Annotated in this window: 47 protein-coding genes and 1 pseudogene (1 of these 48 running past the window's edge); 19 read left to right on the top strand and 29 right to left on the bottom strand. The window is 70.7% G+C overall.

Annotation, left to right across the window (positions count from 1 at the left end):
- The 3 genes from JKJ07_RS13635 to JKJ07_RS13625 all read right to left on the bottom strand — a co-directional run.
- Positions 1 to 1,939, bottom strand: the 5' portion of a protein-coding gene (locus JKJ07_RS13635; RefSeq protein WP_202991882.1) for a PAS domain-containing sensor histidine kinase. The gene continues 1,058 nt to the left of window position 1, outside the view; 1,939 of the gene's 2,997 nt are visible here — the first part of the coding sequence; the start codon lies at positions 1,937 to 1,939; its stop codon lies off the left edge, out of view.
- A 178-nt stretch (positions 1,940 to 2,117) separates the two neighbouring features.
- A complete protein-coding gene (locus tag JKJ07_RS13630; RefSeq protein ID WP_202991881.1) occupies positions 2,118 to 2,495 on the bottom strand; it encodes a hypothetical protein in 378 nt (125 codons plus the stop codon).
- A gap of 476 nt (positions 2,496 to 2,971) precedes the next feature.
- Positions 2,972 to 4,402, bottom strand: coding sequence for an NAD(P)/FAD-dependent oxidoreductase (locus JKJ07_RS13625; RefSeq protein WP_202991880.1), 1,431 nt, complete (start codon positions 4,400 to 4,402; stop codon positions 2,972 to 2,974).
- 44 nt (positions 4,403 to 4,446) lie between these two features.
- Between JKJ07_RS13625 and JKJ07_RS13620 the strand changes: the two genes are divergently transcribed.
- Complete coding sequence (locus JKJ07_RS13620; protein ID WP_307834249.1) at positions 4,447 to 5,055, top strand: TetR/AcrR family transcriptional regulator; 609 nt, start codon at positions 4,447 to 4,449, stop codon at positions 5,053 to 5,055.
- Between the two features lie 13 nt (positions 5,056 to 5,068).
- On the opposite strand, the gene JKJ07_RS13615 is transcribed toward JKJ07_RS13620, so the two are convergent.
- From JKJ07_RS13615 to JKJ07_RS13580, 8 genes are all read right to left on the bottom strand, one after another.
- Entirely contained in the window at positions 5,069 to 6,406 is a 1,338-nt protein-coding gene (locus JKJ07_RS13615; protein WP_202991878.1) for an ABC transporter ATP-binding protein, read from the bottom strand.
- Positions 6,403 to 7,158 (bottom strand): ABC transporter permease, encoded by a 756-nt coding sequence (locus tag JKJ07_RS13610; protein WP_202991877.1) that lies wholly within the window; start codon positions 7,156 to 7,158, stop codon positions 6,403 to 6,405. Before JKJ07_RS13610 ends, JKJ07_RS13615 begins: the two co-directional genes overlap by 4 nt.
- Positions 7,151 to 8,002 (bottom strand): ABC transporter permease, encoded by an 852-nt coding sequence (locus JKJ07_RS13605; RefSeq protein WP_202991876.1) that lies wholly within the window; start codon positions 8,000 to 8,002, stop codon positions 7,151 to 7,153. The genes JKJ07_RS13610 and JKJ07_RS13605 overlap by 8 nt, the downstream gene beginning before the upstream one ends.
- Positions 8,003 to 9,121, bottom strand: a complete 1,119-nt coding sequence (locus JKJ07_RS13600; protein WP_202991875.1) for a polyamine ABC transporter substrate-binding protein — start codon at positions 9,119 to 9,121, stop codon at positions 8,003 to 8,005.
- A 106-nt stretch (positions 9,122 to 9,227) separates the two neighbouring features.
- A complete protein-coding gene (locus tag JKJ07_RS13595; protein ID WP_202991874.1) occupies positions 9,228 to 10,289 on the bottom strand; it encodes a protein kinase domain-containing protein in 1,062 nt (353 codons plus the stop codon).
- Positions 10,282 to 13,665 carry a serine/threonine-protein kinase gene (locus tag JKJ07_RS13590; RefSeq protein WP_202991873.1) on the bottom strand — a complete coding sequence of 1,128 codons (3,384 nt, stop codon included), beginning with the start codon at positions 13,663 to 13,665 and terminating at the stop codon, positions 10,282 to 10,284. Before JKJ07_RS13590 ends, JKJ07_RS13595 begins: the two co-directional genes overlap by 8 nt.
- Before the next feature lie 2 nt (positions 13,666 to 13,667).
- On the bottom strand, positions 13,668 to 14,339 hold the full coding sequence (locus JKJ07_RS13585) for a hypothetical protein (RefSeq protein ID WP_202991872.1): 672 nt from the start codon (positions 14,337 to 14,339) through the stop codon (positions 13,668 to 13,670).
- A gap of 280 nt (positions 14,340 to 14,619) precedes the next feature.
- Positions 14,620 to 15,714, bottom strand: a complete 1,095-nt coding sequence (locus JKJ07_RS13580; protein WP_202991871.1) for a hypothetical protein — start codon at positions 15,712 to 15,714, stop codon at positions 14,620 to 14,622.
- A 69-nt stretch (positions 15,715 to 15,783) separates the two neighbouring features.
- Between JKJ07_RS13580 and JKJ07_RS52220 the strand changes: the two are divergent.
- Positions 15,784 to 15,867: pseudogene (locus JKJ07_RS52220) on the top strand (toxin-antitoxin system HicB family antitoxin); the annotation flags it as partial.
- A gap of 5 nt (positions 15,868 to 15,872) precedes the next feature.
- Here JKJ07_RS52220 and JKJ07_RS13570 read toward each other — a convergent pair.
- From JKJ07_RS13570 to JKJ07_RS13555, 4 genes are read right to left on the bottom strand one after another with little or no spacing between them, the layout of a single operon-like run.
- Positions 15,873 to 16,184 (bottom strand): transcriptional regulator, encoded by a 312-nt coding sequence (locus JKJ07_RS13570; protein ID WP_202991870.1) that lies wholly within the window; start codon positions 16,182 to 16,184, stop codon positions 15,873 to 15,875.
- Positions 16,181 to 16,609 carry a hypothetical protein gene (locus JKJ07_RS13565; protein WP_202991869.1) on the bottom strand — a complete coding sequence of 143 codons (429 nt, stop codon included), beginning with the start codon at positions 16,607 to 16,609 and terminating at the stop codon, positions 16,181 to 16,183. Before JKJ07_RS13565 ends, JKJ07_RS13570 begins: the two co-directional genes overlap by 4 nt.
- 13 nt (positions 16,610 to 16,622) lie before the next feature.
- A complete protein-coding gene (locus tag JKJ07_RS13560) occupies positions 16,623 to 17,468 on the bottom strand; it encodes a metal-dependent hydrolase (protein WP_202991868.1) in 846 nt (281 codons plus the stop codon).
- Between the two features lie 57 nt (positions 17,469 to 17,525).
- Entirely contained in the window at positions 17,526 to 18,032 is a 507-nt protein-coding gene (locus JKJ07_RS13555) for a DUF1707 SHOCT-like domain-containing protein (protein WP_307834248.1), read from the bottom strand.
- A gap of 319 nt (positions 18,033 to 18,351) precedes the next feature.
- Here JKJ07_RS13555 and JKJ07_RS13550 point away from each other — a divergent pair, with 319 nt between their 5' ends.
- From JKJ07_RS13550 to JKJ07_RS13515, 8 genes are all read left to right on the top strand, one after another.
- Positions 18,352 to 19,485, top strand: a complete 1,134-nt coding sequence (locus JKJ07_RS13550) for a sensor histidine kinase (RefSeq protein ID WP_307834247.1) — start codon at positions 18,352 to 18,354, stop codon at positions 19,483 to 19,485.
- The gene (locus JKJ07_RS13545) at positions 19,482 to 20,153 is read left to right on the top strand and encodes a response regulator (protein ID WP_202991866.1); all 672 of its coding nucleotides are present in this window, start codon (positions 19,482 to 19,484) and stop codon (positions 20,151 to 20,153) included. Before JKJ07_RS13550 ends, JKJ07_RS13545 begins: the two co-directional genes overlap by 4 nt.
- A gap of 74 nt (positions 20,154 to 20,227) precedes the next feature.
- Positions 20,228 to 22,012, top strand: a complete 1,785-nt coding sequence (locus JKJ07_RS13540; protein ID WP_202991865.1) for a hypothetical protein — start codon at positions 20,228 to 20,230, stop codon at positions 22,010 to 22,012.
- Between the two features lie 219 nt (positions 22,013 to 22,231).
- Entirely contained in the window at positions 22,232 to 24,541 is a 2,310-nt protein-coding gene (locus JKJ07_RS13535; RefSeq protein ID WP_307834246.1) for a putative bifunctional diguanylate cyclase/phosphodiesterase, read from the top strand.
- A 152-nt stretch (positions 24,542 to 24,693) separates the two neighbouring features.
- Positions 24,694 to 24,876, top strand: a complete 183-nt coding sequence (locus tag JKJ07_RS13530; RefSeq protein WP_202991864.1) for a hypothetical protein — start codon at positions 24,694 to 24,696, stop codon at positions 24,874 to 24,876.
- 127 nt (positions 24,877 to 25,003) lie between these two features.
- Positions 25,004 to 26,062: a glycoside hydrolase family 43 protein gene (locus JKJ07_RS13525; protein ID WP_202991863.1), complete on the top strand. Its 1,059-nt coding sequence runs from the start codon at positions 25,004 to 25,006 to the stop codon at positions 26,060 to 26,062.
- Between the two features lie 83 nt (positions 26,063 to 26,145).
- The gene (locus JKJ07_RS13520; protein ID WP_236028967.1) at positions 26,146 to 27,582 is read left to right on the top strand and encodes a beta-1,3-glucanase family protein; all 1,437 of its coding nucleotides are present in this window, start codon (positions 26,146 to 26,148) and stop codon (positions 27,580 to 27,582) included.
- A 148-nt stretch (positions 27,583 to 27,730) separates the two neighbouring features.
- Positions 27,731 to 28,558, top strand: coding sequence for a DUF4142 domain-containing protein (locus tag JKJ07_RS13515; protein WP_202991862.1), 828 nt, complete (start codon positions 27,731 to 27,733; stop codon positions 28,556 to 28,558).
- A 1-nt stretch (position 28,559) separates the two neighbouring features.
- Here the strand turns inward: JKJ07_RS13515 and JKJ07_RS13510 are convergent, their stop codons facing one another.
- The 3 genes from JKJ07_RS13510 to JKJ07_RS13500 form a co-directional block, all read right to left on the bottom strand.
- Positions 28,560 to 28,916, bottom strand: coding sequence for a rhodanese-like domain-containing protein (locus JKJ07_RS13510; protein ID WP_202992576.1), 357 nt, complete (start codon positions 28,914 to 28,916; stop codon positions 28,560 to 28,562).
- A gap of 59 nt (positions 28,917 to 28,975) precedes the next feature.
- Entirely contained in the window at positions 28,976 to 32,572 is a 3,597-nt protein-coding gene (gene metH, locus JKJ07_RS13505) for a methionine synthase (RefSeq protein WP_202991861.1), read from the bottom strand.
- Between the two features lie 117 nt (positions 32,573 to 32,689).
- Positions 32,690 to 34,420 (bottom strand): bifunctional 3'-5' exonuclease/DNA polymerase, encoded by a 1,731-nt coding sequence (locus tag JKJ07_RS13500; RefSeq protein ID WP_307834245.1) that lies wholly within the window; start codon positions 34,418 to 34,420, stop codon positions 32,690 to 32,692.
- Positions 34,421 to 35,162: 742 nt separating this feature from the next.
- Here JKJ07_RS13500 and JKJ07_RS13495 point away from each other — a divergent pair.
- The gene (locus tag JKJ07_RS13495; protein WP_202991860.1) at positions 35,163 to 36,104 is read left to right on the top strand and encodes an NAD(P)-dependent oxidoreductase; all 942 of its coding nucleotides are present in this window, start codon (positions 35,163 to 35,165) and stop codon (positions 36,102 to 36,104) included.
- A gap of 3 nt (positions 36,105 to 36,107) precedes the next feature.
- On the opposite strand, the gene JKJ07_RS13490 is transcribed toward JKJ07_RS13495, so the two are convergent.
- Complete coding sequence (locus tag JKJ07_RS13490) at positions 36,108 to 36,962, bottom strand: aldo/keto reductase (RefSeq protein ID WP_202991859.1); 855 nt, start codon at positions 36,960 to 36,962, stop codon at positions 36,108 to 36,110.
- 145 nt (positions 36,963 to 37,107) lie between these two features.
- Here JKJ07_RS13490 and JKJ07_RS13485 point away from each other — a divergent pair, with 145 nt between their 5' ends.
- Positions 37,108 to 37,797, top strand: coding sequence for a hypothetical protein (locus JKJ07_RS13485; protein ID WP_202991858.1), 690 nt, complete (start codon positions 37,108 to 37,110; stop codon positions 37,795 to 37,797).
- Between the two features lie 2 nt (positions 37,798 to 37,799).
- On the opposite strand, the gene mgrA is transcribed toward JKJ07_RS13485, so the two are convergent.
- Complete coding sequence (gene mgrA / locus JKJ07_RS13480) at positions 37,800 to 38,789, bottom strand: L-glyceraldehyde 3-phosphate reductase (protein ID WP_202992574.1); 990 nt, start codon at positions 38,787 to 38,789, stop codon at positions 37,800 to 37,802.
- A 225-nt stretch (positions 38,790 to 39,014) separates the two neighbouring features.
- On the opposite strand from mgrA, the gene JKJ07_RS13475 reads away from it, so the two are divergent.
- From JKJ07_RS13475 to JKJ07_RS13460, 4 genes are read left to right on the top strand one after another with little or no spacing between them, the layout of a single operon-like run.
- Positions 39,015 to 40,274, top strand: coding sequence for a hemopexin repeat-containing protein (locus JKJ07_RS13475; protein ID WP_202991857.1), 1,260 nt, complete (start codon positions 39,015 to 39,017; stop codon positions 40,272 to 40,274).
- Positions 40,271 to 41,221: a Gfo/Idh/MocA family protein gene (locus JKJ07_RS13470; protein ID WP_202991856.1), complete on the top strand. Its 951-nt coding sequence runs from the start codon at positions 40,271 to 40,273 to the stop codon at positions 41,219 to 41,221. Before JKJ07_RS13475 ends, JKJ07_RS13470 begins: the two co-directional genes overlap by 4 nt.
- A gap of 35 nt (positions 41,222 to 41,256) precedes the next feature.
- Complete coding sequence (locus JKJ07_RS13465) at positions 41,257 to 41,946, top strand: hypothetical protein (RefSeq protein ID WP_202991855.1); 690 nt, start codon at positions 41,257 to 41,259, stop codon at positions 41,944 to 41,946.
- Positions 41,947 to 41,950: 4 nt separating this feature from the next.
- Positions 41,951 to 43,072 (top strand): 5-methyltetrahydropteroyltriglutamate--homocysteine S-methyltransferase, encoded by a 1,122-nt coding sequence (locus JKJ07_RS13460; RefSeq protein WP_202991854.1) that lies wholly within the window; start codon positions 41,951 to 41,953, stop codon positions 43,070 to 43,072.
- On the opposite strand, the gene JKJ07_RS13455 is transcribed toward JKJ07_RS13460, so the two are convergent.
- On the bottom strand, positions 43,069 to 44,175 hold the full coding sequence (locus JKJ07_RS13455) for a Rossmann-fold NAD(P)-binding domain-containing protein (RefSeq protein ID WP_202991853.1): 1,107 nt from the start codon (positions 44,173 to 44,175) through the stop codon (positions 43,069 to 43,071). The genes JKJ07_RS13460 and JKJ07_RS13455 overlap by 4 nt on opposite strands.
- A gap of 39 nt (positions 44,176 to 44,214) precedes the next feature.
- Between JKJ07_RS13455 and JKJ07_RS13450 the strand changes: the two genes are divergently transcribed.
- Positions 44,215 to 45,267 (top strand): helix-turn-helix transcriptional regulator, encoded by a 1,053-nt coding sequence (locus tag JKJ07_RS13450; RefSeq protein ID WP_202991852.1) that lies wholly within the window; start codon positions 44,215 to 44,217, stop codon positions 45,265 to 45,267.
- A 181-nt stretch (positions 45,268 to 45,448) separates the two neighbouring features.
- Here the strand turns inward: JKJ07_RS13450 and JKJ07_RS13445 are convergent, their stop codons facing one another.
- The 8 genes from JKJ07_RS13445 to murD all read right to left on the bottom strand — a co-directional run bounded on the left by JKJ07_RS13445 (position 45,449) and on the right by murD (position 54,978).
- Positions 45,449 to 46,354, bottom strand: coding sequence for a carbohydrate ABC transporter permease (locus JKJ07_RS13445; protein WP_202991851.1), 906 nt, complete (start codon positions 46,352 to 46,354; stop codon positions 45,449 to 45,451).
- An 18-nt stretch (positions 46,355 to 46,372) separates the two neighbouring features.
- Positions 46,373 to 47,281, bottom strand: a complete 909-nt coding sequence (locus JKJ07_RS13440) for a carbohydrate ABC transporter permease (protein WP_202991850.1) — start codon at positions 47,279 to 47,281, stop codon at positions 46,373 to 46,375.
- A gap of 35 nt (positions 47,282 to 47,316) precedes the next feature.
- The gene (gene ngcE / locus JKJ07_RS13435) at positions 47,317 to 48,753 is read right to left on the bottom strand and encodes an N-acetylglucosamine/diacetylchitobiose ABC transporter substrate-binding protein (protein WP_202991849.1); all 1,437 of its coding nucleotides are present in this window, start codon (positions 48,751 to 48,753) and stop codon (positions 47,317 to 47,319) included.
- A 46-nt stretch (positions 48,754 to 48,799) separates the two neighbouring features.
- Positions 48,800 to 49,726, bottom strand: a complete 927-nt coding sequence (locus tag JKJ07_RS13430; protein WP_202991848.1) for a carbohydrate ABC transporter permease — start codon at positions 49,724 to 49,726, stop codon at positions 48,800 to 48,802.
- Positions 49,726 to 50,715 carry a carbohydrate ABC transporter permease gene (locus JKJ07_RS13425; protein WP_202991847.1) on the bottom strand — a complete coding sequence of 330 codons (990 nt, stop codon included), beginning with the start codon at positions 50,713 to 50,715 and terminating at the stop codon, positions 49,726 to 49,728. Before JKJ07_RS13425 ends, JKJ07_RS13430 begins: the two co-directional genes overlap by 1 nt.
- Positions 50,716 to 50,783: 68 nt before the next feature.
- Positions 50,784 to 52,097 (bottom strand): extracellular solute-binding protein, encoded by a 1,314-nt coding sequence (locus JKJ07_RS13420; RefSeq protein ID WP_202991846.1) that lies wholly within the window; start codon positions 52,095 to 52,097, stop codon positions 50,784 to 50,786.
- Positions 52,098 to 52,140: 43 nt separating this feature from the next.
- Positions 52,141 to 53,115 (bottom strand): MurR/RpiR family transcriptional regulator, encoded by a 975-nt coding sequence (locus JKJ07_RS13415; protein ID WP_202991845.1) that lies wholly within the window; start codon positions 53,113 to 53,115, stop codon positions 52,141 to 52,143.
- A 510-nt stretch (positions 53,116 to 53,625) separates the two neighbouring features.
- Positions 53,626 to 54,978, bottom strand: coding sequence for a UDP-N-acetylmuramoyl-L-alanine--D-glutamate ligase (gene murD / locus JKJ07_RS13410; protein ID WP_202991844.1), 1,353 nt, complete (start codon positions 54,976 to 54,978; stop codon positions 53,626 to 53,628).
- Between the two features lie 63 nt (positions 54,979 to 55,041).
- Between murD and JKJ07_RS13405 the strand changes: the two genes are divergently transcribed.
- Both JKJ07_RS13405 and JKJ07_RS13400 read left to right on the top strand, forming a co-directional pair.
- Entirely contained in the window at positions 55,042 to 56,343 is a 1,302-nt protein-coding gene (locus JKJ07_RS13405) for a MurL-like N-terminal domain-containing (protein ID WP_498370752.1), read from the top strand.
- A 290-nt stretch (positions 56,344 to 56,633) separates the two neighbouring features.
- On the top strand, positions 56,634 to 57,029 hold the full coding sequence (locus JKJ07_RS13400; RefSeq protein WP_307834243.1) for a cupin domain-containing protein: 396 nt from the start codon (positions 56,634 to 56,636) through the stop codon (positions 57,027 to 57,029).
- The last annotated feature ends 642 nt before the right edge of the window (positions 57,030 to 57,671 follow it).

The following is a 57,671-nucleotide window of genomic DNA, read 5'->3' as shown; positions in this document are numbered from 1 at the left end:
CGCCGGGAACCGCCTCGACGGTCCAGACGTAGTCGTTGACCTGCGCGACGATCCGGTCGAAGTTGCGGCGGGCGTCGGCCAGCATCAGCGACATGTCCTCGGCCCAGCGCCGCTCGACGAACCGGCCCAGGTGGGCGCCGACCGCGTCGAGCATGCCGACGAGGTCGGGGTCGTGCGGCAGATCCTGGTCGGTGTAGAAGGCGAGCACGCCGAGCACGCGCCGGCCGGACAGCACGGGCACGCCGACGGCGACCCGGATGCCGACCTCGTGCAGCGCGGCACGGCCGACGTCCTTCATGTCGGACGGCACCTCGCCGGTGTTCCACCAGACCTCGCCGTTGCGCGCCCAGACCAGACCGGGCAGGCCCTCGCCGCGCTCGAAGGTCAGCGGCACGTCGCTGCTGAAGGCGGACAGGTCGCGGTCGCCGGTGGTGTACGAGCTGTGCCGCACGATGGTCCGCCGGTCCTCGGTCAGCTGCCAGTACTCGCCGACCGTCCAGCCCAGCGCCTTCGTGATCGCGGCGACGGCCTCGATGCTGGCTTCCTTGGCGTTGGTGGCGTCGGAGAGCACCTGCGCGACGGCGTGCCGGGCGCGGCGCAGCTGCTCGGCCCGGTGCGCCTCGGTGATGTCGTGCAGGGCCACCACGGCCCCGAGCTTGCGGTGGTCGCGGGTCTCGATCGGGCTGCCGTTGGCCACGAACCGGCGCCACGAGTTCTCGGTCTTGACCAGCATCTGCCGGCCGCGGACGCTTTCGCCCTCGTACGCGCGGCGCAGCGGCAGATCCGCCATGCGGGTCCGCCCGTCCGGCTCGTAGACGTTGTAGATCTCGGTCCACTCGTCGGCCGGGGTGTTCGGGTTGACCTCGCGCCCGCTCACCTCGCGGGCGGCCCGGTTGACGAAGGTCAGGTTGCCGGCGGCGTCGCACGCGGCGATGCCGACGTCGACGCTGTCCAGCACGGCCTGCAGGAACGCGTGCTCCTCGTCGGCCTTCTGCCGCTGCTTCTCCATCTCGGCCGCGGCGACGAGCCGGCCGGTGATGTCGGTGAGGAACGTGTGACAGACGATGCCGCCGGGCTCCTGGACGACCTGCAAGGTCATCTCGGCCGGGAACTCCCGGCCCGAGCTGGTGATCGCGGCGATGCGCCGGTGCTGCCCGGACAACTCGGTGATGCCGCCGGCCTGGACCCGCTTCATGTCGGCCAGATACTGCGCCCGGAACCGCTCCGGGACGATCAGGTCGACGATGTTGCGGCCCAGGGCGTCGTCCGCGGCATGGCCGAACATGCGCTCGGCGGCCGCGTTCCAGGCCGTGACGGTGCCGTCGAGGTCGGCGGAGATGTAGGCGTCGTGGGTGCCGTTGACTACCGCGGTCATCCGGGCCGACGAGATCGAGTGCTCGGCCCGCGACAGGCGCAGGGCGACCTCGGTCTCGGCCGCCTCGGCCAGGTCACGCAGCAGCGCGAGGTCGTCCTTGGTCCAGACCCGGGGCTCGGAGTCGAGCACGCAGAACGAGCCGAGCACGTGGCCGTCGGGGGTGCGCAACGGCATGCCGGCGTACGCGATGGCCTTGTAGTCGGCGATGGCCGGGCTGTCGCTCAGCCGGGTGTCAAGGCGGGCGTCATCGACCACGAGGGCGGCTTGGTCCTCGACCACGAACTTGCAGTACGAGTGGGACAGCGGGGTCTGCCGGGTCACCGCCAGCTCGCCCGTGAGCCCGTACGCGCTGGCGAAGCGCTGACGCTCGGTGTCGACCAGCGAGACGAGCGCCGTGGGCGCGGCCAGGATGCGCGCGGCCAGCTTGGTCAGCCGGTCGAACGCGTCCACCTGGCCGGCTTCGAGCAGACCTGTGGCCCGCAGGGCACGAAGGCGCCCGGAGCTCTGCAGCGACGTACCCGGTGAGGTCAGCACGGGGGAGATATCGGTGCCGGGCGGCCGCACTTGAGAGATCTTCGCCGGCCGAACGTCCGGGTGGAAAGATCGGACGAAAGGACGAGCGGCAGACTTTCAGAGGAAAACCCGTTACCAATTTCCTGTGAATTGGCTGTGCAACGAATAACAAAAGCGAAAGGCGCGCCCGTCGCCGGGTGCGCCTTTCGCTTATTCAGAGCCCGTCGGCTCAGCGGTGGCCGTGCCCGTGACCCTTCGGGCCCTGCGGGTGACCCCACGGGCCGTTGCCGTGGCCGCGGACGTGCCACTGCGCCTCGAGGGCGACCCAGCCGCGCTTCGGGCCGCGCTGCACCCGGTCACAGTCGAAGTCGTCCCACTTCTTGTGGAACTCACCGATCTTGCCGGCCCGGTTGCAGGCCTGCTTGGTGCGGTAGTAACCGACGACCCGCTCCTTGGTCTTGAACTTCGGAGCCTTCGCCTGAACCTGCGTGGCGTGGCCGGCCGCGGCGGGGGTGGCCGGGGTCGCCGACGCCGGGCCGACGCCCATCGTCAGGCCGACACCGAGCGCGATGCCGGTCATCGTCAACATGCGCGTGACCTTGTTCATGACAACGCCTTTCTCTCTGTTCACCGAGCTTTGCCCGATGAGCAGATATTAGGGAAGACGTCGCTTTTGTCCGGCCCTGAAACACGCCACGAAAGGGTGACCCTTTCTCGCCGGCAATCAATTGATCTTGCAATTAATCGAAATTGCTCGGCCCATTTGATCACCTCCCACAGCAGTCACATCCGGCCCAGCCGGCCGCAGTCGATCTCAGCCGTTTCCGCCGCTCTCGCGGGCCTCGGGCGGCTACGCGGATCCCGGGCGGCCGGGGCGGCACCGCGGATCCGGGCGGTCTCGGGGCGGGGCGGCTCCGCCGGTCTCACGGGTCTCGGGCGACTCCGCGGATCCCGGGCGGCCTCGGGGGGCGGCACCGCGGACCCCGGGCGGCCTCGGGGCGGGGCGGCTCCGCCGGTCTCGCGGGTCTCGGGCGGCTTTGCCGGTCTCGGCGGTCTCGGGCGGCTTTGCCGGTCTCGGCGGTCTCAGCTGTCGAAGCCGACGCCGAAGCGGTCGAGCAGCCGGAGCCAGGCGCCGCGCCGCCCGCCGTTGGCGTCGGCCCGCACCATCTGCTGCCGGGTCAGCGCCACCACGGGCCACCGCACCGGCTCCGGCGGAAACGGGATGCCCCGGCGGCGCACTATCGACAGCCCGGTCAGCTCGGTGGACTTCCCGCTCAGCAGGTCGAGAGCCACCCGCGCCCCGAAGCGGGACGACGCCACCCCCAGGCCGGTATAGCCCACCGCGTACGCCACCCGGCCGCCGTGCGCCGTCCCGAAGATCGGCGTGAACCGGCTCGTCGAGTCGATCACCCCGCCCCACCGATGGGTGAAGCGCAGCCCTTCCAGCTGCGGAAACGTCTCGAAGAAGTGCCGCGCGAGCAGCTCGTGGGTGGCCGCCCGCTGCTCGTAGGCCGCCCGCACCCGCCCCCCGAAGTGGTAGATCGCGTCGTACCCGCCCCAGAGAATCCGCCCGTCCGCGGTCGGCCGGTAGTAGTGGAACTGGTTCCCGTTGTCCGTCAGCCCCTGCCGCTCGCCCCACCCGACCGCGCCCCACTGCGCCTCGCTCAGCGGCTCGGTCACCAGCACATGGTCGTAAACCGGCAGCACATAGGGCCGCACCCGTCGCAGCGGCGACGGATAAGCGTTGGTCGCGATAAGCACTTTCTTGGCCCGCACCCGAACCCGCCGGCCCCCACTCGCCCTGCTCCGGCCGTCCCTCTCCACCGCCACTTCAACTTCGAGGCCCGATTTATAACGACTTATGGTGACGACCGGCGAGTGATCGTGCCGACGGGCGCCTAGCGACTCCGCCAACCGCGCCAACCCGTAGGTCAACGCCGCCGGATCGACCAGCCCGCCCGACTCATGGATCCGCAGCCCGCCCAGGTAGGTAGGCGAGTGCACATCCGCCCGCGCCTCCTCCGCCGAGAGCAGCGTGACCCGATCCCCCGCGTCCTCGTAGAGCCGGGCCAGCGCCGCCAGCTCCCCCACGTGGTGCGGCGCGGTCGCCATCGTCGTCTTGCCCACGAGCCGCAGGTCGGCGTCGATTCCCGCCGCGGCCAGCGTCGACGCGATCTCGGCCACGTTGCGCCGCCCCAGCTCGATCAGTCGCCGCTGCTCCTCCGGCCACCGGGCCTGCCCGTGCCCGATCCCGTGGGTGAGCGACTCGCTGACGAACCCGCCGTTGCGCCCGCTCGCGCCGTACCCGATACAGGCCGCCTCCAAGATCAGCACGTCGGCGCCCGGGTCCTCGTGCAGCGCCTGCACGGCCGCCCACAACCCGGTGAACCCGCCGCCCACGATGACCAGGTCAGCCGAGTCCCCGTCACGCACCGGCGGCTCCTCCGCAGGGGCACCGCCCCGGGAGGTCCAGAAGACTGCGGGCTCGGCGTCGGCCAGGCTGTTCTTGATCATGGGCGGTCCATCCTCCCCGAATGCGGCGCGGATACTGTTCGGGGGTGACGACTCCTCGCAAGCGCCGGGCCGACCGGCGGGGCGATCTCATCGAGGCCGCCCGCCGGGCCATGGTGCGGCACGGCACCGACGGGGTGCAGATCAAGCAGGTCGCGGCCGAGGCCGGCCTCACCTCGGGGGCGGTGCTCTATCACTACTCCGACCTGCAGGACCTGCTGATCGACGCGCACCACGCGGGCATGGAGCGCTTCTACGAGCTGCGGGTCAAGCGGATCGCCGAGGTGGCCGACCCGGCCGAGAAGCTGGTGGTCACCGTGCGCTCGGGGCTGCCCGACGGGCCCGACGACACCGACGTACGGCTGCTCTGCGAGCTGGGCGGCGCGGCCGGTCGCAACCGGGTCTACGCGGCCCTGCTGACCACCCTGTACGACCGGCAGGTCTCGATGTATCAGACGATCCTCGAGCAGGGCACGGCCCAGGGCGTGTTCACGCTGACCGGCACCACGCTGGCGATCGCCCGCAACCTGGTCGCGCTCGAGGACGCGTACGGGTATCGGATCGTGGCCCGTCATCCGACCCTGGGCGTGGCCGAGGCGGAAGAGCTGATCCTCGACTACGCCCGCGGAGTGACCGGCCACCAGCTCACGGCATGACCCGGCCATCAGCTCACGGCTCGACAAGGACCGCGTCCTCGGCCGCCCAGCCCAGCTCGACCGCATCCCCCGGCGCCACGCGAGGCGCGCCGTGCTGATGCACCGTGATCGTGCCACCCGGAGAAAGCGACATTTCCGATTTGTCGTTTAAGAGGGATGAGGCGGCGAGAGAGGGCGGGGCCGTTGAGGAAGGTGGGGTGGCGGAAGAGAGCGGGGCCGTTGAGGAAGGTGGGGTGGCGGGAGAGAGCGGGGCCGTTGAGGAAGGTGGGGTGGCGGAAGGGGGCGGGGCCGTTGAGGAAGGTGGGGTGGCGGAAGAGAGCGGGGCCGTTGAGGAAGGTGGGGTGGCGGAAGAGAGCGGGGCCGTTAAAGAGGGTGGGGCGGCCGGAGAAGGCGGGACGGCTGAGGACGGCGAAACAGCTGAGGACGCCGGCGAGAGCGACACAGTGATACGCGAGAGGCCGCCGTAGAAGCTGACGTCGAGGACGCGGCCGGCGAGTGGTCCGCCCGAAAGCGAGACCTGCTCAGGCCGTACGGCCAGGATCGCCGGGTACCCGGGAACAGCGGCGCCCGGACGGGCGGGCAGCGAGCCGAACTCCGTCGAGGCGAGTCCGCCGGCCACCGCCGTACCGGGGAAGAAGTTGTTGGCGCCGATGAAGTCCGCGACGAAATGTGTGGCCGGGGAGCCGTAGAGGGTCACCGGGTCGGCCACCTGCTCGACGGCGCCCTGGTTGAGCACGGCGATCCGGTCGGCCATCGACATCGCCTCCTCCTGGTCGTGGGTGACGACGACGAAGGTGATGCCGACCTCGTGCTGCAGTTGCTTGAGCCAGAGCTGCATCTCGGCCCGCACCTTGCGGTCCAGCGCCGACAGCGGCTCGTCGAGCAGCAGCAGCCGGGGCCGTTTGACGATCGCCCGGGCCAGCGCGACCCGTTGCCGCTGGCCGCCGGAGAGTTGCTGCGGGCGGCGTTTCGCGGCGTGCGTCAGGCCGACCCGTTCGAGCACCTCGTCGACGCGCTGCTTGATCTCCGTCTTGGGGCGGCGTTCCCGTTGGAGCCCGTACGCGATGTTCCCGGCCACGGTGAGGTGCGGGAAGAGGGCGTACGACTGGAACATGAGGTTGATCGGGCGCTGGTGGGCCGGCACCCGCGTGAGGTCGTCGCCGGCCAGCGTCACGGCCCCCTCGTCGAGCGTCTCGAACCCGGCCAGGATGCGCAGCAGCGTCGTCTTGCCGCAGCCGCTGGGCCCGAGCAGCGCGAAGAACTCGCCCTCGCGGATGTCGAGCGAGACCCCGTCGAGCGCGGTCACGTCGCCGAACCGCCGGCGTACGTCGCTGATGCTCAGCAATGTCATCGGGTGCCTGCCAGTCGGGTCAGGCGCTGCACGGCCAGGATCGCGGTGAAGGTGACCGCGAGCAGCACCGTGGCCAGCGCGTTGATCTCGGGGGTGACGCCGAACCGGACCATCGAGTAGATGACGATCGGCAGGGTGGGCGACTGCGGCCCGGCGGTGAAGAACGCGATCACGAACTCGTCGATGCTGAGCGTGAACGCGAGCAGGGCACCCGCCACCACGCCGGGCGCCAGCGACGGCAGGGTGATCCGCCAGAACGTGGTGAAGCCGTTGGCGCCCAGGTCGCGCGACGCCTCCTCGAGCGACGGGTCGGTGGTGGCGAGCCGGGTGCGCACGACGGCGGCGACGGCCGCGGTGCCGAAGACCGCGTGGGCCAGCAGCACGGAGTAGAGCCCGAGGGTGAGCTGCACGAGCGCGTAGAACGCGAGCAGGCCGATGGCGAGCACGATGTCGGGCAGGATCACCGGCAGCGTGGCGATCGCGTCGAGCAGCTTCGAGCGGGTGTGCCGGGCCAGGCCGACCGCCAGCAGCGTGCCGAGCACCGTGGACAGCGCGGTCGAGCCGGCCGCCACGATCAGCGTGTTGCCCAGGCCGGTGCGGATCTGCTCGTCGGCGGCCAGTTCGCCGTACCACTTGAGGCTGAACCCGCTCCAGTTGAACGGCGAGTCGCCGGCGTTGAACGACATCACCACGACGACCACGATCGGCACGTAGAGGAAGACGAAGGTCAGCCAGAGCGGGACCCTACGCATCGCGGCCTCCCTGCAGCCGGCGCGCCGACCAGGCCTGGAGCATCAGCAGCACGACCAGCATCGCGACCACGGCCAGGGCCAGCGTCGCCCCGAACGGCCAGTCGCGGGCCTTGAGGAACTGGTCGCGTACGAGGTTGCCGACCATCGCGGTCTGCCCGCCGCCGAGCAGCTCGGGCACGACGAAGTTGCCGATGCTGGGCACGAAGACGAACACACAGCCGGTGATGACCGCCGGGAGCGACAACGGCAGCGTGACGCTGAGGAACGCGCGGGCCGGGCGGGCGCCCAGGTTCGCCGCGGCCTCCAGCAACTCGTCGTCCATCCGCTCGAGCGCGGCGCACAGGGGCAGGACCATGAGCGGCAGATACGCGTAGAGCAGCCCGGCCACGATCGCGGGCCGGCGGTAGAGCAGCTGCAGCGGCTCGTCGATCAGACCCCAGCCGGTCAGGGCGTCGTTGACCAGGCCGGCCGGGGAGAGCAGGACGATCCAGGCGTACGTGCGGATCAGGAAGTTCGTCCAGAACGGCAGCACCAGCGCGATCAGCGCCACCGTCTTCCACTTCGGGGGCAACTTCGTGATCGCGTACGCGGTGGGGTAGCCCAGCAGGAGGGCGAGGACCGTGGTCACCCCGGCCAGCTTGACCGAGGTGACCAGCACGTCCAGATAGAGCGGGTCGAAGAGCCGGGCGAAGTTCTCCCCGGTCGGCTCGTGGACCAGCCCGCCGAAGCGGCCGCGCTGAAAGATCGAATAGGACAGCACCAGCACCAGCGGCACCACCATGAGCGCCGTCAGGTAGGCCAGCCCCGGCCCCAGCAGCGTGAACCGCTCCCCCAGCCGGCGCATCTAGCTGGCCGCGACTTCCGTCACGATCCGGCTGTAGTCGGTGGCCGCCTCGCCCAGGTCGACCAGCGTCTCCTGCTTCATCAGCTCGGCCGGGGTGATCCCCAGGTTGGGATACTTCGTGGCCAGCGCCGGGTCGAGCTTCTCCATGGCGGCCTTGTTGGGCACCTTGTAGAGGATGTTCTCGACCGCCCAGGAGTGGATCTCCGGGTCGAGGATGTAGTTGATGAAGGCGTGCGCGGCCTCCTTGTTCTTCGAGGTCTTGAGGATCACCATCGTGTCGACGAAGAGGTCGCTGCCCTCCTTGGGCACCGTGAACTTGATCTTCGCGTTGTCGGTGATCCCGTAGTTGCACCAGCCGTCCCACGCCTCGACCAGCGCCGCCTCGCCCGAGACGAGCCGCTCGTAGAAGGTGGTGTCGTCGAACGCCAGCAGGCCCGGCTTGGCCGCGAGCAGCTTCTCCTTAACCTTGGCCATCTCGTCGGCGTTCTTGGTGTTGGCCGAGTAGCCGAGGGCCTTCTGCGCGGGCAGCATCAGCCAGCGGTCGGTCTGCAGCATGGTGATCTTCTTGGCCAGTTCGGGCTTCGGGGTCAGCAGGTCGTTCCAGCTGTCCGGGTCGTAGCCGGTCAGGTCGCTGCGGTAGCAGAGCCCGGTCGTGCCCCAGGTGTAGGGCACCGAGAACTTGTTGCCGGGGTCGTAGGCGAGCTGCGCCGCCTCGGGATAGAGGTTGCTCAGGTTGGGGATGAGCTCGGGGTGGATCGGCTCGGTCAGCCCCTGCTCGGCCAGCGCCTGGGCGAACGGGCCGGAGACGAACGCGACGTCGATGCCGCTGTCCCCGCCGGCCGTCAGCTTGGCCATGACCTCCTCGTTGGTGGCGTGCTTGGTGACCGTCACCTTCGAGCCGACCTTCTGCTCGAACTTGGCCGGGAGGTCCTCCGGCATATAGGCGTCCCAGTTCGAGACGGTGAGTTTCTGGGTCTTGAGGTCCGCGCTGGGGTTCAGCGCGTCGGGCTGGGCCGCCGACGTCGCGGCGTCGTCACCACCGCACGCGGCCACGGCGAGGGCCAGCGCGGTCACCACGGCACCGGCCAGGGTCCGGCGAATCGCAGGTCTACGGGACACGAGGTTCTCCTCCGCCAGTTGGGAGTTCCGGCCTGGCGGCGAGTGTTCCATCACGCGTCAGCTCAGACAAGAGCGTTCTCGCGCTCGTGAGCTGGTAATTTGCAATTTACTTGAATCGCGGTTCAGAAACATTCTCGGTCAGGGCGGCGTCGATCTCGGCGGCCAGCGCGGCGGGCAGGGCCGGCAGTCTTTCCCGTACGGGCACAGGCGGCTCGCGCAGCACGACGGCGACCGGGTCGGCGCCGGCCGGGAAGTCGCGCGGCGGGGAACCGGTGAGCATCCAGTACAGACAGGCGGTCAGGGCCCACCGGTCGGCCTCGGGCCGGGCGTACTTGTAGTCGATCACCTGCCGCCGGGGCATGAAGGCCACGCTGCCGGCGATCGCCCCGGTCGGCGTACGGCCGCTCAGCCCGGCCTGGTCATACGCCTTGGCCAGCCCGAAGTCGGCCACCTTGAGCCGCCCGTCCGCCGTCAGCAGCAGGTTCTGCGGCTTGATGTCGCGGTGCACGAGCCCACGCCCGACCGCGGTGGTGCCGTCGGCGTGCACGACCGGGATCTCGGCGCTGTGCGCGTACTTCAGCGCGGCCGCCGCCTGCCGCGTCAGATCAAGAGCCTTCTCGACCCCGTACGGGCCATGGTCGGCCACGCTGCCGCCGGCGCAGTACTCGGCCACGAAGCCCAGCGGCTCGGCCAGGCTGCGGTGGAAGCGCACGATGTTCGGGTGGTCGAGCGCCGCCGTGCACTCCAGCTCGCGCCGGAACAGGTCGGTCGCGCCGGGCGCGGTCAGGGTCTTCACCGCGACCAGGCTCCCGTCCGGCTCACGGGCCAGATGCACCACGCCCTGGGCGCCGCGGCCCAGCTCGCGCAGGATCGTCAGGCCGTTCCGCGTCACTCCCACGCGCGCGACCGTGTCGCCCAGCCGCAGCTCGTCGCCGTCGTGCAGCTCCCGCTCGCCGTCGATCGGAACCCCGTTCACGGATGTCCCGTTGCGGCTCCCGAGGTCACGGACGGCGACACGATCCGGCCGGACCACCAGCCGGCAGTGGCGCCGGGACACGCGGCGGTCGGTCACCTGGACGTCGCACGCCGCGTCACGCCCGAGCAGCACCTCGGCGTCGCCGGTGAAGACGCGACCCGCCCCGCCGACGACCAGGGTGACCTCAGTCAACGTCGGTTTCCCAGGCCAGCTCCCACGCCCGCAGGCCGCCGCCGATGTCGACGGTGACCATCGCCGTGCCGAGGTCGTCCAGCTGGATCACGTGCAGGCCCGCCTGGTGGCCCTCCAAGGTCCGCAGGCAGCGCCCGGTGGCCGTCGCCCAGATGCCGACCGTGTCCGACAGGCCCGCCACGACGGCAAAGGTGCCATCCGGGCCCAGCGCGAAGTGCACCGGGTCCTCCGGCAACGACAGCTCGTGGCGCACCTTGCCGGTGGTGGTCTCCCACACGAGCAGCCGGCGCACGTCCGAGGTGGCGGCCAGCCGCCGATCGGGGGTGAAGGCCACATTGCCGACACTGGTTCCGGTCGGACCGCGACTCTCGAAGGCGAAGCGCTTCTTGCCGCGGGCCGCGTCCACCCCGGTCAGCAGCCCCATCTCGTCGATGAGCACGGTGGACCGGTCGGGCGAGAAGTGCAGCCGGGTCTCGCGCCAGAACGGCACCCGCCGCTTCCAGTCCGGGCGCCGGGTGTTCGGCCGCCACATCCGGACCTCGCCGCGCTGGTCGAGACAGGCCATGCGCGGGTCGTCGGGGTCGAGGGCCACGGCCGTGATCGGGTGGTCGGAGGCGCGGATCGAGAACAGCTTGACGCCGGTCTCCAGACCACGCAGCCGCAGCACACCGGACTCCTCGCCGTACAGGATCCGCTCCCCCGCCCGGTCGAGGTCGAAGGCGGTGATCGCACCGGTCTCGCCGGTGAGCTCCTCCACCCCGCCGTCGGAGATGTCGAGCAGCCGCAGCGTGCCGTCCCAGGTGAGCACCACGAGCAGCCGTCCGCCGCGGGCCCAGCGGATCTCCCGGGCCTTGCCGCCCGGCGCGAAGTTGCCGGCGATCCGGTGCTCGGCCACGTCCAGCAACGCCACCTGGCCGGTCCACCGCCCGGTCGCCAGGAGCAGACCGTCGCGCCGGAGGGCGGCCGTCGGGGGCTGGGTGAAGAAGTCGCGCCCGTCCGCGCTGAAGGTCTCCCAGGCGGCGATCAGACCGGCCCGGCGGCCGTGCGGGAGCAGTGACCGCCACCCGTTCAGCACCTCGGCATGCCGGTCGTATCCGGGCAGCTCGCGGGCCGCGCGCAGCAGCTCCGCGACCTCGGCGAACCGGCCCGCGTCGAACCCGGCCCGGGCCCGGGCGATCAAGTCGTCGAAGGACTCCTGGACCCGATGCAGCTCGGGCGCGGACCGGGGCCGGGCATAACACCAGGGGGCCCGATATCCGGAGCCCGGCATCGCCCGCAGCACGACCTGGTACGGCCCGCCGAGGGCCACCACGCTGCCGTCCGGGCTGACCGCGCCGGCCTCCACACCGAGCATGAGCTCCGGCAGTCCGTCGTCGAAGGCCCGCACGCTGCGCCCCGCGCGCGGGTCGAGGATCCGGGCCGACCGGGAGGGGCCGCCGGCCAGCAGCCCACGGGCGCCGGGAGCAAGGGCCAGGACGATCTCGTAGCGCAGCCGGTGCGACGCCTCGCCGACCACGGCGGCCCGGCGGGCGTCCCACACCACCAGCGGCCCGTTTTCCCAGGCGGCCACCGCATGTCGCGCGTCGGCCGACACCACGACCTTGTCGCCCCGGAAGTGCACCCACGGGGCGCCGGAGGCGAGGGTGCCGCGCCGCGGACCGGTCCACACCGCCACGCACTCGCCGGTGTCCACTGCCCAGTGCCGGACAGTGCCGTCGCCCTCCTCGCGGGTGATGTTGCCGCCGAACGACGCGGACAGCACCCGGCGCCCGGTGCGGCTCAGGGCCAGCGAGGTGATCCGGTCGGTGTGCCCGGTCAGCACGACCGGGCCGCCGAGCGCGCCGATCTCCCAGACCTCGATGCGGCCGCTGCCGTGCCCGGCCGCCACGAACCGGCCGTCGCCGCTGAGCGCCACCGACGTCGCGCCGGGCACGGACCGCTGCCAGCCGCGCGGCACCCCCTCGGCTACGTCCCACAGCGTGAGCGAGCCGTCCTCGCGCAGCACGGCGGCGAGCAAGCCGGTCCCGTCCACGGCTAACGCCTCGACCGCGGCCCCGTCGGCCAGCCGCTGCGGCTCGCCCCGGGCGGGCGTCCACCGGTGCAGGCCACCGCCGCGCACCGCGAACAGCACATGCTCGCCGCCGGGCCCGGTGGCCATCACGCGCACCTCCCCGGCCGGCGCCTCGGCGCTGATTCCCGGGGCCCGGGTCGCCCGTTCCCGCAGCGCGGCCACCGCCTCGGCCGACGCCGGATCGGCCGCGGCCGCCTCGCGCAGCAGCTCGCCGGCCCGGTCGTCCTCGTGCCGTTCCAGCTCGACGCTGCCCAGCAGCAGGGCGCCCCGGCCGGGCTCGGGATCGCCGCCGGCCGCGCGGGCCGCCTCCAGCCCCGAGACGACCTCCTCGCCGGTGACCGTGCCGGCACGCCAGCGGTGCAGGCCGAAGTTGTAGACCGACGGGAGGTGGTGCGGGTCGGCCGTGATCGCCTCGCGCCACAGCATCTCGGCCTCGTCGACGCGGCCCAGGTCGAGCAGGGACAGCGCCTGGTTGGACAGGCCGTCCGAGCGGAGCAGGGCCGGGCGGGGCGCGGGCCGTGGGTATCGCGTTCCCGTCAGTGCCTCGTACAGGGAACTCAGGCGCTCGATCAAGGCGCCGAAGCCGTCCGGCCGCTCGGCGAAGCAGGACGCCAGTAAGGCGTGCATTTCGGGCGCGAGCTCTACAGTCTCCAGCGCCTCCGCCGCGGCCTGGCCGTATCGGGTGAAGCGCCGCCCGGCGACCATCTCGGCCACGGTGATCGCCCACGACCAGACGTCGGTGGCCGGAGTCAGCCGGACGCCGCGATCACCGGCCGCCGCGGCCGCCTGCTCGGGCGAGAAATACGCCGGGGTGCCACCGCCGAAGGTGCCCTCGCTCGCGGCCACCGCCAGCCCGAAGTCGGTCACCTTGGCCGTGCCGTCCGGCTCCAGCATCACGTTGGCCGGCTTCATGTCCTGATGCACGAGCCCGTTGTCGTGCGCGTGCTGCAGCCCCCACGCCGTCTGGATCGCGATGTCGACCTTCCCGGCCTCGTCGAGCCGCCCGGCGCGGATCGCCTCGGCCAGGCTGCCGCCGTCCACCCACTCGGCGAACACCCGCGGCACCCCGTCGATCCGGCGGACGTACACGCAGTTCACCGTGTGCGGGTGCAGGCCGAGCCCGACCCAGGTGCCCGCCTCGGCCTCGAACCGCGCGAACGAGGCCGGCTCGAGCGGCGTCTTGACCGCCAGATCGACCTCCCATTCGAGGTGCCGCACCCGGTTCACGACACCCATGCCGCCGGCCTTCGACTCGCCGGTCACCTCGTACTGCCCGAGAACGACCTCCCCCGTCGTCCACGGCATGGTCAGACCCAGACCGGGGTGCCGTGGTCGACGTCTTCCCAAGCCTTTATCCCGTACGCGGAAAGGACGAACTTGCGCAGCAGCACGAGCACGGCCGGCACGATCTCGACCTCCCCGACGCGCGACAGGTGGGCCAGATCCGGCGGGTACGGCGGGTGGCCGCGCCCCATCCGCAGGTTCAGCTCGTTCTCCCGCAGCAGACCACCGACCAGCGCGACCATGCTCTCCTGCGTCTCCGTGACCCTGAACTTGCGGGTGAACCTGTACGGCTCGGCCGCGCCCCGCCCCGCGGTGAAGTCGGCGAGCGCCGCGGCCCGGCTGACCTCGGGCAGGAAGAGGATCCGGGCCGTCAGCAGCGAGACCGGGTGGAACCGCATCACGAAACACGCGTGATACCGGCCCTGCTTGAACGCCACAATGAGCGCTTCCATCCGATCGTCGTCACGGTCGCGCAGCCGCTCGGTGGAGACCCGCTTCAGGGGTGTCCGCGCAGCCGCAGCCCACGGCGGTTCGGGTACACCATCCATCGTGGCCGCGGCCCGCTGCGCGAGCGTCTCCAACTGCCCGTCCGTCGCCACGGCCAGCGCCAGCAGAGCGGCCCGAGCCTCAGCCGTGCCCGTCTTGGCCACCGCCTCCAACACGATCTCGCGAGGCAGCCCCATCAAATCGGTCACGGAAACGAACGGCGCACTCAACGAAGCCCCGACGGACGCCGCGCACAGGGGATCACTCAGATTCGTGAGCCGGGACCCGTGATCCCGGAAGAACGCCCGAAACTCACCCAGCCGCCGCCGCACCGAGACATCGGCCCCGGACCGATAGGACCGCCAAATCTCCTGCTCCGCCCGCGGCTCCCGCAGAGTCGCCAACGAACTCGGCGTGCCACGCCCCCGTCGTCCGAACATTCTGTCCATAGTGGCACTACACCGAGCGACCCGATACCCCGGCGAGCGCTCAGCGCGGCGGCGCCTCGAGGGTGGCCACGCGGGACTTGTCGGATTGGTCGGGGTCGCGGACGTAGCCGGGCGTGTCGACCTTGGTGGCGAACGTGGCGGTGAACTTCGTCAGCTTCTCCGGCACGGAGACGGTGAACGCGCGGCTCGTCGCCTCCTCCGGGAGGCCGGGGGCCAGCGGGTCGGCCGCGAACACGGTGGTGCCCGCCGGCCACAGTCGCGCCGGCATGCCTGAGCCGGACAGGCGCAGGTCGCGGCCGAGGTCGACCTGGATCGTGGCGGGGGTCCGGACGCTCTTCGACGTGAGTGGCAGCTCGAGCGAGCCCACACTGACCGAGACCTTGCCGGTCAGCCAGGCCCGACCGGCCGGGGCCCAGCCCTTCTCCTCGGTCCACGGGCTGAGCCGCGCGTTCAGGCTGGCGATGATCGAGGTGTAGGTGCTGCCCCGATAGCGCCACCGCTCGGAGGGCCCGGCCGACGCCTGCCGCAGCGGATAGAACGCGGCGACGGCGACGGCCCGCTTGCCGGTGCGCAGGTCGAGCGACTGGGTGCGGCCCTCGTCGGTCAGGTCCAGCCGCACTTCGGCCCCGGCCGGGACGACCGCCAGCAGCGCGTCCCGCAGGTTGTACGCGGAGAGCGAGTTGCCGAGGTCCCGGCTTTTCCCACCGACCACCAGCGCGAAGCTGACCTTCTTCAACGCGTCCTTCTGCGACATCGGGATCACGTCGGGGTTGTCGGCGTCCACGATGAACAACTCGTGCCCCTCGGGCGCCCGCAACGCCTGGTCTGCGACCTGGAAGCCGTCAGCGTCCTTGATCTCGAGCCCCGCGGCCATGAGCTGGTCGCTGGTCAGCTCCGGCGCCGCCACCCAGCGCGCGAACTTGATCGTTTGATGCGGACTGACGAGGAACGCGTCCTTGAGCTCGGTCGCCGGCAACCCGAGCTGCGACACCGGCGCCGCCGCCCCGCCGCTCGAATACAACGCGAGCGTCTCAGCGGTCCCCGCCCCGTCCTCCCCTGACGAACCCGGGGAACCCGAACAGGCGGTTGTCACACCCACCAGAGCGGCCAGAACAGCCACCATCACACGCCTCACCGCGGACCTCCCCAAGATCGCGGTCGATCTTAGTGGCGACCCGCCCGGCCAGCGGCGCCACCCGAAGAGGTTCATCGACGTCTCGCCGTACGCGCGGCCGAGCAGGGCGTCTCGCTGAACGCGTTGGCGTCGTCGCGGCCGGCCGGAGCCTGACGCCGTCAGGATTGCTGGTCGGCTGGGATCACTGTCGTCGCGTTGACTATTTCCTGCAGGGCGGCCACATGCCCCCGGTAGGCCTTGAGCCCCTGGCGGGTCATCGAGAGCCAGACCCGGCGGGTGTCGCTGCCCAGCCGTTCCTGTTTGACGTAGCCCGCGTCGACCAGGGCCGCGACCTGTTTGCTCAATGCGGACGGGCTCAGGTCGAGGTGGTCCTTGATGACCGACAGCTCCACCGTCGTGCCGGCGACCAGCATCGCGCAGATCCGCAGGCGATGGGTCGGGTGGATGATCGGGTCGAGCTCCGCCGTCACCGCGGGCGGCCGGTCGTCCGGCGGTGGGCCACGCTGCCCACCAGGTAGAGGGCTGCGGTCGCGACGGCGAGGGCGATGACCGGCCCGGTGTGGTCGCTGACGGCGAACGCGGCGGCCATGCACAGGCCCGCGCCGATCACCGAGACGAGGAAGACCCGGCTCGTGGGCCACGTCCACGGGGTCCCCATGCGGTATCCGGTCACGGCGTTCACCGCGATGACGGCGAACGCGACGGCCAGCAGGGTGGGGAAGCGATTGTCCTCGGGGGCCAGGGCCGTCAGCGCCATCGCGCCCAGCAGGACGGCGTTGACGGGGTAGAGCCACGTGGGCCACGGCGTGTCCCGCACCGCCCGCTGCGCGACGTCGATGCTGGCCAGCGCCTCGCGCGCCGCGGTGGAGTCCGGCACCCGCTCAATGTTTTCCATGACGGAAACTATGTCAGATATTTTCCTTCATGGCAACTGTTGAGCTTGTGGAAATCAAATCCTCGAACCGCTGCAGCAGGCCGGGCGCGAAGATGCCGGCGATCGCGACCAGCGAGATGACGACCATGGCCGTACGCAGGACGACCGTCTCGACCTTGCCGCCGACCTTGATGGCCATGCCGTTGGGGACCCCGACCATGCGCCACAGCCGGCGGCCGGTCGGTACGGGCCACAGGATGGGCACGCCCGCCGACGTGATGATGTCGCCGAACAGGTGGACCACGCAGCCGACCGCCACCGCGAAGCCGAGCATCGGATAGCCGCGGTCGCCGGGCAGGTTGGCCGCGGTGAACCAGGCGATCACGGCCGAGCAGAGGGTGACGATGAACCAGCCGGCGCGTTCGGCCCACTTGTCGAACAGGCCCCGCAGGGCCAGGCCGGCCGTGAAGAAGACGATCCCGACCACGGCCCATTTGCCGAAGTGGCCGGCGAGCGCCGTCGTGCCCCAGCCGAGCAGCCCGGCGAAGGGCAGGGTGTGGGTGAACGTACGGTGGCCGTTGGTTCGTCTCGGGTCGCGCGAGAGCCGGGTCGCCGTGTAGATGCCGAGCGACACCTTCTCGATGACCTCGGCCACGAAGAGCGAGAAGACCCCGAACGTACGGGCGACTGTCGCGCCGCCCTGGTTGCGGGTGACCTTGCCGGACAGGTCCAGGTCGGGGAGCAGCGCGCCGCCCGCGCAGACGAGCGTGCCCACGGCCACCGCGAGCGGCGACTGCTCATACCCGGCGAAGTGGTCCAGCGCCCAGGTGCCGGCCAGCCAGGCGGTCGCCCCCGAGAGGGCGTGCGACGGACCCATCATGTGAAGTTGTTCCTCCCCGCTTGAACCAATCAACTCTGGCAAAGCGGGGAGGATCGATCAACAACCGCGGTGTCCACTGTGGAACTGACGCGGGCCGTCCCAGCCGGGGCCGTTCCAGGGCGCGACCCCGTGGCCGAGGCTGTACTCGTAGCGGTAGTGGCGGTAGCGAGCGTGCTTCATGAACCCGATGACCAGGAAGATGAGCGGGATCGCGGGCCAGAAGAAGTGCGCCCCCGAGATGATCCAGAGACCGGTCAGGATCATGCCGATCGAGACCACCACCCACGCGTGCCGGCGCAGGGCCCGGCGTGTCGCGACCCGGTTGCCGGGCGTGTCGGCCAGCGCGCGCAGCCCCCCGAACGGCAGGTCGGCGGTGAGCGGGGCCAGCTCGTCGCGGAACTTCGAGGCGTACACCTTGGCCAGCCGCTCCTCCCCCTCGGCCAGGTCGAGGCGGCCCTCGGCCATCGCGGCCCGCAGGATCTCGGCGACGTGCTCGCGTTCCTTGTCGGAGGTCCGCATCCGCTTGGTGCTCGTCTGGGACCAGTTGGTCTCGTTGGGTTCCACCGTGTCCTCCTCGGGGCGTCGTGGAACAAGCGTCGGCTTTTCGGCGCTTGCGGGCGTCGCCCCGGCGGAGCATCTTCCGGGAGGCCTTCGGGAGGGCAAAACCGCTTTCCCGTACGCCGTGAGGAGCACAACCGCATTCCCGTGTACGCCCGTGGGAGTACCCGCGTCCGGTCCCGCGCACCGATGCCCGGGTGGGAGCGGGTGCCGTAGCTTCGGCAGGGTGAGACACATGCACCGGCCCCCGTCGCCGCCCTGGGCGCACGGGAATCGAGGTGGCCCCCCGATTCCCGGGACGTTCCGCGGCCGGCGGGACCCGGGCGTGGGCGCAGCCGTCGGCGCCGCCCTGTTCCAGCTGATCGGGGCCAAGAACCTGGCCGGCGAGGGCCGCGTGTTCGTCGCGTTCAGCCCGTGGGTGTGGGCGCTGCTGATCGTCGGCCCGGCCGCGCTGCTGGTCCGGCGGCGCTACCCGGTCGTCGCGTTCGCGATCACGACGGCCGCCTCGCTGACGTTCGCCACGATGGCCGAGCCGCACTGGTTCTGGGCCGTCGCCCCCATGATCGCGCTGTTCCACCTGGCCGCCTGCGGGCGGCGCACCGCGTCGATCGTCGCCGCCCTCACGGCGTACGGGGTCTATCTTGTGCTCTTCTGGGGTTTTCGCGCCGAGCTGGACGAGCGCGTGCTCCCCGGGCTGCGCGAGACCCTGCTGGTCGGCATCGCGCTGGCCGGGGCCATCTTCATGGGCGGGATCGCCAAGATCAAGGGCGAGCAGATGGCCCAGCTGGTGAAGGTGCGGGCCGAGCGCGAGCGGGCCGAGGAGGAGCAGCAGAAGCGGCAGGCGTCCGAGGAGCGGCTGCGCATCGCCCGCGAGCTGCACGACGTGATCGGCCATCACCTGTCGCTGATCAACGTGCAGGCCGGCGTGGGCCTGCACCTGATGGACAGCCGCCCCGAGCAGGCCCGCGAGGCGCTCTCGGCGATCAAGACGGCCAGCTCGGAGGCGCTGCGCGAGGTGCGTTCGGTGCTGGGCGCGCTGCGCACCGAGGACGAGGCGGCGCCCCGGCAGCCCGCGCTGGGCCTGAGCCGGCTCGACGACCTGACCGCCGACGCCGGGCTGCCGGTCGAGACGAAGACGACCGGCGAGGTGCGCACGCTGCCGGCCGAGGTCGACCGGGCCGCGTACCGGATCGTGCAGGAGGCTTTGACCAACGTGCGCCGGCACGCGGGGGCGGGCGCGACGGCCTCGGTCTGCGTCGACTACCTGCCGACCGCGCTGCACCTGGCCGTCCGCAATACTTTTGTGGAGGTGGCGCCGGTGCGCGAGGGCGGCCCCGCGGGCACGGGCATCGCCGGCATGCGGGCGCGCGCGCAGAGCCTGGGCGGCACGCTCGAGGCGGGCCCGGTCGACGGCGGTTTCCTGGTGTCGGTCCTACTACCCACGGGAGAAGGCGCATGATCTCGGTGCTGCTGGCGGACGACCAATTGCTCGTACGGGCCGGTTTCCGCGCCCTGCTCAACGCCGAGCCCGACATCGAGGTCGTGGCCGAGGCGGCCGACGGGCTGGAGGCGGTGACCAAGGCGCAGCAGACCCGGCCCGACGTCGTGCTGATGGACATCCGCATGCCCGGCGTCGACGGCCTCGAGGCCACCCGCCGGATCGCCGCCGACCCCGCCCTGACCGAGACCCGCGTGGTCATCCTGACGACGTTCGAGCTCGACGAATACGTGTTCGAGGCCCTGCGTACGGGTGCCTCGGGCTTCCTGGTCAAGGACACCGAGCCGGTCGAGCTGATCCGCGGCGTGCGGGCGGTCGCGGCCGGTGACGGCCTGTTGTCACCGAGCGTCACCCGGCGCGTGATCGGCGAGTTCGCGGGCGGCGGCACGGGCCGGTCCGCGACCCCGCCGGCCACCCTCGATCAGCTGACCGACCGCGAGCGCGAGGTGCTGGTGCTGGTGGCCGAGGGCCTGTCGAACGACGAGATCGCGGCCCGCCTGGTGATCAGCCCGGCCACCGCCAAGACCCACGTCAGCCGCACGATGATCAAGCTGGGGGTCCGGGACAGGGCGCAGCTGGTCGTCTACGCGTACGAGGCAGGCCTGATCCGCCCGGGCTGGCTCGCCTGATCCCGCCGGGCCGCACAGGCCGTCATCGGTATGTGACAATGTGCGGCGCTGCGCGGCGGACATAGGGGGCTTGGGTGACCGAAATCGACGAGGCTGTCCCCTCCGCTGAGCAGGCCGTCGCTGAGCAGCCGCGTCCGGGCCTGGCCAGGCGGCTGTGGGCCCGCCGCGAGTGGATCCTGGTGATCCTGGGCTCGCTGGTGCTGGCCGTGCTGCTGACCTGGCCGACGATGAAGGACCCGAGGCACACCGTGCCGGGCGACATCGGCGACCCGGCCCTGTTCGCCTATCAGATCGCCTGGGGCGGGCACGCGCTGCTGACCGATCCCGCGCATTTGTGGGACGCGAACACGTTCTATCCCGAGCCGCACTCGCTGGCCTTCACCGACACCGTCCTCGGCTACATGCCGTTCGGCATCTTCGGCTCCGGCCTCGACGACGCCGTCCTGCGCTACAACATCCTGTACGTCCTGCTCCACGCGCTCGCCTTCATCGGGGCGTACGCGCTGACCCGGCAGCTGGGCGCCCGCCCCCTCGGCGCCGCGGTGGCCGGTGTCGCGTGGGCGTTCGCGCCGTGGCGGCTGGCCCACGCCGGGCACATGAACGTCATCTCCACCGGCGGCATCGCGCTCTGCCTGGCCATGCTCGCCCGCGGCCACGGCTGGTCGCTGCGCCGGGGCCATCGCCCGGACCGGCACAAACCGGGCTGGGCGCTGGCCGGCTGGCTGGTCGGCGCGTGGCAGATCAGCCTCGGCCTCGCCATCGGGCTCCCCTTCGCGTACCTGATGATCGCCATCTGCCTCGTGGCCGCCGCGTGCTACGGCTGGGCCTGGTGGCGGCGCGGCCGTCCGGTCTTCGGCCGGCGACTGCTGGTGGCCGACCTGATCGGCGGGCTCAGCTTCGGCGCGGCCACGGCGTACATGGGGGTCGCCTACCTGCGCGTGGTGGATCTCAACCCGCAGGCCGACCGCGGGCTGAACTGGACCGAGATGTATTCGGCGCCCTGGCGGGGCTTCTTCATCGCCCCCGACAGCTCCTGGCTGTGGGGCGACCGGCACGCCGCCGTCCGGGCCGACCTGTTCTGGCCGCCCGAGATGGCGCTGCTGCCCGGCGTGGCCCTGATCGCCCTGGCCGCCGCGGGCTTGTTCTTCTCGGTCTTCAAGGTCCGCCACCGCGTGCTGCTGCTCCTCGGCGTCGCCGTGGCCGTGCTGCTGGCGCTGGGCGCGAACACCCCCTGGCACGGCGACCCCGGCTATCTGACCCTCTCCAAGCACCTGCCCGGCTGGAACGCGCTGCGCACCTCGGGCCGGATGATGCTGTGGATCTCGCTGCTGATGGCCGTGCTGGCCGCCGGCGCGATCAGCGCCCTGGTCGTCCGGGCCCGCACGGCCGCGCCCTGGGGCCCCGGTTCGCTGACCCGCGGCAAGTTCGTCGCGGTGCGGCTCGCCCTGCTGATCCCGCTGGCGCTGGTCGTCGTCGAGGGCGTCAACAAGACCCCGCACCCCGAGTTGATCCGCTATCCGGCCGCGATGGCCGCCGCTCAGGAGCCGACCCTGGTGCTGCCCAGCGGCGGCAGCCTCGAGATGTCCATCATGCTCTGGACCACGAACGGCTTCCCCCGCATCCCCAACGGCATCGTCACGTTCGAGCCGGCCAGCCAGCAGCGGATCCGCGAGGTCAGCAAGACCTTCCCGGACGCCCCGAGCATCGCCGCCCTGCGCGCGGAGGGCATCCGCTCGGTCGTCGTCCTGCCCGAGTGGCTGCCCGACACCCCGTGGGTGGGCGTCCCCGACCGCCCGACCGACGGCCTCGGGATCACCCGCGAGGTCATCGACGGCCACATCCTCTATCGCCTCGACTAGGCCCTGTTTCGTAGCTGCGGCGGGGCTGCGGCAGGGCCCAGATCCCGCCTGGCGGCGTCCCGCGAAAGCCAGGTTCCAACACCGGGAGCCAGGCTTCCCCGGGCCACCACCAGACGAAATCTGGACCCGGCCTCGCTGCCACCCCAGCTACGAAACAGGGCCTAGAAGCGAACGTTCGGGGGAGATCGTCTCTACATCGGACCGGTTAGGGTCGGGCGCGTGAAGCAGGGAGGCGCCGGCCGGCGATATGTGGGGGCCACCGCCGCTGTCGCCCTGGCCGGCACCCTCTGGTGCGTCGGCTATCTCGGCTTCGGCGTCGGGGTGGAGGCGGTTGCCTACGTCTTCGTGCCCCTCGGCGGCGCGCTCGCCGCCGGCAGTGTGGCCGGGCTGCTGCGCCGGGGTGGCGCCGGCCGCGACCCGGTGGCCCGGCGGTTCTGGCGGGCCATCCTGCTCGCCGCCGTCTCGCTCACGGTGGGTTACACCTGGCTGGCCGTCGACATGTTCGCCCACGCCGACGAGGTGCGCACCCGCAGCATGCCCGCGCCCGCCGCGGCCCTCGCCGCTTTCGGGTTCCTGTTCGCCATCTGGGGGCTGGCCCGGGTGCCGGTCGCCCCGGCCGGCCGGGCCGAGCGGTGGCGGATGAGGCTGGACCGGACGATCGCGTTCCTCGGCTGCGCCGCCGTGCTGTGGTATCTGGGGCTGGCCCCGATGCTGTCGGCCCGCGAGCCGTGGAGCCCGCAGGCGACTGTGCTGGTCGGGCTGGCCCTGCTGGTCGCGGTGGGAGCCGCGACGAAGGTGTCGTACATCGCGGGCGGGCCGGTCGACCGGGTGGCGATCCGGTTCATCGCGGCCGCCGGGGGCATCCCGGCCGGGGCCGACGCGGTGCTCGCGGTGCAGTACGGCTATCTGGCCAGCGTGCTGGCCCAGGCGATCTTCATGCCGCTGTGCCCCCTGCTGGTCACCTTGGGCGTGGCCGCGCAGCAGCGCGCCGACCGGGGGTTGCGCCGCGAGCAGGCCCGGGTCGGGGTGCTGCTGCCCTATCTGGCCATGATCCTGGTCGACGTGCCGCTGCTCGCGGTCGCGTTCGGCGCGCCGCTGCGGGCGCCGGTGCGGGTGGTGCTGATCGCCGCTGTGGTGGTGACCGCGCTGGTCATGGTCCGGCAATACCTGGCGTACCGGGAGAACGCCCGGCTGCTGCGGAAGGCGCAGCTGCAGGAGGAGCGGCTGCAGTACGAGGTCGGCCACGACGGCCTGACCGGGCTGGCCAACCGGGCGCTGTTCCGCGAGCGCCTGACGACCGCGCTGGCCGGTCCGGGGCCGGTGTCGGTGCTGCTGATCGACCTCGACGACTTCAAGACGGTCAACGACCTGCTCGGGCACGGGGTCGGCGACCGGCTGCTGATCTCGGTGGCCCGGCTGCTGCGGGCCGAGGTGGGTCAAGACCTTCCCGTCCGGGTGGGAGGCGACGAATTCGCCGTCGTGCTGACCGGCGCCGACCCCGAGGCGCTGGCCGCTCGGCTGCTGACCGCGCTCTCGCGCCCGATCAGCGAGCACCGGCTGCTGGTGCAGGCCAGCATCGGCATCGCCACCGCGGCCCCGGGCGCCACCGTCGACACGATCCTGCGGGACGCCGACGTCGCCATGTACACGGCCAAGCAGCAGGGCAAGGCGGGGTTCGTCCGGTACGCCGAGGGCATGGGTGAGCCGGTGCTGGCCCACATGCAACTCGGCGGCGAGCTGCGCCGGGCCCTCGACAACGACGAGTTCCGGGTGGTCTACCAGCCCATCGTGCGGCTCGACGGCAACCGCCTGGTCGGGGTCGAGGCCCTGGTCCGCTGGCATCACCCGACGCGCGGCGTGGTCGGGCCGGGCGAGTTCATCCCGGCCGCCGAGCGCACCGGCCTGATCGTGCCGCTGGGCCGGTTCGTGCTGCGCGAGACCTGCCGGCAGGCCGCGGCGTGGCTGGCCGAGTTCGGGCCGGACGCGCTGCGCGAGGCCGGGCTCAACGTCTCGGCCCGGCAGCTGCACGACCCCGATTTCGTGGCCGAGGTGGCCGGCGCGCTGGCCGACAGCGGGCTGCCCTGCGAGCGGCTGGTCCTCGAGGTCACCGAGTCGGCCGTGCTGCGCGGCCAGCAGGTCTCGCGGGCCCTGTACGAACTGGATCGCATGGGCATCCGGCTCGCGCTGGACGACTTCGGCACCGGCGAGTCGTCGCTGAGCCTGCTGCGCGCCTTCCCGGCCGCGATCGTCAAGCTCGACAAGTCGTTCGTGGACGGCATCGAGATCGACGACGGGCACCCGGCCGCGGCCGACGCCCGGCAGGCCGTGGCCCGCGCGGTCATCCAGCTCGCGCACGCCCTCGGGCTCGACACCGTGGCCGAGGGCATCGAGAGCCCCGAGCAGGTGGCCGCGCTGCGCGAGCTCGGCTACACCCTGGGCCAGGGCTTCCACCTGGCCGAGCCGATGACCGCCGACGGCGTCGCCCGCCTGCTGGCCCGGCAGGCCGCCGCGACGCCCGTCGGACCGTGATCAACCACACCCGGTAGCCCTCTTGTCACATCAGGGAGCTTATGTGTTTGCGTGATCATCGAGGACCCTTGCCGTCAACACCGTTTCGGTTGATGATTTCGGGCTCGTTACGGCGCATCATGTTTTGGTTCCTGATCGAGAAAGCGTGAGCCATGTTCCGAACCGTCGACGCCGAAGCCCGCTCGCTGACCACCGCGAACGAGATCGCCGCCCTGCTCCGTGCCGAGTACGTCGCCAGCGGTAACCGCGCGTACCTGCACGCCGCGAATATCGCCCTGAGCCGTACGCCGCAGGCCGCCGTGCTAGTGCCCGAGGCGATGCCGGAACCGGTCTGATCGGCCGCCCCAGGACGATCACGTGGTCCCGGGGCGGACGCACCCGTTTCTGCCCTTACGCGCATTGACAACGATGTAAACGGCGGCCGATCCTCGGGAGATCCCCCAATCCCCCGAGGAGTTCGTCATGAAGATCCTCATCCGCCGCCTCGCGTGTGTGTCGGCCGTCGTCCTGGCGGCCGCGTTCGTGCAGACGGCAACCCCGGCCGAGGCCGGGCAGACCTCCCTGCGGGCCGCCGACCCCAGCGTGTTGCGGGTCGGCGGCACGTACATCTCGGTCCAGTCGACCGGCGGCGGCATCGCCGTGCGGCAGGCCTCGTCGACCGACGGGCTGGCCACCGCGCCCCAGCGGCAGGTCTGGTCCGACTCCCGCAACCTGGGCGAGGTGTGGGCGCCCGAGATCGCGGTCGACGGCGGCCGCTACTGGATCCACTTCTCGGCCGGCCGCGGCTCGGCCCACCGGATGTACGCGATCAGCTCGGGCGCGCCCGACAGCGGGTACACGGCCGAGACGCGGATGGCCCTACCCGACGACAAGTGGGCCATCGACGGCAGCATGTTCACCTTCAACGGGCAGCGCTGGTTCGTGTGGTCGGGCTGGGCCGGCGACACCAACGTCGAGCAGAACCTCTACATCGCCCGGATGAGCAGCCCCACCACGACCACGGGCGGCCGGTACGTCATCTCGCAGCCCCGCGAGGGCTGGGAGCGCGTGGTCGGCAACCCGTTCATCAACGAGGGCCCGGAGCCGATCCGCGACCCGAACGGGCAACTGCACATCGTGTACTCGGCCAACGGCAGCTGGAGCGACCAGTACTGCCTGGCCGACCTGCGGCTGCGGGCCGGCGGCGACCCCACGTACGTCTGGGACTGGTACAAGTCGAACGGCTGCATCTTCGGCTCGAACCGCGCCACCATGATGGCCGGCTGGGACCCCACCCTGTACGCCAACGGGCCCGGCCACCACACGTTCGTGCTGCTCAACGGCGACATCGCGACGAGCCCGCCGGCCGGCCCGCGGTTCCCGATGATGTATCACGCGGTGCCCAAGGGCACGCCGTACTCGTGGGCCAACCGCTACTGGTACACGGGCTCGTTCGTCTGGTGGGGCAACACCACCTACACCCGGGCCAACGTGCCCGGCGCGACCTCGAACACCGGGTTCGGCCTCAAATTCTTTGAATAAAGAGGCAGCGTTCGATCGGCTCCATTGACAACTGTTAACTTTCCAAAACATTCTCTCCTCACCCGAACAGTTGAGGAGCCGACTTGCGTAAGCGCACCGCATGGCTGAGCGCGGTGGCGGCCCTGGCCGTCGCCGCGCCCATTGCGGCGGTCACATTGCCCGCCTCGGCGGCATCCCCCGCCATCCTCCCCGTCACCGTCACCAACAACACCGGCCGCGGCGACGCGGTCCACCTCTACGTCATCGGCATCATGAACGGCCGCTGGGGCTCGGTGAACAGCGCCGGCGCGTTCTCGCCGTGGCCCGCGGGCGGCATCCCCCCGACCCCGGCGCCCGACGTGTCGATCCCCGGCCCCGGCAACGGCGGCAGCACCACGATCCGCATCCCCAAGGGCCTGTCGGGCCGCGTCTACATGGCGATGCGCGACAAGATCAAATTCTTCATCACGCCCGACGGCTTCGTGCAGCCCGCGCCCTGGGCACCCGGCGACCCCAACTTCAACACCCTGTTCGACACCAGCGAGTTCACGTTCAACGACGCCGGCCTGTGGCTGAACAGCTCGCAGGTCGACTTCTTCGGTATCCCGCACGCGGTCACCGTCACCAACGGCGCCGGGCAGACCAAACGTACGGGGGATGTGGTCAACGACGGCCGGAACAAGGTGATCAACGCGATCAAGGCGCAGCCGGGCTGGGAGCGGTCGGTCATCACCCGCTCCGACGGCACGGTGCTGCGGGTGCTCGCGCCGGGCAAGGCCACCGACGCCGGGTTGTTCCCCGCGAACTACCTGGACTCGTACATCAACTCGGCCTTCGCCGCCTACACGAGCCGCACGCTGACCGTGGTGCCGCGTTCCGCCGAGCCGAACCGCAAGTTCTTCGGCCGTACGGTCGGCAACACCATGCGCTTCACGGACAGCTCGGGGGCCGAGGTCGCGACGGTCGACAAGCCCTCGACGTCGAACGTGTGGGGCTGCGACGGCGTCTTCAACGCGCCCAACGTCGCCCCGTTCATCCAGAGCGAGGTGCGCCGCACGATCTGCACCGCGCTGGTCCGCGGCACGCTCGGCACCTCGGCGCAGGAGCCGGTGCTGGACGCGAACGCGTTCTACAAGAACAGCGCGGCCAACCACTACTCGCGGATCATCCACGCCAACATGGCCGACGGTAAGGCCTACGGCTTCGCGTACGACGACGTCGGCGGCTTCGAGTCGCTGGTCAACGACGGCGACCCGCAGCGGGCCGGCATCATCCTGAGCCCGTTCGGGGCCGGCGGGAACCCGCCCGTGACCACCCCGCCGACGACTCCGCCCACGACCACTCCGCCGACCACACGGCCGCCGACGACCCCGCCGACCACGCAGCCGCCCGCCGGCACCACCTCCTGGGCGGCCAACACCCCGTACGCGGTGGGTCAGATCGTGACCTACAACGGCGCGCGTTATCAGTGCCGGCAGGCCCACACCTCGCTGCCGGGCTGGGAGCCGCCGAACGTCCTGGCGCTCTGGCTGCCCCTGTAAGCCCGTCGAGACAGCCTGCCGGCGTCGCCCGGCAGGCTGTTTCCATGCCCGTCGAATATTTCCTATGAGTTTCCTTTGATCCGGAGACGGGTCGTCCTCCGTACTCCTGCACGTCCAGGGCCAGGAGACAGCAGTTCGGGAGGTCGGCGTGTCCACCGTCGCTCATGTGTTCCGCCGGTTGGCCGGCGTGGCCGTCGCCGCCACAGTGGCCCTGGCCGCCCTCGAACCGAGCGCCGCCTGGGCCGAACCGGGCGTCCCCGACCCGCCCAACCAGCTGATCACCGACACCGGCAAGGGCCGGGTGGCCGACGCCGACGCCGACTTCGCGGTCAAGGTGCGGCTGGCCGGGCTGTGGGAGATCCCGGCGGGCGAGATGGCCCAGGAGAAGTCGAACAACGCCCGGATCAAGAAGATCGGCCAGGACATCGCGTCCCAGCACGTCGTGCTCGACGAGATGGTGCGTAACGCGGCGGCCAAGCTCGACATCGACCTGCCCGACAAGCCCAACGCCGATCAGCAGGGCTGGCTCGACGAGATGGCGAACGCCGAGGGCGAGGAGTTCGACCAGATCTACATCGACCGGCTGCGGGCCGCCCACGGCAAGATCTTCCCGGCCATCGCGACGATCCGCACGAGCACCCGCAACGACACGATCCGCAAGCTGGCCCAGCGGGCCAACCAGTTCGTGATGACCCACCTGACGCTGCTCGAGAGCAGCAACCTGGTCGACTTCGCCGCGCTGCCGACCGCTCCCCCGCCCGCCGCGGCCACGCCCGCGGGTGGTGCTGCCGGTGCCGCCGGGCCCGGTGGCGCGGTGCTCTCCTCGGCCGAGCAGAGCGACTCGAGCTCGCAGCTCAGCATGCCGATGATGGGCGTCATCGCGGTTCTGATCGCCGGCGTGGCCCTGTTCCTCACCCGCAACATGTGGCGCGACCCGCATCGCCGCCGGCGACGCCGCTACCGCTCGTACAACTGAGTCAGTAGCGCACGTCCTCCGGGCCGGTGGCCGTCGGCAGGCCGGCCGCCACCCACGCCTCGAACCCGCCGGCCAGGTCGGTCGCGTTGACCAGGCCGAGCGCGCGCAGGCTGGCCGCGGCCAGGCTGGAGCTGTAACCCTGGCGGCACACCACGATCACCACCCGGTCGTGGCCGGTCGCCTCGGGGATCCGGTTGGGCGACGTGGGGTCGAGCCGCCATTCCAGCACCGTACGGTCGATGACGATCGCGCCGGGCAGCGAGCCCTGCTGCCGGCGCTGGATGTCGGTGCGCGTGTCGATCAGCAGGGCGCCGGCCGCGACGGCCGCCCGGGTCTGTTCCGGGTCGAGCCGCCGCATGCCGTCACGGGCCTGAATCAGAAGATCATCGACTGTGGTCACCCGACGATCTTGCCCCACTAGCTGATTTCGTACGCCAGGTTGGGGCGGAGCCAGCGCTCGACCTCGTCCAGCGGCATCCCCCGGCGCCGGGCGTAGTCGGCGACCTGGTCCTTGCCGAGCCGGCCGACCGTGAAGTAGCGCGACTCGGGGTGGGCGAAGATCAGCCCGCTCACGGCGGCGGCCGGCGTCATCGCGAACGACTCGGTCAGCGCGACGCCGATCTCGTCGGTGCCCAGCAGCTCGAACAGGTCCTTCTTCTCGCTGTGGTCGGGGCTGGCCGGGTAGCCCAGGGCGGGCCGGATGCCGCGGAACTTCTCGGCGTGCAGGTCGGCCAGCTCGGGCTGCGCCTCGGGCTCGAACCACTCGCGGCGCACGCGCAGGTGCAGGAACTCGGCGAACGCCTCGGCCAGCCGGTCGGCCAGCGCCTTCACCATGATCGCGCGGTAGTCGTCGTTGTCGGCCTCGTACTTGCCCGCCAGCTCCTCGGCGCCGTGGATCGCCACCGCGAAGCCGCCCAGGTGGTCGCCGTGCCCGGCCGGCGCGATGTAGTCGGCCAGGCAGCGGTTGGCCCGGCCGGCCGGCTTCTCGGTCTGCTGGCGCAGCATCGGGAAGGTGACGCCGTTGTCCAGCACGATGTCGTCGCCGTCGCTGTGGGCGGGCCAGAGCGCGTACTTGCCGCGCGCCTCGAACGAGCCGTCCGCGATGATCTGGTCGAGCAGCGCGTTGGCGTCGTCGAACAGCTCGCGCGCGACCGGCTGCTCGAGGATCGCCGGATACTTGCCCTTGAGTTCCCAGGCCAGGAACAGGAACTGCCAGTCGACCATCTCGCGCAGCTCGGCGATCGTCGGCCGGACCTCCCGTACGCCCGTGAACGTGGGAGCAGGGATCTCGCCCAGGTCGATCCGCTCGCGGTTGGCCCGGGCCTGCTCCAGGGTCAGCAGCGGCTGCGCGTGCCGGTTGGCGTGCTGCTCGCGCAGGCGCTCCTGGTCGGCCCGGTTCGCGACGTCGAGCCGCTCGGCCCGGTCGGGCTGCAGCAGGTCGCTGACGACGCCGACCACGCGGGACGCGTCGAGCACGTGCACGGTCGAGCCGTCGTACGCGGGAGCGATCCGCACCGCCGTGTGCTGCTTGGACGTGGTGGCGCCGCCGATCAGCAGCGGCAGCTTGAGCCCGCGGCGCTGCATCTCGGCGCCGACCGAGACCATCTCGTCGAGCGACGGCGTGATCAGGCCGCTGAGCCCGATCACGTCGGCGCCCTCGCTGATCGCCGTGTCCAGGATCTTGCCGGCCGGCACCATCACGCCGAGGTCGATCACCTCGTAGTTGTTGCAGCCCAGCACCACGCCGACGATGTTCTTGCCGATGTCGTGGACGTCGCCCTTGACCGTGGCCAGCACGACCTTGCCCTGGCCGCGGGTGTTGCCGCTGGCCGCCTTCTCCTCCTCCATGAAGGGCTCGAGATAGGCCACCGAGCGCTTCATCACGCGGGCGCTCTTGACCACCTGGGGCAGGAACATCTTGCCCGAGCCGAAGAGGTCGCCGACCACCTTCATGCCGTCCATCAGCGGGCCCTCGATCACCTCGAGCGGCCGTTCCTTCTCCTGCCGGGCCTCCTCGGTGTCGGCCTCGATGAAGTCGACGATGCCGTGCACCAACGCGTACGAGAGTCGCTCGGAGACCGGGGCGTCGCGCCAGGACAGGTCGACCTCGCGCTGCTTGCCCTTGCCGGTCACCGTGCTGGCGAACGTCACGAGCCGGTCGGTGGCGTCCTCGCGGCGGTCGAACAGCACGTCCTCGACCAGCTCGAGCAGGTCGGCCGGGATGTCCTGATAGACCGCCAGCTGGCCGGCGTTGACGATGCCCATGTCGAGGCCGGCCTGCACCGCGTAGTAGAGGAAGGCCGAGTGCATGGCCTCGCGGACCACGTCGTTGCCGCGGAACGAGAACGACAGGTTCGAGATGCCGCCGCTGGTGCGCGCGCCCGGGCAGCGCTCCTTGATCAGCGGGAGGGCCTCGATGAAGGCCTTGGCGTAGCCGTTGTGCTCGGCGATGCCGGTGGCCACGGCGAGCACGTTGGGGTCGAAGATGATGTCGCCGGGCGCGAAGCCGGCCTCGTTGACCAGCAGGTCGTACGCCCGGCCGCAGATCTGGACCTTGCGGTCGCGCGTGTCGGCCTGGCCCTGCTCGTCGAAGGCCATGACGACGACGCCGGCGCCGAAGTCGCGGATGCGGCGGGCGTGCTCGAGGAACTGCTCCTCGCCCTCCTTGAGGCTGATCGAGTTGACCACGCCCTTGCCCTGCACGCACTTGAGGCCGGCCTCGAGCACGCTCCACTTCGAGCTGTCGATCATCACCGGGATGCGGGCGACCTCGGGCTCGGTGGCGATCAGGTTGAGGAACGTGGTCATCGCCGTCTCGCTGTCGAGCAGGTCGGCGTCCATGTTCACGTCGAGCAGGTTGGCCCCGCCGCGCACCTGGTCGAGCGCGACGTCGACCGCGCCCTGATAGTTGTCGGCCTCGATCAGGCGGCGGAACTTGGCCGAGCCGGTGACGTTGGTGCGCTCGCCGATCATGACGAAGCCGGTGTCGGGGCCGATCTCGAAGGGCTCGAGGCCGCTGAATCGGGTGGTCTCGCTCTTGGTCGCGACTTCCCGCTTGCTGGCGCCTTTGACGCTCTGGGCGATTTGTGCGATATGCGCGGGGCTGGTGCCGCAGCAGCCGCCGACGATGTTGACCAGGCCCGCCTCGGTGAACTCCTTGAGCAGGGCCGCGGTCTGGTCGGGGGTCTCGTCGTAGCCGCCGAACGCGTTGGGCAGGCCCGCGTTGGGGTGGGCGGCGACGTAGGTGTTGGCCAGCCGGGCCAGCTCGGCCACGTGCGGGCGGGCCTCGGTGGCGCCGAGCGCGCAGTTCACACCCACGATCAGCGGCTCGGCGCGCTCGATGGACCGCCAGAACGCCTCGACGGTCTGCCCGCTCAGGGTGCGGCCGGACAGGTCGACGATCGTCACCGAGATCCACAGCGGCAGCTCGGGCGCGACCTCGCGGGCGGCGGCGATGGCGGCCTTCGCGTTGAGCGTGTCGAAGATCGTCTCGACGAGCAGGATGTCGACGCCGCCCTCGGCCAGGGCCGCGATCTGCTCCGCATACGCCGCCTTGACCTGGTCGAACGTGACGGCCCGATACGCCGGGTCGTCGACCCTGGGCGAGAGCGACAGGGTGACGTTGAGCGGGCCGATCGAGCCGGCCACGAACTTGCCCCCGGCCTCGTCGGCGGCCTGCCGGGCCAGCTGGGCGCCGCGCAGGTTCATCTCCCGCACGTACGACTCCAGGCCGTAGTCGGCCTGGGCGATACTCGTCGCGGTGAACGTGTTGGTGGTGGTGATGTCGGCCCCGGCGGCCAGATATTGCCGGTGGACGTCGAGGATCACATCGGGCCGGGTCAGGATCAGCAGGTCGGGATCGCCCGTGACGTCCTGCGGATGATCGGGGCCGATCAGGTCGCCGCGATAATCCGCCGGGGTGAGCTTGGCCCCCTGCAGCATCGTGCCCCACGCGCCGTCGAGCACGACGACGCGCTCGTCGAGCAGGCGCTTGAGCTCATCAGTTCTTGCCATACCGACCACCTCCGCGGTTCAACGGAGGCGCCCTTGGTCGGTTTCCACCGAGCGAGCGTGGCGGGTGTCACCCCGTTGCAGCGCCTCTCGCTTCGGACCCACAAAGGTACCCGATTCTCATTTAGCTTCGGCGTACGCACCAACTACTGAGACGTCGAGGGGGAAGCGCACGGCCGTGTCGCCGAAGAGCAGCCGCCCGGCCTCGGCGGCGCTCTCGTGCACGGCCGCGACGACCCGGCCGGCCTCCTCGATCGGGCAGTGCACCACCACCTCGTCGTGCACGAAAAGCACCATCTCCGCCCGGCTCGGGGACGGCCCGGCCGCCGGTGGGGCCCCACCTGCCGCGCGTTCGCCACTGAGCGCCGTGCGCAGCGTCGCGAGCAACACCAGGGCCCACTCGGCGGCGGTCGCCTGCACCACGAAGTTGCGGGTGAACCGCCCCCGGGCCCGCCCCGACGCCCCGCCCTGCGGCTCGCCCGAGCCCGCTTCCTCCGGCGGGTCGAGCCCGGCGTCGCGCCAGGCCCCCGACGCGGGCGGGCACGTGCGCCCCAGCCACGACCGGACCAGTCCCCCGGCCTCGCCGACCCGGGCCGCGTGCTCGACGAACTCGAACGCCGTCGGATAGCTCTTGCGCAGCACGGCCAGGGCCGGGATGGCCGAGCCACCGGTCTGCCCGTACATCGCCCCGAGCAGGGCCAGCTTGGCCTTCGCGCGGTCACCGTCGAACGAGTCGGCGGCCAGCGCGGCATAGAGGTCACCCGCGGCGGCCGCGGCCGTGAACCGGCGATCCCCCGAGACGGCGGCCAGCACCCGCGGCTCCAACTGGCCCGCGTCGGCCACCACGAACGTCCACCCCGGGTCGGCCACGACGGCCCGGCGCACGGCCTTGGGCACCTGCAGCGCCCCGCCGCCCCGGGTGGCCCACCGGCCCGAGACGACGCCACCCGGAACGTATTCGGGCTTGAAGCGCCCGTCGACCACCCAGGCGTCGCACCACGACCAGCCGTGCGCCGTCCAGATGCGGTAAAGCTCCTTGTATTCGAGCAGCGGCTTGACCGCCGGATGGTCGACGTGACGCAGCACCCAGGCTCGCGTGTTGGGCACGTCGACGCCCGACCGGGCGAACGCCCGCACCACCTCGGCCGGCGAATCCGGATGCAGCCCCCACGTGCCGAAGGCGGCATTGATCTCGGCCGACAACTCGGCCAGCCGCCGCGGCGGCCCCACCGGCTGCGGCGGCCCGAGCAGCTCGCGCAGCAGCCGATCGTGCAGGTCGGCCCGCCAGGGCAGCCCCGCGTGCCCCATCTCGGCCCCCACCAGCGCCCCCGCCGACTCGGCCGCGACCAGCAGCCGGAACCGCCCCGGATGCTCGGTCTCGCCGACGCGGCGCAGCTGATGGGCATAGACCTCGCGAACCGCCTCGAGCACGTCGAACCCATGATTCCCCGGCGGCGTGGCGGCGGTTTCGAAGAGCGCCCCCTGCGCATAACCCGGAGGCTCGGCGGCCCGCGGCGGCGGATCGGCCGGCACCGGCAGGCCGTGCAGCCGGGCCCGGGCCGCGGGCAACGCCTTGGGCGACCCCCACCAGCCGGCATGCCCCATCAGCAGGGCCTCGGTGAGCTCGAGATCGTGACATCGGGTGACTCGAACACCGCTGCGGAGCAGGGCCGGATAGATCTCGGCCGTGGCCGCCCAGACCCACCGCGGGTGATCGGCGCCCTCCCGCTCGGCCATGGCCTTGGCCAAGTCGCCCACCTGCCGCACGGGACCCGCCGCACTGCCGTCGGCGTGCAGGTCTTGCAGACGGCCACCCAGCCCGTCCGCATCAACCACCACCGCCGTCAGCACCCCCTGATTCTCACCGCCGGGTACGACATTTTCCCGCCACCTCCAGCCCGGCCTTCCTTCCCGGCCGCCGCCCTCCACCCCACATGGCCACTCGCCGTCCTCTCGCCCCACTCCCTCTCAACGCGCCCGCTTCCAGCCGACGACTCCTCTAGCCGTCCGCGTCAACAGGACGGCTGCCTCTCGCCGTCCCCCAATCCCACTCCCTCCTCAACGCGGCCGCTGTCAGCCCAGACCACCCCAGCCCCGTCGCGCCGACTGCCCCGGAGCCGTCGGCTAGGCCCCAACCGCTCACCGAACCGCCTGCCAGCCGCCTGACTCGTGAGTGAGTACTCACAAACACAGCCACCGCCGGCCGTACAGCGGGACGGTCCGCAGAACGATGCCGATGCCGACGGCCTCCCGGCGTAAGTGAGTACTCACATACCTGACACAGAACATCCGGCCGACGGCATCGCGGAGGGGCCGAGTGCGACAGTGCGGGCGACGCAACACAGCAGGGGAAGGTGCCGAAGGTCAGGCGGGACGCGACGCGGCCGACAAGAGGGCGACGCGGCCGACAAGAGGGCGACGCGGCCGACAAGAGGGCGACGCGGCCGACAAGAGGGCGACGCGGCTGACGAGTGCGCCGACCGGAGGGCGGGCGCGGCGGGCGGGCGGGCACGGCGGGCGGGCACGGCGGGCGAGGGCGGGCGAAGGCCACGGCGGGCGGCGCGATGTGTGGGCCGGCAGGGTGCGGCGCGGCATGCGGCGTGTGAGGGTGCGGCATGCGGGAACGTCGTGGCAGCCGGAAGAGTGGCGCGGAAGGATGGGGATCATGAGCGAGAAACTGACTGTGGCGGTCCTGGGCACGGGCATCATGGGGGCCGCCATGGCGCGCAACCTGATCAAGGCTGGGCACGCCGTACGGGTCTGGAACCGCAGCGCCGGCAAGGCCGCCCCCTTGGCCGAGGACGGCGCCACGGTCGCCGGTGACGTCGCCGAGGCCGTCCGGGACGCCGATGCCGTGATCACGATGCTCTACGACGGCGACGCCGTACGGGAGGTCATAGCCGAGGCCTATCCCGCCGTCAGGAGCGGCGCGCTCTGGGTGCAGTCGACGACGGTTGCCCTCGAGGACGTCGACCGGCTCGCCGCGGAGGCGCAGGAGCACGGCCTGGTCTTCTACGACGCTCCCGTGCTGGGCACCCGCCAGCCGGCCGAGGCCGGGCAGCTCACGGTGCTGGCGGCCGGGCCGGCCGAGCAGCGCGCCGCGGTCGAGCCCGTGTTCGAGGCCGTGGGCAGCCGCACCGTCTGGCTCGACCGGCCGGGCGAGGCGACCCGGCTCAAGCTGGTGGCCAACAGCTGGGTGCTGGCGCTGACCCACGCCGGGGCCGAGACGTTGTCGCTGGCCGAGGCGCTCGGGGTCGAGCCCGACAAGTTCCTCGAGCTCATCGAGGGCGGCCCGCTCGACAACGGCTACCTGCGGGTGAAGGTGGGCCTGGTGCGCGGCGACAAGCTGTCGCCGGCCAGCTTCGCCGTCTCCACGGCGGAGAAGGACGCGCGCCTCATCGCCGAGGCCGGTCGGCAGCACGGCGTCCGGCTCGACCTGGCCGAGGCCGGGGCCGAACGGTTCCGCCGCGCCGCCGGCCAAGGCCACGGCGACAAGGACATGGCCGCGTCCTACTACGCGAGCTTCGACGAATAGCGGTCAGCCCAGTTCGGCCAGGTCCTCCGGGGTCAGCGTCAGGCCGGCGGCCGCGGCCGAGTCGCGGATCGTCTCGGGGCGGCTGGCTCCGGGGATCGGCACCACCACTGGCGACTTGGCCAGGTGCCAGGCCAGGCAGACCTGCTGCGGGCTGACGCCGTGCCGCTCGGCCACCGTGGTGAACTTGTCGGCGTGGCCGTTGAGCTCCGAGGCCTTGCCGATGCCGCCCAGCGGCGACCACGGCAGGAAGGCGATGCCCAGCTCGTCGCAGAGCTTCAGCTCGGGCTCGGAGGAGCGGAACGACGGCGAGAACTGGTTCTGCACCGACACCAGGCGGCCGCCGAGGATCTCCTGGGCCTGCCGGATCTGGGCCGGGTCGGCGTTCGAGATGCCTGCCATCCGGATCTTGCCGGCGTCGAGCAGGTCGCGGAGCGCGCCCACCGATTCCTCGTACGGGGTCTCGGGGTCGGGCCGGTGGAACTGGTAAAGCCCGATCGCGTCGACGCCGAGCCGCTTGAGCGACGCCTCGCACGCCTGCTTGAGGTAGCCGGGCGAGCCGTTCTTGGTCCAGCTGCCGTCGCCGGGGCGCAGGTGGCCGCCCTTCGTCGCGACCAGCACGCCGGAGGTGTCCCCGCCATAGGTGGCCAGGCCACGGGCGATCAGCGACTCGTTGTGACCGACCTCGTCGGCGCCGATGTGATAGGCGTCGGCGGTGTCGATCAGCGTCACTCCGGCGTCGAGCGCGGCGTGGATCGTCCGGAGGGAGCGCTCCTCGTCGGGTCGCCCCTCGATCGACATCGGCATGCCACCGAGGCCGATCGCGCTCACCGTCACGTCACCGATGCGGCGACTCTGCATGATCAAAACCTTCCGTCGTACGGGGTGGGGAAGTCTTCGGGTACCCCGGGAGGCGAACCGGAACCACGAGTTTTGATCGACGTGGGGGCCGGGGAGGCACTAGCATGACGCGCGTTCCCACGGGCAGCGGCGAGGACGTGGCGTTATGCGGTGGTTCCGGCGCGGTGCCGGCAAGCAGGAGCAGACCGACAGCACCGCGGCACGGGCGCTGGTCGACGACGTCCGGGCCCGATACGGCGCTCACTTGCACAACCCGTTCCAGGGCCAGGCCGCTGCGTGTGCCGCGCAGCTGGCCGCGGCCGACGAGGACGGGCTGCTCGCGGCGGCGATGATCCTGCACGAGTTCGCCGACGACGCCCACCGCGACATCAGCACCCAGCTCGGCCATCTCGTGGACCGCCGCAACTATCGCCCCCAGTGGCGCCACCCGCGGGGCGGCCCGCGGTGGAACCTGTTCGCCCTGCCCGGCCGCCTGCACCCGTACATTCACGTCGGGGCGGCCGCCGCGCTGCTCGGCGACCAGGCCAAACGCACCGTGCGCGTGACCGCCCCGGTTCCCGTGCTGGCCCACGTCTTCGAGATCCTCGACCTGACCGTGATCGGCTGGGAGTTCGCCCGGGTCCGTCCCGACACCGACCTGGCCGGCCTCGCGCACCGCCTGATCGGCACCGCGCGCGACCTGCGGGCCGCGATGAGCGACGAGCCGCCGCTGCCCGACCCCGTGCGGGAGCTGATGCGCCGCAACAACACCATTGATGTGTACGACCCTCAGGCCCCGCACGTGGTCGGCCGCTTCAACCCGGGCAAGGAGATGCGCGAGGCGTTGCTGGCCTGAGGTCAGCTCTCGCTGGAACGGGCCCAGAGGTTGATGCCGGATTCGGTGGCGTGCTTGTCGATCTCGGCCAGCTCCTCGGCCGTGAACTTGGTGTTGCCCAGCGCGGCCACGTTGTTCTCGAGCTGGGTGACGCTGCTCGCGCCGAGCACGACCGATGTCATCCGCGGGTCACGCAGGGCCCACGCGATGGCCATCTGGGCCAGGGACTGGCCGCGCCGCCGGGCGATGTCGTTCAGCGCGCGGATCTTGGAGAGGTTGTCGTCGTTGAGCCAGTCCGGGGTGAGCGACTTGTCCTCGGTGGCGCGCGAGCCCTCGGGCACCCCGTCCAGGTAACGGTCGGTCAGCATGCCCTGGGCCAGCGGCGAGAACGCGATGCAGCCGGCGCCGGCCCGGTCGAGCTCGTCGAGCAGGCCGCCCTCGATCCAGCGGTTGAGCATCGAGTACGACGGCTGCGAGATCAGCAGGGGCGTGCCGAGGTCACGCAGGATGGCGGCCGCCTCCGCGGTCTTCTCGGGCGAGTACGACGAGATGCCCACGTACAGGGCCTTGCCCGCCCGGACGGCGGCGTCGAGCGCGCCCATCGTCTCCTCGAGCGGCGTCTCGGGGTCGTGCCGGTGCGAATAGAAGATGTCGACGTAGTCGAGGCCCATCCGCTGCAGCGACTGGTCGAGCGAGGCGGTCAGGTATTTGCGCGAGCCCCAGTCGCCGTACGGGCCGGGCCACATGTCGTAGCCGGCCTTGGACGAGATGACCAGCTCGTCGCGGTAGGGCCGGAAATCCTGGGCGAGCAGCTTGCCGAAGTTCAGCTCGGCCGACCCGTACGGCGGTCCGTAGTTGTTGGCCAGGTCGAAGTGCGTGATGCCGAGGTCGAACGCGCGCCGCAGGATGGCCCGCTGCGTCTCGAGCGGCCGGTCGTCGCCGAAGTTGTGCCACAGGCCGAGCGATACGGCCGGCAGCTTGAGGCCCGAGCGCCCGGTGCGGCGATATTCCATGGATGCGTAACGGTCCGCGTCGGCGGCGTAGTTGGTAGACACGCCTCCAGCTTCGCACTGCCCACCGATGGCGGCTCGTAGTTGAGCACGTCTCTATATCCCCGCTCGGGTGTCCGGCCAATGCGATGATCGGTCAGCGTAGTCCGGCAGTTCAGCCGACATTCGCCGGGTAGCCACACCAATACGCTGCGCAGCGGGGCGTCAGTCGCTAAGCGGAGGCAGCTGATGGTGGAGCGCTACATCGATGCCGCCCGCAGCAACGCGGACGGCTCGCACCAGGCGACGTTCTTCCTCGCGGATCACTACGTCGTCTACAACTACGACCGCAACCGCGTCGACGACGGGGTGCACGCGGTCGCCGGTCTGGGCTTCGGGCTGCCCTTCTCCCCCGTCGGCCCTGATCAGAGCCTCGACGCGGCCCTCAAAGGCCGAGGCCTGCACACCCGTACGGGCTACCAGTTCCGCGGCGTGCGCTACGCGCGGGTCGACCTGACCAGCGGCCTGGGCGACTCCGGTCTGGGCGAGCTGGCGGCCTGGGCCCTGCCGGGGCTGAACGGAGGCGGAGTGGACGCCGCCTTCAACGGCCGCCCGCCGACCCGCGACGGCAAGGCGTATTTCTTCCACGGCGACCGATACACCCGGTACGACTGGCAGCGGGAGAAGCCCGATCCCGAATATCCGCGGCCCCTCTCCGCCGTGGCCGGAATGGTCGCGCCGTTCACCGACGGCCTCGACGCGGCGGTCGACGGCGAGGGGGCGTACGCGGAAACGGGTTATCTTTTCCGCGGGGGCGACTATCTGCGCGTCGCCTGGGATCCGCCCGGCGGCGGCGAGCCCCGGGTCGACGGCCCGGCCCGCGGCATTCAGGCCGGCTGGCCCGGCTTGGTGGAATTGCTGCTCGCGGGCAAGGCGAAGGCTCAGGCGCTGGTGTGGATAGCGGACGCCGCACGACATCTGGCCGTGCCGTTCGACCCGCTTTTCGCGACGGCCCTGGCGACCCATTTCCACGTCGCCCCGACGGCCGGCGCGCACGAGAAGGCGACAGTCATCGCGCTCGTGCAGGCGCAATTCACACGGGTGCTGACGGCGTTGAGCGAGAGCTCGATCCGGTTCCGGTTCCGCACGGCCGCCGAGTCGATGCGGCTCGACCACAACACCGAGGCGCCGGCCGTCTATTTCTGGGACGCCAAGCTCAACTTCACACCCCTTTTCCCGGCCACCGATCCGTCGGCGCGGGCGGCGTCGTTGCTGCGCGAGACCGTACGGTCGGTGGACCCGTCGGCCGCCACCGTCTCGGCGCACGTGCCCGACTGCTACGTCTCCGACGCCGAAGCGGGCCGGCTGGGCCTGCCCACGGTTCGCGACGATCCACGGTGGACCCGGCGCTACGATCAGCTGACCACTGCGGCCGCTTTGCACAACCCTTCCGCGTACGCGGCCTTCGCGCGCCACCTTTCGCTCGGAAGAGACGGCCGGACGCCATGACGGTTCGCTGGGGAATGTTGTCGACCGCCGGAATCGGCCGGGTCGTCGCGGCCGCCCTGCCGGGCCTTTTCGTCGCCGTCGCGGGCCGCGATGCCGTGCGGGCCGCCGCCTATGCCGCCGAATTGGGCGTGCCGCGCAGCCACGGCTCGTACGAGGAATTGCTCGCCGACGACGAAGTGGACTCGGTCTATGTCCCTCTGCCGGTCGCGCTCCACACCGAATGGACGCTCCGCGCGCTGCGGGCCGGCAAACACGTGCTGTGCGAGAAACCGTTCGCGATGACCGCCGCCGACGCCACCGCGTGTTTCGACGCCGCCGAGCAGGCTGGGCGGTTGTGCATCGAGGGTCTGATGTGGCGGCACCATCCGCAGACGCTTCTCGCGCAGCGACTTGTGGCCGAGGGCGCGATCGGGAAACTGTCGTTCATCCGGGCCGCGTTGAGCGTCGACGTGCCGCCCGGCGACATCCGGCGTACGGGGAAACTGGGTGGCGGCGCCCTGCTCGATCTGGGCTGTTATTGCGTGAGCGCGATCCGAATGTTCGGCGGTGAGCCGGTTGCCATGTCCGCCGCCCGAGTGGCCGACCCCGCGGAGGGCGCGGACGGCTCGGACCTGCGGCTGGCCGCGACGCTGACGATGCCGTACGACGTGCTGGCCCAGTTCGACGTGGCGCTCGACTTTCCGCGGCGTGACGAGCTGGAACTGATCGGCACGGCCGGCAAGATCGTCGTGCCCGACCCGTGGATCTGCTCTCTGGGCTATGTGCAGCTCGAGCGGCAGGGGACGGTGGAGCGGCTGCCGGTCGAGGCGGCCAACCCGTACGCGGTCGAATTCGTCGCCGCGTCACGAGCCATCGAGGCCGGCTCGGCGCCTTTGTACGGCCGCGCGGACGCGGTGGCGCAGGCGGCAGTCCTCGAGGCTCTGGCGAAAAATCAAACCACGGGTTGACGCCACCACGGCGTCGCCTGGGCAGACTGGCCGCCGTGAGAAAACGACTGCGATGGGTCCTGACCGGTGTCGCCGCCCTGGTGGTGGCGATCGCCGCCGGGCTCGCGCTCGCCTATCCCGCGGTCGCCGCCACGACGTGCCCGGGCTGCTACGGCCTGACCAAGGTCGGCGACGGTCTTTACAGCGAGCGTGACCTCAGCGCGGCGCAGAAACAGCAGCTGACCACGGTGGCCGCCGACGCGCGCCGACGGGTCGAGGAGTTCTACGGCGGCCGCGAGTCCGATCCGCGGCTCGTCGCCTGCTTCACCGACAGCTGCTACGACCGCATCGGGGGCGGCGGCGAGAAGGGCATCGCGATCCTCGATCGCGCGGTCATGCTCTCGCCGCGCGGGCTCGACGCCGTGATCGCCTCGCACGAGATGTCCCACGTCGAGCTAAGTCGGCGGCTCCGTGACGGCGAGGTGCCCCAGTGGTTCGACGAGGGGCTGGCCGTGGTCGTGTCGCAGGATCCGCGCTATCTGGGCGCGCATTGCGACGTGCCCTATGACGGCCCGCTGCCCGAGACGCTGCCCGCCTGGCTCGAGGCGGCGAGCGCCGATCAGCAGGTGTATTCGCGGGCCGCCTGCCGCGTGCAGCGCTGGCTCGACGCCACCGGGGGCCGAAATGCCGTATTGGGCCTCATCGATCAGTTGAACGGTGGCGGCGCCTTCCCGGGGCTACGGTGAGCCGATGACGATCCGTGAGACGCCACCGTTCCGGGCCGACCACGTCGGCAGCCTGCTCCGCCCGGCCGGCCTGCTCGAGGCGCGCGAGCGCCGTGCCACCGGCGAGATCGACGCCGACGAGCTGCGGGCCACCGAGGATGCCGCGATCCGCGACGTCGTGCACATGCAGCGCGACGTGGGGCTGCGCTCGGCCACCGACGGCGAGTTCCGCCGCACGTCCTGGCACATGGATTTCATCTATCGCCTGGGCGGGGTGCACCCGACCGACGAGAAGATCCAAGTGCACTTCCGGAACGCCGAGGGCCAGCTCGACTTCGAGTCGGCCGCGCTCGCCATCGACGCGCCGATCCGGCTGACCGAGACGGTCTTCGGCGACGACTTCACGTTTCTGCAGTCCGTCGTCGACCCGGCGGTCACGGCCAAGCTGACCATCCCGTCGCCCAGCATGGTCCACTATCGCGGCGGCCGGGCCGCGATCGACCCGGCCGTCTATCCCGACGAGGAGCAGTTCTGGGCCGACCTCAGCGCGGCCTACGCCGAGCAGGTGCGCCGGGTGGCCGACCTGGGCTGCCGCTATCTGCAGCTCGACGACACCAGCCTGGCCTATCTCAACGACCCCGCGCAGCGCCGCCTGCTCACCGACCGGGGCGACGACGCCGAGCATCAGCATCTGCGCTACATCCGCCAGATCAACGCCGCGATCGCCGACCGGCCCGCGGGCCTGGCCGTCACCACGCACATGTGCCGGGGCAACTTCCGCTCGTCGTGGACGGCCGAGGGCGGCTACGACTTCGTGGCCGAGGCCCTGTTCAGCGAGCTGGCCGTCGACGGCTTCTTCCTGGAGTACGACGACGACCGCTCGGGCGACTTCGCTCCCCTGCGCTTCGTCCCACCCGGCAAGACAGTCGTGCTCGGCCTGGTCACCACCAAGCGCGGCGAGCTCGAATCGAAGGACGCCCTCAAACGCCGGATCGACGAGGCCGCCCGCTACGTCCCGCTCGAGCAACTCTGCCTCTCACCCCAGTGCGGCTTCTCCTCCACGGTGGAGGGCAACACCCTGACGTACGACGAGGAGGTAGCCAAACTGGCCTTGATCGTCGAAACGGCCGAGGAGGTGTGGGGCTAAAGCCACCGCTCGACGAGCGCCTCACTGGCTTCCCAAAGTTCCCGGCGACGGCCCGAGAGAACGCGCTCGGGCACGGGGATAGGCACACCGCCGGGGCTATAGAAACGGGCCGCGGAAACCGCCGCGGCGGGCTCCGGCGGCGGCGCGGCCGTGCCGGGCAACGGCTCGGCGGGGTTAGCCAACGGGGCGGCTCTGCCGGGCAACGGAGCGGCTCTGCCGGGCAACGGAGCGGCTCTGCCGGGCAACGGGGCGGCTCTGCCGGGCAACGGGGCGGCTGCGCCGGGCAACGGGGCGGCTGTGCCGGGCGACCACTCGGCGGGGCTGGGCGACGGGGCGGCTGTGCTGGGCGACGGGGCGCTGGCGCCGGCTGCCAGCGCGACCGGGGTGGCGGCCGCGCGGGCTGGGTCGGCGCCGACGCGGCGTTGGACGGCGTCGAGCAAGTAGCGCAGCGGCGCGGGCACGCCCGGCGCGTCGCGGAACACGCGCGTGGCCACCAGACCGGGGAAGACGCAGCTGACAGACAGACCCGGCTCTCGCAGAGCGAGTTCGACGGCGAACAGATCGCACGCGAACTGAGTTCGCCCGGCGACGCGCAGGCCACGGTCGCCCCGGCGCACACCACGACCGCTTATGTGCGGGCCGCGGGAGTCGGGGGCGCCGCGATCGGGGCTGCCGGGATGAGGGCTGCCGCGGTCAAGCCTTTCGCACAGGTGGCCGTGGTGCAGGTTCAAGTCGTCCATCGGGCCGAGCGTGTCCCGGTAGCGGCCCGCGTTCGCCACCAGCACGACCCGGCCGCCGGGCTTGAGCAACGGCAGCAGGCGGCGTACGAGCAAATAGCGCGACAAGTAGTTGAGCGCGAAAGCCCGCTCCATCCCCTCGGGAGTGTGCGCGGCCCGCAGGCTGAACACGCCCGCGCAGCACACGATGGCCGTCAGGGGCGTCCGGCGCGCGGCCACCTCGTCGGCGGCGCGGGCCGTCTCGCTCATCAGGCCCAGATCGGCCCGGATCATCCCGCCGCGGCCCACCGTCAGCGCCCGCTCCCTCAGGGCGGCCGCCACCGCGCCGCCGATTCCGGTCGAGCCTGTCACCAGCACGTCATTCATGCTCTCGACGGTAGGAACGGGCGGCGGGACACTCCATGTGTGTCCGTCCCGCAGAGCACACCGGACGTCCTGGGCGCGGTGCTGCGCGAGGTCAGCTTCGCCAGTGCCGCGTACCGCTGGATCGACATGGGAGCGCCGTTCCGCCTGGTCTTCGACCGCCCGGGCCTGCGCGGCGTGCACCTGATCGCCGCCGGCCGCTGCGAGCTGGTGCTGACCGGCGAATCAGAGCTGGGACCCGCGCGCGGGTCGCCGACAAGAGCAGCCGGCGGCTCGGCAGCCCGGCCCGCCGAATCAACCGCGGCAATACATGCGACCGGAACTGCGGCAACGCAGGCGAGCGGAACTGTGATTCCACTGGCGGCCGGGGACACGGTCATCCTGCCGCGCGGCGACGATCACGAGCTGCGAAGGGGCCGAGCCGCCGCCCCCACGTCCGGCTTCGAGCTGGCGGCCCGCACACCGGGCGTGCGTCTGCGCGGCGGCGGCCCCGGCGACGACGTGACGGCGATCGTCTGCGGCGCTTTCATCGCCGGCGACCCCGACCATCCGGCGCTACGCGGGCTGCCCCGGGTGCTGCACGTCCCCGGCCACGACGGGCAGCCGCCGCCCTGGCTGGCGCCCTACGTCGAGGTGCTGCGGCAGGAGGCCTTCGACGCCGGGCCGGGCAGTGACGTCGTGATGGCCCGGCTGTCCGACGCGCTGATCGCCCGGGCGCTGCGCGAGACGGGCACGGTGACCGAGCATCCGGGATGGCTGGCCGGTCTGCGCGATCCGCACCTGGCCGCTGCGCTGGGCGCCCTGCACGCCGACCCGGCCCGGCCGTGGACGCTCGCCACGCTGGCCGGGACCGCGGGGCTGTCGAGGACGGCATTCACCGCCCGCTTCCGCTCGGTCGTTGGTGAGCCGCCGATGCGCTATCTGCAATCGCTGCGCTTGCATCACGCCCGGCGCCTGCTGCGCGACGAGCGGCTCACCGTCGCGGCGGTGGCAGCCCGCGTCGGTTACACCTCCGACGTGGCCTTCGCCGCGACGTTCCGGCGCGTGGTCGGCGTGCCCCCGGCCGAGTGGCGCCGCATCGCAAGCGACGCATAGACGGCACCACGAGCCCGACCTGCCCGCACCACCCGCGCAGCACACACCACCAACGCAGCACGCCACCCGCGCAGCACGCACCACCCGCGACAAAGATCGGCCCGCGAAAGCGACTGCGGAAACGGCGAAGCTCCTCCCCGCGGGACGGACCGCAGGGAGGAGCTTCGCCAGGAGAGAGGCTTTACTTCACCGCGCCGGCCGTGAGGCCCGACTGGATCTGGCGCTGGAAGATGGCGTACACGATGATCATGGGCAGGATCGTCAGGACCAGGGCGGCGAACAGCGTCGACCACTCCGCCTGATAGCCCGCGGACACGCTGATCTGCGCGATGCCCTGGGTCAGCAGCAGCTTCTGGTCGGCGCCGGGGCCGCTCATGATGACGACCGGCAGCAGGTACTGGTTCCACTGGCCGACGATGTTGAAGATCGTGATGCTGACCAGGCCGGAGCGCGCCATCGGCATCATGATCTGGAAGAACTTCCGGACGTGCGAGGCGCCGTCGACGGTCGCGGCCTCCTCGATCTCGTACGGGAGGGATTTGAAGAACGCGACCAGGAAGAAGATCGTGAAGGGCAGCGAGTACGCGATGTAGACCAGCACCAGGCCGGTGTAGGAGCCCAGCAGGCCCATGCCCTTGAGGATGTAGAACAGCGGCGCCAGCGCCATGAACGTCGGGAACGCCAGGCCCGAGACGAACAGGTAGTAGATCGCGCGGTTGCCGGGGAACTTGTAGCGGGCCAGCACGTACGCCGCCATCGCGCCGAACAGCATCGTGCCGGCCGTGCTGATCAGCACGACGAAGACGCTGTTGATGAAGTAGCGCCCGATGTGGGCGTCGCTCCAGGCGTTGACGTAGGTGTCGAACGAGAACGAGTTGGGCAGCGCGAACGGCTTGCCCAGGAAGATCTCGGTGTTGCTCTTGAACGACGCGAGCAGCACCCACAGCAGCGGGCCGGCCGTGATCAGGGCCCAGGCGACCAGGGCCACGTGCGAGAGGCCGGTGGCGATCTTGAGGTCGCGCTTCTGGTTCGGCGCCCGGCCCGCCGATGCGGTGCTGGGGCCGGGGGTCTTGGTGATGGTGGTCATCGTCTCGCCTCTCGCCGATCAGGCTTCGACGGATTCGCGCCGCGTGGCCGAGAGGGTCACCCAGGCGAAGGTAAGGGTCAGGAAGAAGAGCACCACGCCGAGTGCGGATGCGTAACCGGCCTGCGAGAACTCGAAGGCGTTGCGATAGATCATGAGGCTGAGCACCGAGGTCGCGCCGTCGGGGCCGCCGCGGTCGACGGTCATGATGTTGACCAGCGCGAACGCGTCGAAGGCGGCGATGCCGAGGTAGACCCAGGCGACCTGCACCGTGTTCCACAGCAGCGGGATGGTGATCCGGAAGAACAGGGTCATCCGGCTGGCGCCGTCGATCGCGGCCGCCTCGTACACCTCGGTCGGGATGTTGCCCATGCCGGCCGAGAACAGCACGACGTAGAAGCCGACCGCCTGCCAGACCAGCACGACCAGGATGCAGCCCATGGCGTAGCGCTCGTCGGCCAGGAACAGCCATGGCTGCCACGACTCGGGGAACAGGCCGTTGATCATGCCGCTCTTGTCCGGCCCGAACACCCGGCCGAAGATCACCGCGACGATGGCCAGGGCCAGCAGCTGCGGGAAGAAGAAGATGATCCGGTAGACCTTGGAGCCCCAGACGCCCCGGGTCACGCCGCCCTTCTGCCCGCCGCCCACGTTCAGCAGGAACGCGAAGATCAGGGCCAGGATGACGGTGATGATCGGCAGGAAGATCAGCAGGAACACGTTGTGCTTGATCGACTGCCAGAACAGGGTGTCGTCCCACATCTTGCGGAAGTTGCCCAGGCCGACGAAGTTCTCGACCGGCCCGAGCCCCGACCATTCGTAGACCGACAGGTAGAAGGCCTGGATGTAGGCCCACACCACGAAGATCGCGTAGAGCGCCACCGGCACGACAAGGAAGCCGATGATGAAGGGATACTTGCCGTGCCGCATGGCGCCTACCGTCCTGCCTTACGAGTTACGAGTGATCAGCTGCGGGTGAACTTGGTGACGGAGGAGTCCTTGGCAACAGCCTGGGAGGCCTTCTCCATGCGCTCGCAGAACTTGGCGGCGTCGTAGTCGGAGAACATCAGGTCGTTCGCCGCCGCGCGCGACTCGTCGTCGAGCTTCTTGTACCAGGTGTCGAACAGGTAGCCCATGAAGACGTCCTTGCCGGCCTTGGTGACAGCGTCGTTGGCGCTCGTCAGACCGGGAGAGATCGTAACGCCGTCGGAGGCGCCCGCCACCACCGTAAGCGACTTGGTGAGCTTCGTGAACTCCAGCGCCGCTTCCTTGGACAGCATGGTGCGCAGGTATTCCTTGCCACCCTGCGGGTTCTTGCCCTTGGCGGCCGCGAAGTAGATCTCGCCGGCGGCGGCGTTGATGGCCGTGGCCGGGAGCTTGTCCGACGCGGTGACGCTCGGGTACGGCGCGATCGCGTACTCGAAGCCGGACGGGGTGTCCTTGGCCTGCTCGTTCTCGAGCCAGGAGCCGCAGGGGTAGAACGCGACCTTGTCCTGGTTCTGCTGAAGCTGGACCTCGGTGTGCCGCAGGCCGAGGAACGTCTTGTTGATGTAGTTCTTGCCGATCCCGGCCCACGCCTCGGCCGCCTGCTTGATGGCGTCGTTGGTCCAGGCGCCTTCCTTCAGGTTGTCGATGTCCTTGAGGACCTGCTCGGTGCCGATCTTGCCGGCGCTGGTGAGCAGGGCACGGACCATGTAGTACGACGCGTTGGCGCCCGCGAAGCCGAACGGCGTGATGCCCGCGGCCTTGATCTTGTCGCACAGGGCGGTGAACTCGGCCCAGGTGGTCGGCGGGGTCCAGTTGTTCTTCTTGAACAGGGCCGCGTTGTACCAGAGGCCGAAGACCGTGTACGAGTAGTTCACGGCGAACGGCTTGCCGTCGTAGCTGCCCTGCTCGACCGCGCCCGGCACCAGGGTGTCGGCCACGGTCTTGCCCGCGATGTCGAGCGACGGGGCGGCGAACAGGTCGGTCAGGTCGGCCGCCTGGCCGGCCTTCACGATCGCGCCGAAGTCCATCAGCTTCGAGCCCGAGTTGTTGATCATGTCCGGCGGGTTACCGGCGTTGATCCGGGGCTGGATGATCGTCGAGATCTCTTCGGTCTGCGAGTACGTGACCTTGGCGTCCGGCCACTTCTTGTTGAAGAGCGGGGTGTCCACGTCGGTCGCGTACTTGGTGCCCAGACCGCCGTTGAAGATCACGATCTCGACGCCGGCCTTGGCGTCGATGCCCAGCGGGTTGTCCGCGGACTTCGTGCCGGTGGCCTGGTCCTGGGTGCCCTCGTCCGAGCTGCCGACGCACGCGCTGAGCATGCTCACGGCGGGGGTGGCCAGCAGACCGACGGCGGCCGCGCGACGCAGCAGCGTACGGCGGTCCAACTCGGGCTTGGTGAATATGTCGGTCACAGCATCTCCTCAGTGCTTGCTGTTTGTTACTGGTGTTAGTTCCGAATCATCCCTTGACCGCGCCGGCCGTGAGGCCGGTTGCGATGTTGCGCTGGATGATCAGGAAGAAGACCACCACCGGGATCGAGGTGATGATCGCACCGGCCATGAGGGGCCCCCAGGCGGTACCGCGCGTTGTCTGGTTCTGGAGCAGCCAGGCCATCAGGTTCTGGTTCTCCGGGCTGTTGAGCGTGTTGATGATGATGAATTCGTTCCAGGCCTGGATGAACCCGTACACGCTGGTGGCGACCAGGCCGGGGCCGGTCAGCGGCAGGATGATGCGCCAGAACACCTGGGCCCGGGTGCAGCCGTCGATCATCGCGGCCTCGTCGAGCTCCCGGGGGATGCCCGAGATGAAGCCGCGAAGTGTCCAGATGGTGTAAGGCAAGATCAGCACTAGGTAGGTGATGCTCACACCCGGCAAACTGTCGGTCAAATCGAACTTCTTGAAACCAAGGTCGACATTCTGCAACATCAGGAACAGCGGGATGAGCAGGGCCAGGAACGGCACCAGCTGCACCACCAGGACGACCAGGATGATCGCCTTGCGGCCGTAGAACGAGAACCGGGCGATCGCCAGGGCGCCCAGGAAGCCCACCACCAGGGCGCCGGCCACGGCGATCAAGGTGATGATCACCCCGTTGCGCATGTCCTTGAGGAACAGCGGGGCGTTGAAGGCGGAGATGAAGTTGTCGAACGTCGGGTTGCTGGGCCAGAACCCCGGCTCCAGCGCCAGCACCTCGTCGGCCGGCTTGAACGCGGTGTTGAGCACCCAGTAGACCGGGAACAGCATGAGCACCGAGAAGACGACGCCGGCGGTGTTGGCCAGAATCGTGCCGGAGCGGCTGCGCCCGACGGTGATGACGCCTTCGTCGGCCTTGGCCTTGCGGCGGCGCTTGAGCGGCGCGGTGGGCGTCACTGCGGGGGCGACCATCAGTCCACCTCTCCGATCCTGAACATCTGCCGGATATAGAAGATCATCACGCCGAGCATGAGCAGCACCGTGATCACCGCGATGGCCGACCCCAGGCTGTACCGGGCCTGGCCGAATGCCTGCGTGTACGAGTAGGTCGCGAGCGTCTGGAACTGGGGCTCCGGGTGGCCGTCACGCAGCACCCAGGCCTGGGTGAAGAGGCCGAAGTTCCAGATCACCGAGAGCGTCGTGACGATCGTGAGCAGCGGCTTCAGGATCGGCAGGATGATGTTACGCAGCGCCTGCCACGGGGTGGCGCCGTCCACGGTGGCCGCCTCGAGCAGCTCCTTGGGCACCTGGGTGAGGCCGGCGTTGAGCGTGATCGCCAGGAACGGGATGCCCGCCCAGACCACCAGCGTGGTGATGACGCTCCAGCCCTGCCACGGGTTCACGAACCAGCTGTGGTTCTGGTAGTCCACGCCGGGCAGCTTGTCGATCAGGTAGTTCACGACGCCGAAGTCGGAGTCGGTCATCCACCGGAAGATCTGGGCCGCGACGAGCTGGGGCAGCGCCCACACGAACATCATGGCGACGACCATGAACATCCGGACGCCACGGGCGACCCGGCGCATCAGCAGCGCGATGCCCAGGCCGAGGATCACCGAGAGGAGAACGGAGACGACGGTGAAGGCGACCGTGCGGCCGACCACCGCCCAGAAGACTCCGTCCGAGAGCACGCGGGTGTACTGGTCGAAACCGACCCACGGGGGCGTGCGCCCGCTGATCAGCTCGCGCAGGCGCATGTTCTGGAAGGACAGGATGATCATCCGGAACAGCGGGTAGCCCAGCAGACCGGCGATGAAGAGCAGGGCGGGCACGGCGAGCAGCCACGGGACCACGCTGCTGTTGCGCTTGCGGCGCCGGGGGGCGACGTGGCCGGGGATCCGGTTCTGCGGCGGCCGGTCCGGGTCGTTCGGACGCCGGGTCGCCGGGGAGTCGACGACGGACATCGGCATTCCCTTTCTGAAGGGGCTGGCAAGCTGCCCGCCTCGGCAGGAGGCGGGCAGCTCGGCGGATGTCAGCTCTCGTTGAGCGTCGTGTTGATCTGGTCGTCGGCCCACTTGGCGCCGTCGGCCACCGACTTCTTGCCGGTCAGGATGTCGGTCAGCATGGTCTGCAGCACCGCGCCCTTCTCGACGTCGGCCCACTTCTCGGCGTTCGGCGGGAACCAGCTGTTCTTGGCGGCGAGCGCGGCGGGCGCGATCTTCGGGTTGTCGGCGGCCGCCTTGTCCAGCAGAGCGGTCGCGTTCGGCAGCGCGTTGGCCTTGACCAGGCCGGCCATCGAGGTGCTGTCAGTGAAGGCCTTGATCCACTGCGCGGCCAGCTCCTTGTTCTGGCTCTTCTCGGTGATGCCGAGGTTGGAGCCACCCAGGAACGACGGGACCTCGGGCATCGGCGCGGCGGCCAGCTTGCCCTTGACCTTGGTCGGGACCAGCGGGGAGTCCGGGTTGTTGGGGTCCTTCTTGGTCTCCTCGGCCGCGCCCTGCTCCCACGCGTTGCCGTAGAACATCGCGGCGGTGCCCTGGGCGAACGTGTTGGCCTGGTCGTTCTCGTTCTTGGTGGGGTCGGCCTTCGAGTACTTCTTGACCAGGTCGACCCAGCGCTGCAGGCCCTCGATCGACTGCGGCTGCGAGAGCTGGCCGACCCACTTGTCGCCGTCCTGCTTGGCGATGTCCCCGCCGGTCGACTTGACCCAGCTCATCGCCGCGTACCAGTACTGGCCGGGCATGTAGACGGCGCCGAACTTGCTGTTCGCCTTCTCCGAGGCCTGCACCTTCTCGGCGGTGGCCAGGAACTCGTCGTACGTCTTGGGCGCCTCGGCGCCGACCTTCTTGAGCAGGTCGGTGCGGTAGATCAGCACCCGGGCGCCGGCGTAGTAGGGCACGCAGTAGGTCTTGCCCTCGAAGTCACAGGCGCCCTTGAGGCCCTGCAGCCACGAGCCCGAGTTCTCGTAGTCGGCCGGGTTGACCGCGCCGAACGCGCCCGCGAAGACGTACTTCGGGAACTCGGTGTTGCCCAGCTCGACCACGTCGGGGACGTCGCTGCCGGCCAGGGTGGCGTCCAGCTTGGTCAGGTGGTTGGCCCACTGCTGATATTCGACGTTGACCTGGGCGCCGGTGGCGTCGGTGAACCGCTTGCTGGCGTCGTCGACCACGCCCTTCCAGGCGCTCTGCGCGTCGACCATCAGCCAGACCTTGAGGGTCTTGCCGGTGCCGTCGACCTTGCCGGAAGCCGAGGTAGTGGGTGCGTCATCGTCGCTGCTGGAGCCGCAGGCCGCGGCGCCGAGCAGTGTCGCCGTGATGGCCGCGACGGCGGCAATCTTGCGCTTCACGCTTTCCTCCTGGGGAGATTCTCTATCTGGGGATGATGCGAATTCAGGTGGTGCTGCCGTCCTTGGCCGCCTTGTGACCATGTACGGCCTGTGCGGTGCGCTGGAACGCAGCGTGCGAACGTTCGTGGGTCCGCTGCGCGACGGCGACGTAGAGAAGATCGAGGACGACCAGCTGCGGGTGCCGGGCGCTGAGCGCGTCGGGCCGGAACGTGGTCGCCTGGGTGGCGGTCAAAAGGGTGATGTCGGCCAGCTCGGCCAGCGGCGAGCGCGGGAAGCTGGTGAGGGCGATGGTGGTGGCGCCCCGGCTGCTCGCCTCGGCCAGCAGCTCGATCGTCTCGCCGGTCTCCCCGCTGTGCGAGATCCCGAGCGCGACGTCGCCCCGCCGGGAGAGCGCGGCGCTGGCCAGGCCGTTGTGCACATCGGTCCAGGCCCAGGCGGCCACCCCGATGCGGTGCAGGCTGAACTGCATCTCCTCGCCGACCAGCGCGGATCCGCTGGCGCCGAAGATGTTGACCCGCGGCGCGGCGGCGATCGCGACGGCGGCCCGCTCGACCTCGGCCAGGTCGAGCAGCTCGGCCGTGTCGTGCATGGCCTGGGTGTCGGCCGCCATGATCTGCCCGAGCACCCGTTCGAGGGGGTCGCTCGGCTGGATCTCACGGCCGATGTCGACGGTCCAGCCGGCGGAGCGGGCGCGCCCGGTCTCCGCCGCGATGCCGAGCCGCAGATCCGCGTACCCGTCGAAGCCCAGCGCCCGGCAGAACCGGGTGACCGTCGCCGGCGAGGTGCCGCTGCGCTCGGCGAGCTCGACGATGGTGGCCCGCGAGGCGGCGGCCGGATCGGTCAGCACCTGCTCGGCGACCCGCCGCAGCGCCCCCGTGAACTCCGGGAGCAGCGATCGGACGCGGGCGAGGACTCCCTGCTGATTCGCGACGTGCAGGTCCGTGGTGGCCTGGGTGCCGCGAACCATGGAGTCGACGACCGCGGTCGCCGCGGCGCCGTCCATCTCCGGCTCGCTCATGGGCCACCCTTTCAGGAAGGAGTGTTTACTGTCGCGGTAAAAGTTCTTACTAACCGCCCCTCTGTGTCAAGGAGTTGGGCGAAGTTTTCAAACCGTTACCTGACCTGCGCCGATGAACGCGTGTTACGCCGCCACCACTTGACAGTCATCGATCCGGAAATGTTCTTTACGACGTGACCGCCATCACGTGCGGGGGTATGTCATGGTTTGGGCTGGACCGTTTGGTCGATGCCTGCTGCCCATTCGCACCACGCGGGCAGGGCCGATCGACCCAACTGCTGGCGGCCATGAAACGCAGTTTTTACCGCCGAAACAAGATCAAAAACTTTTCCCGTACGCCCTAGGGCCCTTCCCAAGAGCACCAAGGCCGTTCCCTGAGCTGCGCACACGCTGGTGCCACGAAAGCCGATCACGCGGCTTCCGGCCTCGATCCGGTGGTCACGCACAACGCGCTCGCGCAGCGCCGACTACCGCACTACGCACAAAAAGACTGGCGCGCCGGCTTCTGGCTCACGCCGTCGCGCGGATCGCCTCCGTGAACGCCTCGGAGCGGTGCTCGAAGTTGCGGAACTGGCCGTAGCTCGGGGCGGCCGGCGACAGCAGCACCACGCCACCGGCCGGCGTCAGCTCGCGCGAGAGACGTACGGCATCGGAAAGGTCTTCCGCCTCGACGGCCGTGACACCGGGCAGGCCGGCCAGCGCGGCCAGGATGCGGGGGCCGCTGTCGGGCAGGCCGATCACGGTCAGCTCACGCTCGGCCAGGAAGTCGCGCAACACGGAGTAGTCGAGCCCGCGGTCGGTGCCGCCGAGTAACACCGTCAGTGGCTTCCCGGCGTAGGCGTCGATCGCGTGCATCGTTGCGTACGGGCTCGTGGAGAGTGTGTCGTCGACGAACGTGAGGCCGGACGGGTCGGTGATCTCGCTCAGCCGATGCGGCAGGCCCTCGAACGAGGCGACGGCCTCGGCCAGCTGCGCCGCCACCCCGGGCACGTCGATGCCCAGCCCGTCCAGCACGGCCAGCGCGACGCACAGGTTGCGGCCGTTGTGCGCACCCTTGAGTCGCAGCGTCGAGCGCGGGAAGAGAGCGTCGTCGGAGCAGAAGACGATGTCGTCCTCGACCCGGAACCGCGAGTCGTCGGCGGCGGCCGGGATGGGCGGGAACCCGTTCGCGTCGGTGACCCCCCGGATCTCGTCGCGCAGCCGCTCGTCGGTGCCGTTCACGACGATCATTTCCGGTCCGTGGCGCAGCAGGTTGAGCTTGTCGCGGTAATACTCCCGCTCGCCGCCGTGCGCGTCGAGATGCTCGGGGAACAGCGACGTCACCACGGCCACGCGGGGCGAATCGGTCAGGTCGGCGCACTGATAGCTCGACAGCTCGAGCACGTAGAGCGGGGCGTCGCCGGGCATGTCGAGCAGCGGCACGCCGATGTTGCCGCCGAACACGTTGGGCCGGCCGACCGCCGCCAGCAGGTGGCTGATCAGGCTCGACGTGGTGCTCTTGCCCTTGCTGCCGGTGACGCCGATCGTGCGCGCGGCGTGCTCGGCCATCCAGAGCGCGCTACCGCCCGTGACCGTGACGCCGCGCTCGCGCAGCTCTTTCATCCACGGGTGGGTCTGCGGCACGCCCGGCGAACGCACGACGACATCGGCCGTGACCAGGGCCGGGAACGCGTGGTCACCCCCGGCCAGCGGGGCCAGCGCGGCCAGCTCCCCCTCCCACGACACCGAGAGGAAATTCGCACTGTCATCGACCGCGATCAAGCGGGACGGCCCGTGCGGCGCGATGGCCGTCACCGCGGCCCGCCCCTCGCGGCCCGTGCCCCAGACCGCCACGGACCGGCCCTTCAGGTCTGCCAGACGCACGATCGCCCCTCCTCGTCGAGTCGCACTAGTATTGCCCGTCGGCCCTACGTCAGGAGTTCCCGGGTGCAGTTCGACGTCATGCGCTTCCCCTCGTACGCTTTCGACCCCGCGACCGGGGTGGCGACGTTCGACTACGTGCTCGACGGCCCCGACCCGCTGCACTTCACCGAGACGATCACGCTGCCGGTCCCCGCTGAGGGCGGCGTCCCGGAGGCTCTGCCCCGGGTGCTCGACCTGCTGCACGTCGTGGCCGGGGTCAGCTACTTCAAGGTCGGCGCGCCCGCCCGCGTGCTCGCCCCGTCGCCGGTGGCGCCCGAGGTCGCCGAGTTCTTCACCGCGGTCTACACGCAGGGCATGGCCGAGTACGCCTACCGCAATCAGCTCCCCCACGTCCTCGAGCTGACAGTCGAGGTGCCCGGCGCTCTGGAAGCGGCGCCGTTGATCGACAACAGCCAGGGCCGCCCGCTCTCGGCCGTCGGCGGCGGCAAGGACTCGATCGTCACGCTGGAGATCCTGCGCGCGGCCGGCCTCGACCCGGTGCCGTTCTCGGTCAACCCCAACCCGGTGATCCAGAACGTCAACGCCGCCTCCGGCCTGCCCGCCCTGGCCGCCCGGCGCAAGCTCGACCCCCGCCTGTTCGAGCTGAACAAGGCGGGCGCCCTCAACGGCCACATCCCGGTCACCGCGATCAACTCGCTGATCGCGATCGCCACCGCCGTCTGGCACGGCCTCGGCCCGGTCGTCATGTCCAACGAACGCTCCGCCTCCGACCCCAACCTGATCTGGAACGGTCACGAGGTCAACCACCAGTGGTCCAAAGGCGTCGAGGCCGAGGGCCTGCTGCGGGCCGCCGTGACTGCCCACGCCGGCCTCACGGAGCCGTACTTCTCGCTGCTACGGTCACTCTCCGAGCTGCACATCGCCCAGCTGTTCGCCCGTCACACCCAGTACGACGACGTCGTCACGAGCTGCAACAAGGCCTTCAAGCTGCACGACCCCACCGCCCGCTGGTGCGGCGACTGCCCCAAGTGCCGCTTCGTCTACTTGGCCATGGCCCCCGCGATGCCCCGCGACCGCCTCAACCACATCTTCGGCCACGACCTGTTCGCCGACGAGGCCCAACTCCCCGGCTTCCTGGAACTGCTAGGCATCGACGCCCACAAGCCCTTCGAGTGCGTAGGCGAAGTCGAAGAATCCCTGGTAGCCCTATCCATGCTCAACGACGACGCCCCAGTCCTGACCGCCCTCCGCAAGGCCGTACCCCCCACCGCCTGGACCACAGCCTCCCGCGAAGACGTCCTCACCCCCGGCGGTCCCACCTACGTACCCCCCACATACGCCAAAATCCTGACGGACGCCCTCTGAACCCCGCAGCGCCCAAAGACGCCACCGCCCCCAACGCGGCACCCCCAGCCACGGCCGCCCCGAACGCGACCGCCTCGGATCTGACCGGCTCGAACGTGGCTGGCTCGGACGTGACTGGCTCGGGCGTGACTGGCTCGGGCGTTGGCGGCTCGGATGTGGCCGACTCGGACGTGACTGGCTCGGACGTGACTGGCTTGGACGTTGGCGGCTCGGACGTGGCCGGCTCGGGCGTGAGTGGCTTGGACGTGACTGGCTCGGGCGTGACTGGCTCGGGCGTGACTGGCTCGGGCGTGACTGGCTTGGACGTTGGCGGCTCGGACGGGGCCATCTATGTCGGCAAGGCCGATCTCGACGCCCCCGGCGAGCAGGGCTGGCTGCTGGGCCATTTCCGCCCGCCCGGCGACCCCCGCCACAGCACCGACGTCGAGATCAAGTGGGGCCGCCACCCGAAGGGCGACCGCCGCGCCAAGTGGGTCACCGGCGAGCAACGCACCGCGCTCCTGATCCTGATCAGCGGCCGCTTCCACGTAGAACTCCCCGACCGCACAGTCATCCTCACCGAACCCGGCGACTACGTCGTCTGGGGCAAGGGCGTAGACCACTCCTGGCTGGCCGAACAGGAATCGGTAGTCCTGACCGTCCGCTGGCCCTCAGTGGCCGGCTACAAAGTGCCACCGCCCGAATAACCACCGGCCCGCCCAACACCTCCTTTCGCTGCCCCGCCCGACACCCCCGTTCGCCGGCCCAACCGACACCCCGCTCACCGCCCCAACCGACACCCCGCTCACCGCCCCAACCGACACCCCGCTCGCCGCCGCAACCGACACCCCGCTCACCGCCGCACCCGAACCCCCACTCCCCGGTCCCCCGCAACACCCGCTCGCCGCGCCACACAACACCCGACTGGCCCGCCCGGCGCCCTCCCCCGCAGACAATCCGGAGATGCATCCTGCATCCACGATCTGTCTCCCTCGTTCTTGGACCGACACCGCCGCCCTCGCACCCGAGATGGCGCCACTTCGGAGCGATGCATCCTGCATCAGCGAGTCGATCGGCACACGGCCGCTGTAGAAGCGGGCCGGGCGCGGCCGCGGTGGAAGCAGGCCGGGTGCAGCCCCGGTGAAAGCAGGCCGGGTGCAGCCGCTGTAGAAGCGGGCCGGGTGCAGCCGCCGTGGAAGCAGGCCGGGCGCAGCCCCGGTGAAAGCAGGCCGGGCGCAGCCCCGGTGAAAGCAGGCCGGGCGCAGCCCCGGTGAAAGCAGGCCGGGCGCAGCCCCGGTGAAAGCAGGCCGGGCGCAGCCCCGGTGAAAGCAGGCCGGGCGCAGCCCCGG

The sequence above is a fragment of the Paractinoplanes lichenicola genome (genome assembly GCF_016785085.1).
Lineage (GTDB): Bacteria > Actinomycetota > Actinomycetes > Mycobacteriales > Micromonosporaceae > Actinoplanes > Actinoplanes lichenicola.
Note: the sequence above shows the minus strand (reverse complement) of the source record. Positions and strands in the feature narration are given on the sequence as shown.

What these genes read in the sequence shown, in the direction of transcription:
- JKJ07_RS13440 (WP_202991850.1), bottom strand. Translation starts at nt 47,281, where the DNA reads ATGCGGCACGGCAAGTATCCCTTCATCATCGGCTTCCTTGTCGTGCCG.
- JKJ07_RS13490 (WP_202991859.1), bottom strand. Translation starts at nt 36,962, where the DNA reads ATGCAGAGTCGCCGCATCGGTGACGTGACGGTGAGCGCGATCGGCCTC.
- mgrA (WP_202992574.1), bottom strand. Translation starts at nt 38,789, where the DNA reads ATGGAATATCGCCGCACCGGGCGCTCGGGCCTCAAGCTGCCGGCCGTA.
- JKJ07_RS13475 (WP_202991857.1), top strand. Translation starts at nt 39,015, where the DNA reads ATGGTGGAGCGCTACATCGATGCCGCCCGCAGCAACGCGGACGGCTCG.
- JKJ07_RS13425 (WP_202991847.1), bottom strand. Translation starts at nt 50,715, where the DNA reads ATGTCCGTCGTCGACTCCCCGGCGACCCGGCGTCCGAACGACCCGGAC.
- JKJ07_RS13610 (WP_202991877.1), bottom strand. Translation starts at nt 7,158, where the DNA reads ATGCGTAGGGTCCCGCTCTGGCTGACCTTCGTCTTCCTCTACGTGCCG.
- JKJ07_RS13510 (WP_202992576.1), bottom strand. Translation starts at nt 28,916, where the DNA reads ATGCGGCGGCTCGACCCGGAACAGACCCGGGCGGCCGTCGCGGCCGGC.
- JKJ07_RS13545 (WP_202991866.1), top strand. Translation starts at nt 19,482, where the DNA reads ATGATCTCGGTGCTGCTGGCGGACGACCAATTGCTCGTACGGGCCGGT.
- JKJ07_RS13415 (WP_202991845.1), bottom strand. Translation starts at nt 53,115, where the DNA reads ATGAGCGAGCCGGAGATGGACGGCGCCGCGGCGACCGCGGTCGTCGAC.
- JKJ07_RS13625 (WP_202991880.1), bottom strand. Translation starts at nt 4,402, where the DNA reads ATGATCAAGAACAGCCTGGCCGACGCCGAGCCCGCAGTCTTCTGGACC.
- JKJ07_RS13455 (WP_202991853.1), bottom strand. Translation starts at nt 44,175, where the DNA reads ATGAATGACGTGCTGGTGACAGGCTCGACCGGAATCGGCGGCGCGGTG.
- JKJ07_RS13485 (WP_202991858.1), top strand. Translation starts at nt 37,108, where the DNA reads ATGCGGTGGTTCCGGCGCGGTGCCGGCAAGCAGGAGCAGACCGACAGC.
- metH (WP_202991861.1), bottom strand. Translation starts at nt 32,572, where the DNA reads ATGGCAAGAACTGATGAGCTCAAGCGCCTGCTCGACGAGCGCGTCGTC.
- JKJ07_RS13430 (WP_202991848.1), bottom strand. Translation starts at nt 49,726, where the DNA reads ATGGTCGCCCCCGCAGTGACGCCCACCGCGCCGCTCAAGCGCCGCCGC.
- JKJ07_RS13460 (WP_202991854.1), top strand. Translation starts at nt 41,951, where the DNA reads ATGACGATCCGTGAGACGCCACCGTTCCGGGCCGACCACGTCGGCAGC.
- JKJ07_RS13630 (WP_202991881.1), bottom strand. Translation starts at nt 2,495, where the DNA reads ATGAACAAGGTCACGCGCATGTTGACGATGACCGGCATCGCGCTCGGT.
- JKJ07_RS13470 (WP_202991856.1), top strand. Translation starts at nt 40,271, where the DNA reads ATGACGGTTCGCTGGGGAATGTTGTCGACCGCCGGAATCGGCCGGGTC.
- JKJ07_RS13605 (WP_202991876.1), bottom strand. Translation starts at nt 8,002, where the DNA reads ATGCGCCGGCTGGGGGAGCGGTTCACGCTGCTGGGGCCGGGGCTGGCC.
- JKJ07_RS13615 (WP_202991878.1), bottom strand. Translation starts at nt 6,406, where the DNA reads ATGACATTGCTGAGCATCAGCGACGTACGCCGGCGGTTCGGCGACGTG.
- JKJ07_RS13590 (WP_202991873.1), bottom strand. Translation starts at nt 13,665, where the DNA reads ATGCCGTGGACGACGGGGGAGGTCGTTCTCGGGCAGTACGAGGTGACC.
- JKJ07_RS13445 (WP_202991851.1), bottom strand. Translation starts at nt 46,354, where the DNA reads ATGACCACCATCACCAAGACCCCCGGCCCCAGCACCGCATCGGCGGGC.
- JKJ07_RS13525 (WP_202991863.1), top strand. Translation starts at nt 25,004, where the DNA reads ATGAAGATCCTCATCCGCCGCCTCGCGTGTGTGTCGGCCGTCGTCCTG.
- JKJ07_RS13565 (WP_202991869.1), bottom strand. Translation starts at nt 16,609, where the DNA reads ATGGAAAACATTGAGCGGGTGCCGGACTCCACCGCGGCGCGCGAGGCG.
- JKJ07_RS13530 (WP_202991864.1), top strand. Translation starts at nt 24,694, where the DNA reads ATGTTCCGAACCGTCGACGCCGAAGCCCGCTCGCTGACCACCGCGAAC.
- JKJ07_RS13560 (WP_202991868.1), bottom strand. Translation starts at nt 17,468, where the DNA reads ATGATGGGTCCGTCGCACGCCCTCTCGGGGGCGACCGCCTGGCTGGCC.
- JKJ07_RS13495 (WP_202991860.1), top strand. Translation starts at nt 35,163, where the DNA reads ATGCGGCGTGTGAGGGTGCGGCATGCGGGAACGTCGTGGCAGCCGGAA.